This is a genomic window from Shuttleworthella sp. MSX8B, assembly GCF_000524295.1.
Classification (GTDB): domain Bacteria; phylum Bacillota; class Clostridia; order Lachnospirales; family Lachnospiraceae; genus Shuttleworthia; species Shuttleworthia satelles.
On the sequence record NZ_JAQT01000018.1, the window covers coordinates 1 to 57,671 of the forward strand.

The 57,671-nt window shown below is 55.1% G+C and carries 51 protein-coding genes, 3 tRNA genes, 1 pseudogene and 1 riboswitch (1 of these 56 running past the window's edge); of the genes and pseudogenes, 8 read left to right on the top strand and 47 right to left on the bottom strand.

What is annotated here, in order from left to right:
* Positions 1-213, top strand: a 213-nt coding sequence (locus HMPREF1508_RS10450; protein ID WP_207636309.1) for a hypothetical protein, incomplete at its 5' end; no start/stop codon positions are given.
* A gap of 11 nt (positions 214-224) precedes the next feature.
* Here the strand turns inward: HMPREF1508_RS10450 and HMPREF1508_RS04805 are convergent.
* The 27 genes and pseudogenes from HMPREF1508_RS04805 to HMPREF1508_RS04935 all read right to left on the bottom strand — a co-directional run bounded on the left by HMPREF1508_RS04805 (position 225) and on the right by HMPREF1508_RS04935 (position 24,294).
* Positions 225-313, bottom strand: a tRNA-Ser gene (locus tag HMPREF1508_RS04805).
* A 55-nt stretch (positions 314-368) separates the two neighbouring features.
* Positions 369-454: transfer RNA gene (locus HMPREF1508_RS04810), tRNA-Ser, on the bottom strand.
* A gap of 195 nt (positions 455-649) precedes the next feature.
* Complete coding sequence (locus HMPREF1508_RS04815) at positions 650-1,141, bottom strand: DNA topology modulation protein FlaR (RefSeq protein WP_242834502.1); 492 nt, start codon at positions 1,139-1,141, stop codon at positions 650-652.
* A gap of 240 nt (positions 1,142-1,381) precedes the next feature.
* Positions 1,382-1,884: pseudogene (locus HMPREF1508_RS09925) on the bottom strand (PLP-dependent transferase); the annotation flags it as partial.
* A 2-nt stretch (positions 1,885-1,886) separates the two neighbouring features.
* Entirely contained in the window at positions 1,887-2,684 is a 798-nt protein-coding gene (locus HMPREF1508_RS04825) for a Fic family protein (RefSeq protein ID WP_044959963.1), read from the bottom strand.
* A 33-nt stretch (positions 2,685-2,717) separates the two neighbouring features.
* Positions 2,718-3,416 carry a 2-C-methyl-D-erythritol 4-phosphate cytidylyltransferase gene (gene ispD, locus HMPREF1508_RS04830; RefSeq protein ID WP_044959966.1) on the bottom strand — a complete coding sequence of 233 codons (699 nt, stop codon included), beginning with the start codon at positions 3,414-3,416 and terminating at the stop codon, positions 2,718-2,720.
* A gap of 60 nt (positions 3,417-3,476) precedes the next feature.
* Positions 3,477-4,508, bottom strand: coding sequence for a tRNA (adenosine(37)-N6)-threonylcarbamoyltransferase complex transferase subunit TsaD (tsaD, locus tag HMPREF1508_RS04835; RefSeq protein ID WP_044959969.1), 1,032 nt, complete (start codon positions 4,506-4,508; stop codon positions 3,477-3,479).
* Positions 4,509-4,726: 218 nt separating this feature from the next.
* Positions 4,727-5,638, bottom strand: coding sequence for a ribonuclease Z (locus tag HMPREF1508_RS04840; protein WP_044959972.1), 912 nt, complete (start codon positions 5,636-5,638; stop codon positions 4,727-4,729).
* On the bottom strand, positions 5,632-6,159 hold the full coding sequence (rimI, locus tag HMPREF1508_RS09660) for a ribosomal protein S18-alanine N-acetyltransferase (protein ID WP_198015567.1): 528 nt from the start codon (positions 6,157-6,159) through the stop codon (positions 5,632-5,634). Before rimI ends, HMPREF1508_RS04840 begins: the two co-directional genes overlap by 7 nt.
* A 34-nt stretch (positions 6,160-6,193) precedes the next feature.
* Positions 6,194-6,937, bottom strand: coding sequence for a tRNA (adenosine(37)-N6)-threonylcarbamoyltransferase complex dimerization subunit type 1 TsaB (gene tsaB, locus HMPREF1508_RS04850; RefSeq protein ID WP_006906630.1), 744 nt, complete (start codon positions 6,935-6,937; stop codon positions 6,194-6,196).
* Entirely contained in the window at positions 6,934-7,365 is a 432-nt protein-coding gene (gene tsaE, locus HMPREF1508_RS04855; RefSeq protein WP_044959974.1) for a tRNA (adenosine(37)-N6)-threonylcarbamoyltransferase complex ATPase subunit type 1 TsaE, read from the bottom strand. The genes tsaB and tsaE overlap by 4 nt, the downstream gene beginning before the upstream one ends.
* A 110-nt stretch (positions 7,366-7,475) precedes the next feature.
* On the bottom strand, positions 7,476-9,932 hold the full coding sequence (locus HMPREF1508_RS04860; protein ID WP_044959977.1) for a Tex family protein: 2,457 nt from the start codon (positions 9,930-9,932) through the stop codon (positions 7,476-7,478).
* A 34-nt stretch (positions 9,933-9,966) separates the two neighbouring features.
* A complete protein-coding gene (gene glpK / locus HMPREF1508_RS04865) occupies positions 9,967-11,481 on the bottom strand; it encodes a glycerol kinase GlpK (protein WP_044959980.1) in 1,515 nt (504 codons plus the stop codon).
* A 55-nt stretch (positions 11,482-11,536) separates the two neighbouring features.
* On the bottom strand, positions 11,537-12,730 hold the full coding sequence (locus tag HMPREF1508_RS04870) for a homoserine dehydrogenase (RefSeq protein WP_044959983.1): 1,194 nt from the start codon (positions 12,728-12,730) through the stop codon (positions 11,537-11,539).
* A gap of 182 nt (positions 12,731-12,912) precedes the next feature.
* Positions 12,913-13,356, bottom strand: a complete 444-nt coding sequence (locus tag HMPREF1508_RS04875) for an ACT domain-containing protein (protein WP_044959986.1) — start codon at positions 13,354-13,356, stop codon at positions 12,913-12,915.
* Between the two features lie 83 nt (positions 13,357-13,439).
* Positions 13,440-14,579 (bottom strand): peptide chain release factor 2, encoded by a 1,140-nt coding sequence (gene prfB / locus HMPREF1508_RS04880; protein ID WP_006906636.1) that lies wholly within the window; start codon positions 14,577-14,579, stop codon positions 13,440-13,442.
* 80 nt (positions 14,580-14,659) lie between these two features.
* Positions 14,660-16,093: a S41 family peptidase gene (locus HMPREF1508_RS04885; protein WP_049906897.1), complete on the bottom strand. Its 1,434-nt coding sequence runs from the start codon at positions 16,091-16,093 to the stop codon at positions 14,660-14,662.
* A 105-nt stretch (positions 16,094-16,198) separates the two neighbouring features.
* Positions 16,199-17,089, bottom strand: coding sequence for a permease-like cell division protein FtsX (gene ftsX, locus HMPREF1508_RS04890; RefSeq protein WP_044959989.1), 891 nt, complete (start codon positions 17,087-17,089; stop codon positions 16,199-16,201).
* On the bottom strand, positions 17,082-17,768 hold the full coding sequence (ftsE, locus tag HMPREF1508_RS04895) for a cell division ATP-binding protein FtsE (RefSeq protein WP_044959992.1): 687 nt from the start codon (positions 17,766-17,768) through the stop codon (positions 17,082-17,084). The genes ftsX and ftsE overlap by 8 nt, the downstream gene beginning before the upstream one ends.
* Positions 17,768-18,856, bottom strand: a complete 1,089-nt coding sequence (locus HMPREF1508_RS04900) for a PucR family transcriptional regulator (protein WP_044959995.1) — start codon at positions 18,854-18,856, stop codon at positions 17,768-17,770. Before HMPREF1508_RS04900 ends, ftsE begins: the two co-directional genes overlap by 1 nt.
* Before the next feature lie 401 nt (positions 18,857-19,257).
* Positions 19,258-19,512, bottom strand: a complete 255-nt coding sequence (locus HMPREF1508_RS04905) for a hypothetical protein (protein WP_242834503.1) — start codon at positions 19,510-19,512, stop codon at positions 19,258-19,260.
* Between the two features lie 142 nt (positions 19,513-19,654).
* Entirely contained in the window at positions 19,655-20,881 is a 1,227-nt protein-coding gene (locus HMPREF1508_RS04910; protein WP_044959998.1) for a C40 family peptidase, read from the bottom strand.
* Between the two features lie 259 nt (positions 20,882-21,140).
* Positions 21,141-21,983 carry a CvfB family protein gene (locus tag HMPREF1508_RS04915; protein ID WP_044960001.1) on the bottom strand — a complete coding sequence of 281 codons (843 nt, stop codon included), beginning with the start codon at positions 21,981-21,983 and terminating at the stop codon, positions 21,141-21,143.
* A gap of 2 nt (positions 21,984-21,985) precedes the next feature.
* Complete coding sequence (locus HMPREF1508_RS04920) at positions 21,986-22,714, bottom strand: acyl-[acyl-carrier-protein] thioesterase (protein WP_198015568.1); 729 nt, start codon at positions 22,712-22,714, stop codon at positions 21,986-21,988.
* A gap of 11 nt (positions 22,715-22,725) precedes the next feature.
* Positions 22,726-23,343: a 5'-deoxynucleotidase gene (yfbR, locus tag HMPREF1508_RS04925; protein ID WP_044960005.1), complete on the bottom strand. Its 618-nt coding sequence runs from the start codon at positions 23,341-23,343 to the stop codon at positions 22,726-22,728.
* 86 nt (positions 23,344-23,429) lie between these two features.
* A tRNA-Gln gene (locus HMPREF1508_RS04930) sits at positions 23,430-23,501 on the bottom strand.
* A gap of 145 nt (positions 23,502-23,646) precedes the next feature.
* A complete protein-coding gene (locus tag HMPREF1508_RS04935; protein WP_044960007.1) occupies positions 23,647-24,294 on the bottom strand; it encodes a YigZ family protein in 648 nt (215 codons plus the stop codon).
* Between the two features lie 187 nt (positions 24,295-24,481).
* On the opposite strand from HMPREF1508_RS04935, the gene HMPREF1508_RS04940 reads away from it, so the two are divergent.
* Positions 24,482-27,073 carry a transglycosylase domain-containing protein gene (locus HMPREF1508_RS04940; protein WP_044960009.1) on the top strand — a complete coding sequence of 864 codons (2,592 nt, stop codon included), beginning with the start codon at positions 24,482-24,484 and terminating at the stop codon, positions 27,071-27,073.
* Between the two features lie 75 nt (positions 27,074-27,148).
* Here the strand turns inward: HMPREF1508_RS04940 and HMPREF1508_RS04945 are convergent, their stop codons facing one another.
* The 16 genes from HMPREF1508_RS04945 to HMPREF1508_RS10180 form a co-directional block, all read right to left on the bottom strand.
* A complete protein-coding gene (locus HMPREF1508_RS04945) occupies positions 27,149-29,278 on the bottom strand; it encodes a glutamine synthetase III family protein (RefSeq protein ID WP_044960011.1) in 2,130 nt (709 codons plus the stop codon).
* A gap of 173 nt (positions 29,279-29,451) precedes the next feature.
* Positions 29,452-30,315 carry a class II fructose-1,6-bisphosphate aldolase gene (gene fba, locus HMPREF1508_RS04950; RefSeq protein WP_044960013.1) on the bottom strand — a complete coding sequence of 288 codons (864 nt, stop codon included), beginning with the start codon at positions 30,313-30,315 and terminating at the stop codon, positions 29,452-29,454.
* A 511-nt stretch (positions 30,316-30,826) separates the two neighbouring features.
* Positions 30,827-31,732 (bottom strand): diacylglycerol/lipid kinase family protein, encoded by a 906-nt coding sequence (locus HMPREF1508_RS04955; RefSeq protein WP_044960015.1) that lies wholly within the window; start codon positions 31,730-31,732, stop codon positions 30,827-30,829.
* A 1-nt stretch (position 31,733) separates the two neighbouring features.
* On the bottom strand, positions 31,734-31,991 hold the full coding sequence (locus tag HMPREF1508_RS04960; RefSeq protein ID WP_006906653.1) for an HPr family phosphocarrier protein: 258 nt from the start codon (positions 31,989-31,991) through the stop codon (positions 31,734-31,736).
* 23 nt (positions 31,992-32,014) lie between these two features.
* On the bottom strand, positions 32,015-32,896 hold the full coding sequence (gene whiA / locus HMPREF1508_RS04965) for a DNA-binding protein WhiA (RefSeq protein ID WP_044960017.1): 882 nt from the start codon (positions 32,894-32,896) through the stop codon (positions 32,015-32,017).
* A gap of 1 nt (position 32,897) precedes the next feature.
* Complete coding sequence (rapZ, locus tag HMPREF1508_RS04970) at positions 32,898-33,773, bottom strand: RNase adapter RapZ (RefSeq protein ID WP_044960019.1); 876 nt, start codon at positions 33,771-33,773, stop codon at positions 32,898-32,900.
* Complete coding sequence (murB, locus tag HMPREF1508_RS04975; protein ID WP_044960086.1) at positions 33,773-34,666, bottom strand: UDP-N-acetylmuramate dehydrogenase; 894 nt, start codon at positions 34,664-34,666, stop codon at positions 33,773-33,775. Before murB ends, rapZ begins: the two co-directional genes overlap by 1 nt.
* Positions 34,667-34,774: 108 nt before the next feature.
* Positions 34,775-36,172 carry an aminopeptidase gene (locus tag HMPREF1508_RS04980; RefSeq protein ID WP_044960022.1) on the bottom strand — a complete coding sequence of 466 codons (1,398 nt, stop codon included), beginning with the start codon at positions 36,170-36,172 and terminating at the stop codon, positions 34,775-34,777.
* An 11-nt stretch (positions 36,173-36,183) separates the two neighbouring features.
* Positions 36,184-37,122, bottom strand: a complete 939-nt coding sequence (gene hprK / locus HMPREF1508_RS04985; protein ID WP_044960026.1) for an HPr(Ser) kinase/phosphatase — start codon at positions 37,120-37,122, stop codon at positions 36,184-36,186.
* Between the two features lie 56 nt (positions 37,123-37,178).
* Entirely contained in the window at positions 37,179-39,053 is a 1,875-nt protein-coding gene (uvrC, locus tag HMPREF1508_RS04990; RefSeq protein WP_044960028.1) for an excinuclease ABC subunit UvrC, read from the bottom strand.
* A gap of 135 nt (positions 39,054-39,188) precedes the next feature.
* Positions 39,189-41,522, bottom strand: coding sequence for an ATP-dependent zinc metalloprotease FtsH (gene ftsH, locus HMPREF1508_RS04995; protein WP_044960031.1), 2,334 nt, complete (start codon positions 41,520-41,522; stop codon positions 39,189-39,191).
* Between the two features lie 502 nt (positions 41,523-42,024).
* Positions 42,025-43,563, bottom strand: a complete 1,539-nt coding sequence (locus HMPREF1508_RS05005) for a sodium/proline symporter (protein ID WP_044960036.1) — start codon at positions 43,561-43,563, stop codon at positions 42,025-42,027.
* 176 nt (positions 43,564-43,739) lie between these two features.
* Positions 43,740-44,483: an amino acid ABC transporter ATP-binding protein gene (locus HMPREF1508_RS05010; protein WP_044960038.1), complete on the bottom strand. Its 744-nt coding sequence runs from the start codon at positions 44,481-44,483 to the stop codon at positions 43,740-43,742.
* Positions 44,473-45,207 carry an amino acid ABC transporter permease gene (locus tag HMPREF1508_RS05015; RefSeq protein WP_044960040.1) on the bottom strand — a complete coding sequence of 245 codons (735 nt, stop codon included), beginning with the start codon at positions 45,205-45,207 and terminating at the stop codon, positions 44,473-44,475. Before HMPREF1508_RS05015 ends, HMPREF1508_RS05010 begins: the two co-directional genes overlap by 11 nt.
* A 204-nt stretch (positions 45,208-45,411) precedes the next feature.
* The gene (locus tag HMPREF1508_RS05020; protein WP_084640252.1) at positions 45,412-46,200 is read right to left on the bottom strand and encodes an ABC transporter substrate-binding protein; all 789 of its coding nucleotides are present in this window, start codon (positions 46,198-46,200) and stop codon (positions 45,412-45,414) included.
* A 59-nt stretch (positions 46,201-46,259) separates the two neighbouring features.
* On the bottom strand, positions 46,260-46,406 hold the full coding sequence (locus HMPREF1508_RS10180) for a hypothetical protein (RefSeq protein ID WP_156923186.1): 147 nt from the start codon (positions 46,404-46,406) through the stop codon (positions 46,260-46,262).
* Positions 46,407-46,478: 72 nt separating this feature from the next.
* Here HMPREF1508_RS10180 and HMPREF1508_RS05025 point away from each other — a divergent pair, with 72 nt between their 5' ends.
* From HMPREF1508_RS05025 to HMPREF1508_RS05050, 6 genes are all read left to right on the top strand, one after another.
* Positions 46,479-47,153 carry a response regulator transcription factor gene (locus HMPREF1508_RS05025; protein WP_044960044.1) on the top strand — a complete coding sequence of 225 codons (675 nt, stop codon included), beginning with the start codon at positions 46,479-46,481 and terminating at the stop codon, positions 47,151-47,153.
* A gap of 3 nt (positions 47,154-47,156) precedes the next feature.
* Positions 47,157-48,440: a sensor histidine kinase gene (locus HMPREF1508_RS05030; RefSeq protein WP_044960047.1), complete on the top strand. Its 1,284-nt coding sequence runs from the start codon at positions 47,157-47,159 to the stop codon at positions 48,438-48,440.
* Between the two features lie 140 nt (positions 48,441-48,580).
* A riboswitch (FMN riboswitch) is annotated at positions 48,581-48,714 on the top strand.
* A 168-nt stretch (positions 48,715-48,882) separates the two neighbouring features.
* A complete protein-coding gene (locus tag HMPREF1508_RS05035; protein ID WP_044960049.1) occupies positions 48,883-49,524 on the top strand; it encodes an ECF transporter S component in 642 nt (213 codons plus the stop codon).
* A 522-nt stretch (positions 49,525-50,046) separates the two neighbouring features.
* Positions 50,047-50,874: a polyphosphate polymerase domain-containing protein gene (locus HMPREF1508_RS05040; RefSeq protein WP_044960052.1), complete on the top strand. Its 828-nt coding sequence runs from the start codon at positions 50,047-50,049 to the stop codon at positions 50,872-50,874.
* Positions 50,858-51,547 carry a DUF4956 domain-containing protein gene (locus HMPREF1508_RS05045; RefSeq protein WP_006906673.1) on the top strand — a complete coding sequence of 230 codons (690 nt, stop codon included), beginning with the start codon at positions 50,858-50,860 and terminating at the stop codon, positions 51,545-51,547. The genes HMPREF1508_RS05040 and HMPREF1508_RS05045 overlap by 17 nt, the downstream gene beginning before the upstream one ends.
* Complete coding sequence (locus HMPREF1508_RS05050) at positions 51,534-53,279, top strand: carbohydrate-binding domain-containing protein (RefSeq protein ID WP_049906898.1); 1,746 nt, start codon at positions 51,534-51,536, stop codon at positions 53,277-53,279. Before HMPREF1508_RS05045 ends, HMPREF1508_RS05050 begins: the two co-directional genes overlap by 14 nt.
* Before the next feature lie 221 nt (positions 53,280-53,500).
* Here HMPREF1508_RS05050 and HMPREF1508_RS09665 read toward each other — a convergent pair whose 3' ends face one another.
* The 4 genes from HMPREF1508_RS09665 to HMPREF1508_RS05075 all read right to left on the bottom strand — a co-directional run.
* Positions 53,501-54,760, bottom strand: coding sequence for a sensor histidine kinase (locus HMPREF1508_RS09665; RefSeq protein ID WP_049906899.1), 1,260 nt, complete (start codon positions 54,758-54,760; stop codon positions 53,501-53,503).
* A complete protein-coding gene (locus HMPREF1508_RS05065) occupies positions 54,757-55,470 on the bottom strand; it encodes a response regulator transcription factor (protein ID WP_006906676.1) in 714 nt (237 codons plus the stop codon). The genes HMPREF1508_RS09665 and HMPREF1508_RS05065 overlap by 4 nt, the downstream gene beginning before the upstream one ends.
* Positions 55,471-55,627: 157 nt before the next feature.
* On the bottom strand, positions 55,628-57,052 hold the full coding sequence (locus HMPREF1508_RS09670) for a DUF975 family protein (protein WP_049906900.1): 1,425 nt from the start codon (positions 57,050-57,052) through the stop codon (positions 55,628-55,630).
* 134 nt (positions 57,053-57,186) lie between these two features.
* Positions 57,187-57,671 carry the 3' portion of a tetratricopeptide repeat protein gene (locus HMPREF1508_RS05075; protein WP_006906678.1) on the bottom strand. Its footprint extends 1,000 nt past the window's final position, so only the last 485 of its 1,485 coding nucleotides appear in the window; its start codon lies beyond the right edge, outside the window; it ends in the stop codon at positions 57,187-57,189.

Here is a 57,671-nt window from a genome sequence, read left to right on the forward strand (position 1 = left end):
GATTCTCTTAGAATCTTTCAAGGTTGTTTCATTGTTCAGTTATCAAGGTTCTTGCTTGCACTCGCTCAAGTGACAGCTGGAATAGTTTACCGCAGCCGTTATTTCCTGTCAAGATTTTATTCTGTCTCCTGTGGAAATATCCTTGCGCAGTGCATCGACTATATTATCATTCTCCCTCCTGCATGTCAACGCGACATTGTGGTGAGTTTGTGATAATTGTCGAGCGGAGATGGAGAGATTTGAACTCTCGCGCCGCGTTAACGACCTACTCCCTTTCCAGGGGAGCCCCTTCGGCCAGCTTGGGTACATCTCCAAAGCATGATCGATCTCTCAACCATATATCATTGTCGGATCCGAAGATCCGCCAGCGGAGAGGGTGGGATTCGAACCCACGCGCCCTTGCGGACAAACGGTTTTCAAGACCGCCTCGTTATGACCACTTCGATACCTCTCCAAGCGTCTGTGCCTTAACAGCACGAAAATTATATTATCACAGCAAATTTCAGAGTGTCAACAAAGAAAAGCGTTTTTCTCCATTTTTGCTATTTTTCAGGGCACGGCAATCCCACGTCTTAAAACAAGGATCTTCATATGCAGTCTCCTATCTGTCTTCAGATGCGCTGTGAAGTTGCCTCTTGTACATATATAACTATAACCAGTCAAAACACTCATACAGGTCTCGCTGATTACAGATCACAAGAGTTTTTCCCTTCATATTTTTTGTTATATCCTGATAGACATTTCTTTGAGATGCCACTCTTCCATCCCAGAGAATCCAGCGCAGGAACTTCCAGTCGAATTTCTCCGGACAATCAGTCCCCATATCTGGCCTGGTTTTTCCCTTGTATGTTAACCATCTCTTTATCACTCTCAGCGCACATGGTATTCGTCCGTACAGGAGCAAAATTATGAGATCCGCCTCTTCTAATCTGCGCTGAAATTCCAACTTGGTGTAGTTTCCGTCAATGACCCAGGCATCCTTTATATCCATAAAGCTCTTACATATCTGTTGTTCGTCTTCTGCCTGACGTTCACCCCAGTTGGGTAGCCAGTGTACCTGATCCAAGTGAAGAACTTCTATTTGATATTTATCAGCAAGTTTCGTTGCCAGCGTGGATTTACCGGAACCACTGTAGCCCATGATTACTATCTTACGGGGTTTTTTGCTCATATGCTTTGCCCTTCCATAATGAATCACTCCTCAATGTTTTTCCCGCATATCCATATCCTCCACAAACTTTGATTTATCGTTTCAACCTACAATTCATATTTCTCCCAATCCTCGGCAGATTCTATTACCGGAATCCAACGATCAATCTCAAATTTTTCTTTGACACATGGATCCGCATAAACGTCTACGATAAGTGTACCATTTTGCCTCTTGTTCCATTCGCAAGTGCAGGGTTTCCAGTCCGACACCGAGGTAGAAGGCATTCTGCGGAGAGGGAATGGATCCCAGATCGCGCATCAGGTTCGTTGTCATTTTGACAATATAGGCAGCCCGTGCTTATGGGCAGCTTTTGCAAATTTCTCAAAATCCAGGATTTGCAGCGAGGGATTCGAAATCACTTCTCCAAAGACCATCCTGGTGTTGGGCCTGAACTTGGACTCCAACTCTTCTTCGGAAATATCGGGATCTACAAAAGCAGCCTCGATGCCCATGTTTTTCATCGTGTTCGCAATCAGATTATAGGTCCCACCGTAAATAGCGGAAGACGCGATAACATGATCGCCCGCATCCGCAATATTGAATATGGCATAAAAATTCGCCGCCTGGCCCGATGATGTTAAAATGGCCGCCACTCCGCCTTCCAGCTTGCAGATCTTGTCCGCAACCGCATCATTTGTTGGATTGGCAAGCCTTGTATAGAAATACCCTGCTTTCGTTACTCCGGCACTTTCCAGTACCCATTTTTGCTTGCGCCATAACGGATAATCTTCTTTTCTTCTTTCAGACTCGCCAGTATGCGCTGCACCTGTCTCTGTGTCAATCCCAGCGATAATGACAGGACCTTTGCCGTAAGCCTGCCGTCCTGCCGGAGAAGCTCCAGCACTTTATCCTCATTTGTTACGACATTTCTTGCGACATTTATTACGACATCATTATTGTCTGTCTTGCCCTGATTCTCACTCAGTTCCTTTAAGGCATTGCGGATCATACCAAGCATGAATTCCACAAACTCTGCGGAATCCCCCGCATTATCAGCCTTCTGCAGCACTCGGTAGTATTCTGTCTGATTCGCATGGACCAGATTTTCCACCGGCAACCACGCAAACAGGTCATTCCATTTCTGAAGGATCAGGGACTGCCAGAGCCGTCCGGTCCGTCCGTTCCCATCCGCGAAGGGATGAATAAATTCAAATTCATAATGAAAGATACAGCTTTTTACCAGAGGATGATATTTGGATTCCTTCAGCCAGGTCATCAATTGTGAAACCAAATCAGGAACGTATCTCGCCGGTGTGCCGGCATGGATCAGCTGATCACCGGCATACACGCCTACATTGCCGCTGCGGAATCTCCCTGCTTCTTTTACCAGGCCTTCCATCATCAGCTTATGCGCAAAAAGCAAATTCTTTACATCGTAAGGATCAAGCTCAGAAACACGCTCATATGCTTCATAGGCATTCTTCACCTCCCGGATATCCTCCGGCGGGCCAAATACATGCTTCCCGTCGATCACATCGCTGGCGATTGAGCAGAATCCACCCTCGCCTTAAATCTGAGATGGGTTCCAGCCTCGCCTGCGCAGAATGATCTCCGCCAGCAGAAGGTCCTCAGGTGTCGTTACCTTGAGATTCTCATAGCTGCCCTCAATCATATAGAGCTTCTTTCCGATCATCAGCTCATAGATCGCCGCGTCATCTGTCGCCCCGCTTCTTTCCTCCTGCAAATACTTTCTGTAAGCCTCCTTAATCTCCTCTGTCAAAAAGCACTGGGGGGTCTGCACCTGCCAGAGTCTGCTTCGATCCGGTGTGCAGATCACCGACTGATCCTCTCCCACTTCCTTAATCGTATCCTTGACGGGCATCCCCATAGCGCAGGCGTCTCCCCTGGAAATAACGGCAAGAGCTGTATTGATCTCCTCTGCCCGGATCAGCGCCCTTGCCCCGTCGTGAATCAGGACCTGTCCCCCGTCCACCTTCTGCAGACCGGCGAAGACAGAATCGCAGCGTTCCCTGCCACCGGCCACAATAGAGCTCACCTTATGAATCTGATACCGTTGAAGAATCTCCTCCGCGCGGTCCCGGTCAAGCGGATCCACAACAAGAACGACGCGGTCTACAAGCGATTGCTCATAGGCGAGCAGGCTATAGGCCAGAAGAGGCCGCCCAAGAAGAAGCAGGTACTGCTTCGGGAGCTTGCCTCCCATACGCCTTCCCTTACCGGCTGCAAGAATGATTGCACTCACCATATTTCATATCCCCATTGCGACCCGATCGCCGCCCTGTGCCGTCCATGTCGGCAGATGGCCTTAACGCTCTCCCAGCTTAAGTCCCGGCACAGCGTTGAGATCCCAGCCGCTGACAGCTCCTCTGGCAAAATCATAGTAGGCAGCGGCTCCGATCATGGCCGCGTTATCCGTACAGAGGATGGGGGAAGGCCGATAGAACTTGACCCCATGCCGATCACAGGCCGCCTGCATGGCCTCGCGGAAGGCGCCGTTTGAAGCGACGCCGCCCGCAATGGCCATCTTCTTCAGATGGAACTCTTCCATAGCCATCTCGGCGTGATCCACCAGCGCCCCCACGACGGCCTTCTGAAAGGAAGCGGCTACATCCGCCCGATTGACCGCTTCTCCCCTCATTTGCATCTGATTTAAATAGTTGAGAACCGCAGATTTCAGACCGCTGAAGGAAAAATCATAGACGCTGTCATTGACATGCGCCCTCGGAAACGCGATGGCATCGGGATTTCCCTCTCTTGCCTCTCTCTCTATCTTGGGCCCGCCGGGGTAGCCCAGGCCAATGGCTCTGGCGACCTTGTCAAACGCCTCTCCTGCTGCGTCGTCTCGGGTCATACCCAAAATCTCATAATCCCCATAATCCCTGACCCTGACCAGATGGGTGTGGCCGCCGGACACCACCAGGCACAGGAAGGGAGGTTCCAGGTCCGGATTCTCAATGTAATTGGCGCTGATATGTCCCTCGATGTGATGGACCCCCAGGAGGGGAAGTCCCTTGGCATAAGCGATGGCCTTGGCCGCAGAAACACCCACCAAAAGAGCTCCCACCAATCCGGGGCCGTAGGTCACGGCAACAGCGTCCACACCATCCAGGTCTGTATCCGCCTCCTTCAGGGCCTGTGCTATCACCTGGTTAATCCGCTCCGTATGAGCCCGGGAGGCAATCTCCGGCACGACGCCGCCGTAGAGGGTGTGAATGGGAATCTGCGTGCTGATCACATTGGACAAAACCTTGCGGCCATCCACAACAATGGCTGCCGCCGTCTCGTCACAGGAGCTCTCAACAGCGAGGATACGACGAATTTCCTTCTTTTCAGACATAATCTCTCCCTCTCGGCGCAGGTGTTTTTACGGATGCCTGCTTCCTCTGCCCGCCGGCATATACATTTTCGCAGGCACTCGTTTCCTTTGTTTTTCGGCACATGACATTCCTGCTCGTGTCGGCCCGGCTATTTTACGGATACTTACTTCCTTTATCCGCCTGCACATGGCGCTTTCTCCCGTGTCGATTCAAATATTTTTACGGGCCCTTGCTCCCTTTATTCCTCCGGGAAATCCAGGGTACAGCTTCTTCCATCCCAGCCCAGGCTGGCATTGGGGAATATCTCTGTCACCTGATCCATATAACGGGCCGCCCCCACTAAAGAGGGGGAGAAATGGGTCAGCCAAAGCTCCTCTGCCTTCGCCTCCCTGGCCAAAGCGGCGGCCTCCGCAAAGGTCATATGTTTCTTCTTCCTGGCCTTTCCGGCATCCTCCGGATCCCCGTACATGCCCTCGCAGATAAAGAGATCCGCGCCCGCAGCCGCGTCAGAGATGGCCGGCGTCGGTCTGGAGTCTGTACAGTAGGTCAGCTTGATCCCTCTGCGGGCAGGCCCCATCACCATTTCAGGCCGGTATACCCTGCCATCCATCTCAACCCTTTCGCCCTTTTGCAGACGGTTCCATGCCTTCAGGGGAATCTCCTGCCTCCTGGCAGCATCGGCGTCGAAGCGGCCGGCCCGGGGAATGGAAAGGGAATAACCATAACAGGTCACATTGTGATTGACCCGAAAGGCCTGTATCCGGTATCCAAAGAGGTCAAACTCCTGCGTCCTGTCCTCGATTTCAACCATGCGAACCTCAAAGGGCAGCTCCTGGGCAATGGACCGAAGAGCAGTCACCACGCGAACCAGGCCCCTGGGGCCGATCAGGGTCACCGGATCGGTGCGATCGGCGTTACCCATGGAGAGTAAAAGACCCGGAAGGCCGGAAATGTGATCGGCATGGTAGTGAGTAAAGCAGATGACATCGATCGGATTCGGGGAAATCCCAGCCTCCTTCATGGCGATCTGTGTTCCCTCTCCGCAGTCAATGAGCAGGCTGTGCCCATTGAATCTTGTGACCAGCGCTGTCAGCCAGCGCCGGGGCAGGGGCATGGTTCCTCCCGTCCCCAAGAGGCAGACGTCTAACATGGTTTCTCCTTTTCCTCCGGCAAATCCAGGCGCAACAGCAGGGCGTCCTCGACAGGGTGCCGGTAAAAACGCGGTCTCAGGCCCACAGACGCAAACCCGTTTCTCTCATAGAGACAGATGGCCGGGACATTGCTCTTTCGCACCTCCAGAAAAATGCCCCTGAGGCCAAGATCTCTCGCTTTTTTCTCGAATTCTGTCAGCAGCTCTGTCGCGCAGCCCTGCCTTCTGGCATCAGGATGGCAAGCAATCGATACAATCTCGCCCTCGTCCACCGCGAAATAGCAGAGCAAATACGCAAGGACGGTCTCCTCCTGTCCGGCGGAAAAATCCCCTGAAGACCTCTCCTTTGCCGGGACTAAATCTCCTGAAGCTTCCCCCTGCGTCAGAACCATAAGCAGGGCCTGATCATTCTTTAGGGCATCGGAAAAAGCTTTCCTGCTCCAACCGTCCGGGATGCTGACAGCCTCGATGGCCGCCATCTGATCCAGATCGCTCTCGGCCGCCAAACGAACTCTTCCCATACCCTTCTTCTGCCCGAATCCTTTTATCTCTCGATCAGGGATCTCTTCTCCGCGGCACATCAGACCCTCTTTTCTCTGCTGCCAACTTTTCTCTTCGCTCCCGCTCAGCCTGGGACAGGCGCAGGTAATTGGGGCGGAAGTCCTCTGCCGCCACAAATTCTCCCTTTTGGGCGTAGACATAAGCCAGAGCAGCGAGACTGGAAGCCCTCTGCACGGCCATGTGCAGGGGGGCGAAATGATAGTCAACCCGGCACAGGCCCTCTATCGTCTGCCGAAAAACCGGTACCCCGTCGCCCAGAAAGACAACCGGTCGCTTCCGGTCATTCACCCTCTCAAGAATCGCTTCTATACTCATGGCGGCCTGATCCATCAGCACCGTCAGTCCCCGGTCTGCAGACTGATAAAGACCGGTATAGGCCTGCTTCCTGCGGGCGTCCATGAGAGGACATATGAGCCTGTCGGTCCCCCAGCAGTTATAGGCGAGCGTCTCCAGGGTCGGAACCGGGATCAGAGGGATATCAAGGGCCTGCCCCAGACCCTTGACTGTGGCCGCTCCGATACGCAGGCCTGTAAATGAGCCCGGACCCGAAGTTACCGCAATCGCGTCAAGGGTCTTAAGATCCAGATCAATCATCCCGGCCAGCTGATCCAACATGGGCAGAAGGGTCTGCGAATGGGTCTTCTTATCATTGGTCGTATACTCGCCGATCAGACGATCATCTTCTGTGACTGCGACAGAGGCCACCAGGCCCGAGGCGTCCATGGCAAGGATTTTCACTCCTCTACCTCCTCAACTTGAATCCTGCGATAATCCAGTCCTTTTGACAGATCCTTGGCAATCCGAATCTCCGTGCGCCGATCGGGCAGGACTTCCTCGATCAGGTTGGCCCACTCAATCAGACAGACCCCCCGGCCAAAGATATAGTCATCAAAGCCGATCATTTGCAGCTCGTCAGGATCAGCGATCCGATAGACGTCAAAATGATAGAAGGGAAGGCGTCCCCCCTCATACTCCTGAACAATGGTGAAGGTAGGACTGTTGACATGGTCCTGGATCCCAAGCCCCCGGGCAAAGCCCTTGGTCAGGACGGTCTTTCCCACGCCAAGATCTCCCACAAGAGTAAAGACGTCGCCGGGCATGGCCCTCTCGGCCAGCATACGGCCAATCTCTCTGGTCTCTTCCTCGCTGTTTGTCTCGTAAACCATAGGGATTTTCCCTCCTGCTCAGAACAATGAAATATTCGTGGAGCGCATCCTCCATTGTCATGAATAAGGTCAGACAGATCTAAAGTCAGACAGATCACAGAGCCGGTAATTTACAGTTTGATCTTAGCCAGCGCCTTTAACATATCGGAATTGCCCAGGCCCTCAGAGATATGGTGTCTCTTGTCCTGCCTCTGTCCCTCTCTTCCGCGGTTTCGTCCTGATCCCGCATGCTCTCGGCCCTTTTTATCCTGCTTTCTCTGGTCTTTTCCACTCTTTCGGCGATCGCTGATGGCTCCGCCCCCGCGGACATTGCTCCCGGCGGAGGCTCTGTGACCCAGCCCTCCTCTACCGGATTTTTTATCCCGATCAGGATGATCTCTTCTGGCGGACATTTCCACAGGATTGCCCTGCGCGTCCACATCTCTGCCAATTCGCATGGACAGGGCGACGCGCTGCTTGTCCAAGTCAACAGCGACCACCTGCACGTCCACAATATCGCCGACAGAGACAGCCTCCAGCGGGTGCTTGATAAAGCGATCGGATATGCGGGAAATGTGCACCAGGCCATCCTGATGTACGCCGATATCCACAAAGGCCCCGAAATCAACGACATTTCTCACCGTGCCCTTAAGCACCATGCCGGGCTTCAAATCCTCCATGGACAAAACGTCCCGGCGCAGAATGGGCTGGGGCATATCCTGCCTGGGATCTCTGCCCGGCTTGGCAAGCTCCGTCAGAATATCCTCCAGCGTCATCTGCCCCAGGTGCAGCTCCTCGGCCATCTTCTGAATATCGCTGACCTCCTCGGCAATTCTCGCGATCCCGCCCTGACTGATCTCCTCCGGCCTGTGCCCCAGCCTGGCTAAAAGCTCTTCCGCCGCCTGATAGGACTCGGGATGCACGGAGGTGGCGTCGAGCGGGTTTTGTCCGTCGCGAATCCGCAGAAATCCGGCGCACTGCTCAAAGGCCTTGGGCCCCAGCTTTGGTACCTTAAGAAGCTGGCGACGACTTGTGAAAGACCCCTTCTCATCGCGATAGGCCACAATGTTCTTTGCGACCGGCGCGGAGATTCCTGAGATATAGGAGAGCAGGGAGGCGGAAGCCGTATTGAGATCGACGCCGACCCTGTTGACGCTGTCTTCGACCACGCCGCCCAGAGTCTCGGACAGCTTCTTCTGGTTCATATCATGCTGATACTGGCCTACGCCGATGGACTTGGGATCTATCTTGACCAGTTCAGCCAGAGGATCCTGTACCCGTCTCGCAATAGAGGCCGCAGATCTCTGTCCTACGTCAAAGGCGGGGAACTCCTCGCTGGCCAGCTTGGAAGCGGAATAGACCGAAGCCCCTGCCTCATTGGTAATGACATAGGATACCCGTTCGGGTATCTCCGCCAGAAGGTCCACGATGATCTGCTCAGACTCGCGGGAGGCCGTGCCATTGCCCAGAGAGATCAGGCTGACGCCGTACTTTTTTATCATAGCCGCGAGGATCTTCTTAGACTCTGCCAGCTTATTCTGGGGTGCTGTCGGGAAGATAACCTTAGTGTCCAGGACCTTGCCCGTGGGATCGACAACAGCCAGCTTACAGCCGGTCCGGAAGGCGGGATCCCAGCCCAGAACCGTCTGCCCGGCAATCGGCGGCTGCATGAGCAGCTGCTGTAAATTCTTGCCGAAAACCCTGATGGCCCCGTCCTCCGCGATCTCCGTCAGTGCGGAGCGAATCTCCCGCTCAATGGCGGGGGCAATCAGACGCTGATAGGCATCGGCGATCACAGCCGTCAGGACAGGCGTCGTGTAGACGTTCTCCGCGTTGATATAGCGGTCGGCGATCAGCCGCAAAATATCCTCTTCGGGGGCATGGATCTTAACCGTCAGGACCTTCTCCTTCTCGCCGCGGTTGATCGCCAGCACACGGTGACCCGGGACTTCCCTGATGGGTTCATCAAAGTCGTAATAGGTCTCATAGACGCTTCTGGCAGTCTCGTCCCTGGCTGTAGAGACGATGCGTCCCCGATCCCTGGTCATCTGTCGGATCGTCATGCGCAGGTCGGCATCGTCAGAAATCTGTTCGGCGATAATGTCTCCCGCACCGGCCAGAGCCTCCTCTGCCGACGTTACATCCTTTTGGGGATCAAGATATCCGGCTGCCTCTTCTAAGGCCTCTCTTGTCAGATTCTGTGCCAGAATGGTCTCCGCCAGACCGGTCAGGCCCTTCTCCCGGGCGATCATAGCCCGGGTTCTTCGCTTGGGCCGATAGGGGCGGTAGAGATCCTCTACCACAACTAAAGTCCTGGCCTCTTCAATCTTAGCCCTCAATTCCCCGGTCAGTTTTCCCTGCTCCTCAATGGCAGCCAGGACACTGGATTTCTTATCCTCCAGATTGCGCAGATAAACCAGGCGCTCCCCCAGATTGCGGAGGACTTCATCATTGAGTCCTCCGGTCGCCTCTTTGCGGTAGCGGGCAATAAATGGGATGGTGTTGCCCTCGTCGATCAGCCTGACAGCCGCCTCGACCTGGCTCTTCTTGACTCCTAACTCCTCTGTGAGCTCTAAAGCAATATCCAATATCTAACTCCTCAATTCACGTATTGCGGGCTTCTCAGTTTTCTTCTTCCTCCGCAAAATCCTTAGCCCAGCCAAAAGCATATTTGACCGCTTTATTCCATCCCCTGCGCTTTTTGTCCCTCTCCTCCTTCTCGATCTGAGGGATAAAGACACGGTCCAGCTGGATGTTCTTGACGACCTCCTCCTTGCTGGCCCAGAAGCCAACCGCAAGGCCGGCCAGATAAGCGGCTCCCAGGGCGGTGGACTCGACACAGGAGGGACGGTTGACCGGGCGGTCCAGCAGGTCTGCCTGGAATTGCATGAGGAAATTGTTGGCCGAAGCGCCGCCGTCCACCTTGAGAGAGCGCAGATCAATCCCGGAATCCGCCCGCATGGCATCGATGACATCGCATACCTGATAGGCGATCGACTCCAGGGTGGCCCGGATGATGTGATTCTTATTGGTGCCCCGGGTGATTCCCACGATTGTGCCCCGGGCGTACTGGTCCCAGTGGGGAGCTCCCAGGCCGGTAAAGGCGGGAACCACATAGCAGCCATGCGTCCCATGAGCCTTGTTGGCCCAGTACTCAGAGTCCTCGGCGGAGTCGATCAGCCGCATCTGATCCCGCAGCCACTGGATGGATGCCCCCGCCACAAAGATAGACCCCTCCAGGGCATAGTTGACCTTACCGTCCAGTCCCCAGGCGATGGTCGTAACCAGGCCGTTCTCAGAAAACACCGGCTTCTGACCGGTATTCATCAGGAGAAAACAGCCGGTCCCATAGGTGTTCTTGGCCTCCCCGTCCGCGTAGCAGGCCTGGCCAAAGAGGGCCGCCTGCTGATCTCCCGCCGCGCCGGCAATGGGGATCTCGGCTCCCAGGAAGGAGGAGTCCGCATAGCCGTAAATCTGCGATGAGGGAACCGGCGTCGGCAGCATAGCGGCCGGTATCTCCAGCTCTTCCAAAATCTCCTGATCCCACTCCAGACTGTTGATATTAAAGAGCATGGTTCTGGAGGCATTGGAATAATCCGTCACGTGCACCCTGCCCCCCGTCAGCTTCCAGATCAGCCAGGTCTCGACCGTCCCGAAGAGGAGCTCTCCTGCCTTTGCTCTCTTTCTGGCGCCCGGCACATTATCCAGGATCCACTTGATCTTGGTGGCGGAGAAATAGGCGTCGATCATGAGACCCGTCTTTCTGCGAAAAGTCTCCTCCAGACCCCTGGCCTTAAGCTCATCCGCGATGGCGCTGGTCCTGCGGCACTGCCAGACGATGGCATTGTAAATGGGCTCGCCTGTCTTCTTATCCCAGACAATCACCGTCTCCCGCTGGTTGGTGATGCCGATTGCCGCGATATCCGCCGCCTTTGCCCCGATCTTGGACATGGCCTCCACCGCCACTCCCAGCTGGGTGGACCAGATCTCATTGGCGTCGTGCTCGACCCATCCCGGCTGCGGGAACATCTGCCGAAACTCCTTCTGGGCCATGGAGCAGATTCTCCCCTCCTGGTCAAATAAAATACAGCGGTTGCTGGTAGTTCCCGCGTCCAGAGCCATCACATATTCTGCCATAATCAAGCCTCGCTTCCCCTTTAACAGGCGGCTCCCGAAAGAAGCCGCTACGATTTCACCCCATCCGGATCATAGAGATCAGATCAATCGCCGCCGTCTTCGCCGCAAATTCCTTCTCGCTCATGGGTTCTGTGACAAAGGCGTGCTCCCCATCCTTCTGAGCCTCAATCAAATTGACAGGACCGAAGGTATCCTCAATTAAACTCATAGCGGAGCTGGAGCGGACGAAGAAGCGCTCAACCGTCTCCTGGGGATCACCCAGCGCAAGAGCCTCCGGCTCCCAGTCGATCGGCAGGTTTTTGTCAAGATTCCTGGCAATTTCAACCAGGTCTCCGACAACAGCGGAAGCGGTTGGCAGCTTTCCGGCGCCGGACCCATAGAACATACCGTCTCCCAGCATATTCCCGTGGACAAAGATGGCATTGAAGACACCGTCCACCTTAGAGAGAGGGTGACTGGCGGGCAGCAGATAGGGGGCAACACGAGCGACATAAGTATCTCCTACCTTGCGGCTGGTGGCCAAAAGCTTGATGCTTCTCTTTAAGATTTTGGCATATTTCATATCGGTGGCGCTGATCCCCCGGATTCCCTCCGTCGGAATATCCTGATAGTCCACCTGGCGACCGGCGATCAGGGAAGTCAGTATCGCGATCTTACGGCAGGCGTCATAGCCCTCGATATCCGCCGTGGGATCCTGTTCCGCGAACCCCTTGTCCTGGGCCTCTTTTAAAACCTCATCAAAGTCCGTTCCATTGGCGGACATCTCCGTCATCATGTAGTTGGTCGTCCCGTTGACAATTCCTGTGATCTCCTCGATCACATCTGCGGTCAGACACTCCAGGAGAGGACGGATGACGGGAATTCCGCCGCCAACCGATGCCTCAAAGAGGAAGCTGACCGAGTGCTCTCTGGCGATCCGAATCAGCTCGGCCCCCTTATCCGCGACAAGAGCCTTGTTGGACGTGGCCACATGCTTACCCGCCTCAAGCATAGTCTTGACAAAGGTGAAGGCCGGCTCAACGCCGCCCATGGTCTCGACTACCATATCGACCTCGGGATCTGCGGCGATCTCTTTGTAGTCGCGGACAATCAGCGGCGCGATCTCCGGGTCCTCGAACTCGCGCAGGTCCAGAATATATTTCACATCGATCGGGGAACCGACACGCCTTTCGATCACACGGCGATTGACCTTCAACACCTCATAGACTCCGGAACCAATGGTCCCAAATCCCATAATCGCTGCCTTCATAGATACCTCTTTTCCTATCCTATGACCTCTTTTTCAAGGCCTCGCATATCCTGGCAAAACTGCCCCTGCCACCGCCCGACATCGGCAGAATCTCCGGTGAATCCTGCACCTGCTCCCGCTTACTCCTGTCCCCCGCGCCTGCTGCGCCGGGATACTAGCGCATTGCCCGGAAGCTTGCCTTGCTACTCCCTGGCCAGAATCTTGACATAACCGATGCCCCGGGTCTTCTCAATGGTATTGATCATGTCAGAGAGGTCCAGCGTCTCCGGCAGAACCTCCACACTGAGGGTAATCGAGGCCATATTATTGACCGGAATCGACTGGTGCAGGGTCAGAATATTGGCGTGATACTCGGCTACAATGCGGATGACTGCGGACAAAAGTCCCGGCGCGTCCTCCAGAGAAATCATCATCGTGATGGTCTTGCCCCGGTTGCTCTCATGAAATTTGAAAATATCATCCTTGTACTTGTAGAAGGAGGAGCGGCTGATTCCGACAGAGGCCGTCGCCTCCTGAATGGAGTCGCAGCGACCGGAGTCCAGGAGATCCTTTGCCTGTACCACCTTGAGCAAAACCTCCGGCACCGCCTTCTCCTTAAGAACATAGTATGCTGTCTTATCTGTCATGGATAAACCTCTTATATGCCATTTGCGCTTCGAAAGGCGGCCCTTATGCCTCGCAGGCCCCTCTGATTCAACAGGGAAAACGCTCAGTCCTCTGACATGGCATTTCTATCCGGACAGCCCAGAGAGAGCCAGCGCAGATACGCGTTGATAAAGAGGTTAATGTCCCCGTCCATCACAGCGGAGACATTGCCGGTCTCCTCACCCGTCCGCAGATCTTTGACCATGGTATAGGGCTGGAATACATAGGAGCGGATCTGGTTGCCCCAGGCGATGTCCGTGACCTCTCCCCGGATTCCCTCCGCCTTGGCCTTCTGTTCCTCCATCTTGAGCATATAGAGCTTGGCCTTGAGCATCTGCATGGCCTTATCCTTGTTCATATGCTGCGACCGCTCATTCTGACACTGAACGACAATCCCCGTGGGAAAATGCGTAATCCGAATGGCGGAAGAGGTCTTATTGATGTGCTGGCCGCCGGCGCCCGAAGACCGGTAGGTGTCAATACGGATATCCTCATCCTTGACCTCGACATCCAGATCCTGCTCCAGCTCCGGCATGACATCACAGGATGAGAAGGAGGTCTGGCGCTTGCCGTTGGCGTTGAAGGGGGAAATACGCACCAGCCGGTGAACCCCCTTCTCGCTCTTTAAGTAACCATAGGCGTTCTCACCGTTGACCTGAAAGGTGACCGCCTTGATCCCGGCCTCATCGCCGTCCAGATAGTCCAACTCCTCCACTTCAAAGCCCTGGGCCGCTGCCCAGCGGGTATACATGCGGTAGAGCATGGCTGTCCAGTCGCAGGCCTCCGTCCCGCCGGCGCCGGCGTGCAGGGTGACTATCGCGTTGTTGGCGTCAAACTCTCCGGAGAGCAGGGTCTTGATCCGGACCCTCTCGAAGTCCTCCTTCATCTGGTCCATCATGAGGCGGATCTCTCCCACCATGTCCGCATCATCCTCTTCATTGGCCATATCCATGAGCATTCCGATCTCCTCAATGCTGTTTTTCAGCTTATCGGCGATCTCAACATCGTCCTTTAAGGACTTGAGCTCCTTCATCTTCCTGGCGGATAAATCCGCGTCATTCCAGAAGTCGGGAGCCTCCATCTCGCGATTCAATTCCTCAATCTTCTGGTGCTTGGACTCCAGATCCAGGGCCCTGGTCACTTCTGCCAGGGGCTCTTTATAGCTCTCCAGTTCCTGTCGCATGGGGTCTAATTCAATCAGCATAAGGCGATCCTTCCACCGGCACGGCCGATTCTTATCTCGTGTGATGACAGTGGTAGAGGCCCTTCCCGCATCAGCCGCAATTACTTCAGCTGATCCTGCAGGATCTCAATGGCCCGTCCCACCTCATTGTCCTTCAGTATATCATAGGTCCCTGTATCCGTGGACTTCGTGTCAGAATCCTCCACAGAGACATCCGGCTGGATCCCCTTCTTGTGGATGGACTCCCCATTCGGAGTGTAATAGCTGGAAACGGTGATCTTGACCGCGGATCCGTCCGCCAGCCGCATGGTCTGCTGCACGATCCCCTTGCCAAAGGTCGTCTGTCCGATCAGAGTCCCCTTGTGATAATCGCGGATGGCTCCGGCGAAGATCTCCGCCGCCGAGGCGGAGTCCTTCGATATCAAAACGGCAATCGGTATCTTGAGTTCATCTTTGCCGTCGGTATGATAGTCGGTCCGTTTCCCCTCCTTGTCCACCATATAGACGCTGGTTCCCTCCGGCAGAATATGGTTCAGAATATCTGTGACGGACGTGACCATACCGCCCGGATTATTGCGGACATCAAAGATGACTCCCTTCATCCCCTGTTTCTTCAGATCGTCCATGGCCGCGAGATACTCTTTCAGGGTATTCTCACTGAACTGATCGATACGGACATAGCCGATGCCGTCCGCCGCCATCCGATGGGAGACGCTGGGAATTTCAATTCTGCGGCGGGCAACGGAAAGGGTCTCCTCGCTGCCATCCGCCCGGCGCAGAGTCAGTTCAACCCGACTGTCCGCCTGACCGCGGACCTTGGCGACAATATCCTCCAGAGAGAGATCTGCCGTGCTCTGATCCCCCACCTTCTCGATGATGTCGCCGGAGACCATACCCGCTTCGCTGGCGGGGGACTTATCGTAAACGGTCACGACCTTGATCCTGCCATCCTCCGTCTTCGTCATAGACACCCCGATCCCGACGAAGGATCCCGTCATGGAAGCCATGAGATCCTCATATTCCCTGGCCGTATAGTACTCCGTGTAGGGATCTCCCATGGCCTCCATAATCCCCTTGTACATCCCCTTCTCCATGGCATCCTTGTCAACATCCTGGTAATAGTAGCGCTTGATGATCTTCTCCAGGGCCATCAGCTTGGCATAGCTGGCCGGATTGACCGCAGAGCTCCCCTTGCCGGTCGAGTAGACGCTGATGCCCAGGACCAGAGCCAGGATCAGAAGGGTAGCCAGGGCGCCGGTGAAAATCCCCCTGACGAAGGATCCGCCCTTTTCCTTTCTCGCCTTTCTCCTTGACCCTCTTCCCGCTTTCTCCGGCAGAGCCTTTTTCCCTTCTGTCTCGCCCAAATCGTCAGCTGTCTGCTTCTGTCCTTCTGGCTCGCCCGAATCGATAGATGTCTGCTTCTGTCCTTCCGTCTCCTCTGACGGCGCCTTCAACTCTTCTGTCTCCTCAGGATGATCTGCCATCTGCTTCTGTCCTTCTGTCTCCTCGCTGCTGATCTGCTTCTTCTCTTCCATACTTCGTTTCCTCCTGAGCGCAGAAATACATCCCCCGAGACAAGCGGGCGATGTATTTCCATAACAAATATCCCTGAGACGACAGGTCTTCGCAGACCGGTAGGTTTACACCTTCAAATGTCGTTTTAAGGTCATCCGGCTTCCCAGATACCCGATTCCCACCCCCAGAACCAGGGAGACGGGAACCAAAATGCGAAAAATATTCATGATCGGGATAAAATCCATCATTCCGCTCAGGAAAGAGAATTTGCCGGACACATAGCCGACAATTCCCTGATACATGAAGAAGAGGGCAACCAGAGGAATCAGAGCGCCGAGGAAACCAATGACTACCCCCTCGACGACGAAGGGAGAGCGGATGAACCGGTCCTTGGCCCCAATCAGCTTCATGATGCTGATTTCCTCCTTGCGGACGGAGATTCCGACCGTAATCGTGTTGTTGATCAGGAAAATAGCCACAGCGATCAGAATGGCCACAACGCCCACAGAGACATACTTGAGCAGGCGGTTGAAGTCAGACAGGGTCTTGGCTGCCACCTCTGACTGATTGACCTGCCGGACGCCGTCCACTGTCTTTAAATACTCTACCAGGGAGCCCTGCTCGGAAACGTCATTGAGAAAGACCTGGTAGTTGGAGGAATTGGCCAGAGGGTTATCCTCCTTGAAACCGTCCGCCAGGTTTTCATTGTTCTTGAAGTAATTCTGCTTAAAGGAGTTCCAGGCCTCATCCGCGGAGACATAGCGGTAATTCTTCACCTCCGGTCTGGCCTTGATCGCGTCCCCGATGGCATCCACCTGTTCCTGACTGATCCCGTCCACGAAGAAAACAGTGACTGCCACGCCCTGCTCCGCCTCCTTGACCATCTGTGAGAAATTGGTCACCAGGGAATAAAAGACCCCGAAGAGGAAGATGGTGGCCGCCATCGTCGCGATGGAAGCTAAAGAGAACATCTTGTTGTGCCAGATATTTCGAAAACCCTGCTTAATATTATACATGCTTTAGACTCGTCTCTCCTTCCACGTCGCTGACCAGACAGCCGCGCTTAATCGTGATGACGCGCTTTTTCATAGCCTTGACGATCTCGATATTATGGGTTACGACGACAACCGTCGTCCCGTCCTGATTGATCTTCTCCAGAAGCTGCATTACCTCCCAGGCATTCTTATTGTCCAGATTACCTGTGGGCTCGTCAGCCAGAATCAATTTGGGACTGTTGACAATCGCGCGGGCAATCGCCACTCGCTGCTGCTCTCCGCCGGAGAGCTGGCGGGGAAGGGACTTGTACTTGGACGCCAGGCCCACCAGAGTCAGAACCATGGGGACTCTTCTCTGGATATCCCGCTTCCTGGACTCGGTAACACGCATGGCAAATGCCACATTTTCATATACATTGCGGTCCGGCAGCAGGCGGAAGTTCTGAAAAATGGTGCCGATCCGGCGGCGGAACATTGGCACCTGGCGATGCCGCATCTTATTCAGGTTCTGCCCGCCCACCATAATGGTTCCCTTGCTGGCTTTCAATTCATTCAGCATGAGCTTGATCAGGGTGGATTTACCGGATCCGGACGCGCCGGTAATAAAGACGAACTCTCCCGGCTCAATATGCAGACTGATATCATCCAGAGCCGGAATGCCGGCCTCATAGGTCTTACTCACATGTTCTAAGCTGATCATTAGTAGTTCTGCTCCTCCATATACTTCATATACTTTACTACCATCAGAGCAATCTTGAAGGTGATCGCGTCCGAGAAGACGCGAAGATCAAGTCCTGTTGCCTTCTCCAGCTTATCCAGCCGGTAAACCAGCGTATTGCGGTGAATATAGAGCTGGCGGGAAGTCTCGGACACATTCAGGCTGTTCTCGAAGAATTTATTGATTGTGACAATCGTCTCCTCATCGAAATCCTCCGGGGACTTATTGGCAAATATCTCCCGGATAAACATCTTGCAGAGAGGAATGGGGAGCTGATAAATCAGCCGGCCGATTCCCAGCTTGGAATAGGCGATCACCTGGTGGTCTTCAAAGAAGATCTTTCCGACATCAAGGGCCATCCCGGCCTCCTTGTAGGAGCGGGACGCGTCCTTGAGCTCTCCGACAATGGTTCCGTAGGAGACCCGGATCTGCTTGTCCATGCGATCCTTAAAGGAATCAATGATCACCTCCGCGGACCGCTCCACGTCGGCGTAGCCCTCATCATCCGCAAGCTCCTTGAGAACCACCACATTGCGCTCATCCACAGCCGTAACAAAATCCCTGCTCCGGCCGGAGAAGACAGACCGAACCCGATCCAGCTCATCTCCCTCTTCACTGCCCGCAGTCTCAACAACCATGACGACGCGCCGGGCGTTGGTCTCAATGTGCAGCTTCTTGGATCGATTGTAAATGTCAACTAAAAGAAGGTTATCCAAGAGCAGGTTCTTGATGAAGTTGTCCTTGTCAAAGCGCTCCTTATAGGCCACCATCAGCTCCTGGATCTGGAAGCTGGCCATCCTGCCGATCATAAAGACAGACTCATCGTCACCCTGCAGGATGACAATGAACTCCAGATGCTGGTCATCAAAAACCTTAAAAAAATGGCAGCCCAGAGCGATCTGGCTCTCCGCGGGGGATGCCGCGAATTCTCTGGCCGCGGGGACATAGTCCTCCACCTCCGGAAAGGTCGTCGCCAGAATGCTCCCCTCCGCGTCAATCACGGCCAGACTGTGCTTGCTGATGTGATGCAGGCCATCGATGGTATTCTGCAGGATTTGATTTGAAATCATCTCATTCTCCCTCCGCGCCTGTACAAAGTGTACAAGTGAAGCCGCCATTTTTATGCTGATTGCATATACTCATTCCAAGTCTAATACAAAGTGCGCAGATTGGAAAGAAGATTTTCTCTCTTTCTTATGCATATTTACTGGTATTTGGGGACTCTCTGACTCGCAAGCGCTTTTTTGCTTTCAAGTCAAGTCCAAACTCCCAAAAGTCGATTTTTCGCCCTCTTACACAAAACATCCGTTTGCTTTTCGCCCCACAAAGGACTCGTTTCCGAGCCCCTCAAATGTGGATAATGTGGATAAGTCCGTGTATAAGTCCATTTTTCGGGCTTTTGGAGATCCCTTCCTGTGGATAATTTTCCTCTCTCCGGGAAGGTCGGTCTTTTCCTTTCCGGGAGGTTGAATCAATTCTTGTGCAGGCTGATGATTTGCAGTTTGTCCCCCGTTCCCGCTTGACAGATTGCGTGCAATCTCACTTCAAACAAGATCAGAGATTCTCCCACGTATTCGATCGTCTCCTTGCAGCCCGGAACCTTAGCAATCAACTGATCGGCGAAACCAAAAATGGTTTTTGTGCTTTTTTGCGCGATCCCCTTCGCTTTGACATATTCATTTCCGGAGGAAGGAATCGTGATAAAAGCCACCTGGGAATTTGCCATGTCCCTCAGAAACAAAAAAGGGGCCGTGGAATAAGGAAGGTCCGGCTGCCCCATCCGCAGTTGCGTTGACTCTTACATCGAATCCGCATCTGCGACATGGGGCAAGCCGCTTTCACATACTCCACAGCCCCTCAGCGTTTTCTTATAAAACGCGGCGAACAGCCAGAATCGGCGCGTAGTTCGCATTGATATAGGTGATTCCCTTGCTGGGATTTAAGGCGTTGATAATCTTACCGCCGCCGGCATAGATGCCGACATGGCCGCTGTAGCATACAATGTCGCCCACCTGCATATCAGAAGTGGACACCGCGCGTCCCACGCTCCTGTCGGCGGAAGAAGAATGAGGAAGGCTGATTCCAAAGTGCTTGTAGACGGAGAGCACGAAGCCGGAGCAATCCGCACCAGACGTCAGGCTGGTGCCTCCCCATACATAGGGGTTCCCGACGAACTGAGCCGCATAGGCGACAACAGCCGCTCCACTGGCAGAAGCCTCAGACTCGCTTGAGACAGAGGTCTGCGCCTGGCTGCTGCTGGCTGCAGTCGTGGTCCTCTGGCTTGTCCCTCTTCTGACGGATGTCTTCCTGGAAGCTGCCTCGGCAGCCTTCTGAGCCGCCTCCTGTTCAGCCTTCTGTCTGGTGACCGCCGCCTCGACCGTCTCTCCGTAGTTGTAATGGGTGTCAACGTCTACATAGTCATTGGAGACGAATCCCTCTGTGTCCTTACCGTCCACACTGGCGCGAACCTTGATCCAGCCATCTGCCTGCTTGGAGAGATCAATGCCGGTCACTACCGTGTCCTTGGCGAATCCGGACAGGATGTCCGCGTCCAGGCTGGCGTCCGCGCGCAGGCGCAGGCCGTTCTCCCTGACCTTGACATCCGTCGTCTGGGCATTCTTGCAGGTCTGCTCATCTCCCACCGTAATGCCATCGGCCTTCACATAGCCGTTGACGTCGCCGGAGCTGATATGAAGCCAGCCATTCTCCTCCGCGTCAACTGTCATCGCGTTGTTATTGTAGAGATAACCGACCAGGCGGGCATTGTCGTCAGCGCTCTCCCTGACGTTGATCGCAGAATCCGTATGAGCGATTCCAACCTTGGAATATAAGGTCTTGTTCACCGCGGAACTGGCAACCATATCTGTCTGGTTACTGCTGACCGTCGCCTCCGTAGACATAGAAAGCATGCTCATCAGGGAGGCAGACACACCAGACAGGCTTCCCTGGCCAGACTCCTTGCTGGTCTCCAGAGCCTGATCTACCGTCGTATCCTGCAAAGTCGCCGCCTGGGATGGGAGTCCCGCACCGGCAACGATTGCGGAGCCTGCAGCGACAATTGCCATTGTCTTCACTGTTTTACGATTTGCATTCATCTATACAACCTCACTTTAGGCTATCTTCATCTGTTACGATATGACTGCTATAAATATTACATTTATATTACGCACGAGTTTTATTATAGAGACCTGCCCTCCGCCTGTCAAGTTCAGGCCACGCTCTTGCGATCCCACTTTTCTTTCACCGAAGATGCCCACAATTCTAAGGATTTTACGGGAAAATGCCTCCTCATCACTTCGACATTATCCTCTTGTTTTGTGTGAACTATTTGTGAACTTGACCATGAAGGAATTGTTACAATTTTTCTGTCCGTCGGATTTTCCCATCCTCGATACTGACTCTTCCCTCTTTGTAGAGATGTCCGACCGCCCTCTTGAAGGCATTTTTCGAGAGACCTGTCTCCCGTCGAATCACTTCAGAGGAGGCCTTCTCCGTAAAGGGCAGGACACCCGCGTAGGATTCCAACAGCTGTAGAATCGCCTCGGCGTCCTCGCCAATGGTCTCGTAGGACTTGCCCCGGATCGAGACGTCCAGTTTACCATCTCTTTTGACCCCGGTCACCCGGCAGCTGATCTGATCCCCGATTCGCAGCTGCCTCGCGTCCTCATGGCGGGGGATCATCGCGGAATAGATATCGTCAACCGCAACAAAGGTGCCGAAATCACGGCTGAATTCGTAGACTCTGGCCCTGACTTCATCTCCCGCCTGATAGGGGGAATCCGAGCGCAGCATGGGATAGATCTCCTTCATGGAGGCGGCCAGCCGCTGGGACTTGTCCACATAGACGCGGGCCAGGATCTGGTCTCCCGCCTCCACCCTGCCCAGCATCTGTCGGTAGGGCAGCAGCAGATCCTTCTCCAGACCCCAGTCTAAGAAAGCGCCGATCTTCGTCAGCTCCTTAACCTTCATAGGAGCGAACTGACCCACCATGGCCAGCGGTCTGGCCATAGTCGCGATCAGTCGGTCGCTGGAGTCTTTATATAAGAAGACATCCAGCGAATCTCCCTGCCCAATCCCCTGAGGAACCTGCTTGGCGGGCAGAAGAACCCGCTCCTGATCCTTCGTCCCCTCCGCCAGATAGGCTCCGAAATCCACCAGCTTGACCAGAGTCAGCCGGTTCACCTTTCCCAATTCCATCTTCATTTCTCCTCTCTGCGGCTAAACTCAACCAGGCAGTAAACCTCTCCCTGCGGGGACGTCATCAGGGCCTGGATCTTATTTTCCCTTTTCTCCTGCCCCGGCTCACAGCTCATCTTTAACTGCAGCAGGTCTCCCCGCATCGCCTGTTTCTTGTATTCCACCCGGATCAAACCGATCGCGTAATCCGCCGGCAGTTCTTTCCAGGCCGCCGCCACGAAATGGGTGTTGTTCATGTGACCGTTGCTGTCCAGCTGTAGGGAGTTTACAGCGAATTCATAGCGCTCGAAAAAATGCTCCATCGGCCGGATCTTCCGGGAGGGCCAGGGATAATCGATGGCTGGCTCCTGTCCGTAATCTCTGATCATTTTGTCCGGAATCCGGGATGGAAGCATGCGCCGCAGGTCCATATATACCCAGATGCTGTTGACCCGGGCGTAGATGCTGCCGTCCTCGCGGACAAGCAGCATATTGCGCATGCCAAACATGCCCCGAAAGCGATATCCCCAGGTCTTAAGGGTCAGGCGATCCCCGATATAGGGCGTACTGCCTTCCAGCGCAAGCTGATAATCTGTGACAAACCAGCCGCAGCCGACCCGCTTCAGATAGCGGATATCATAGCCCAGATCCTGGGAGTGGAAGGTGGCTGCATCCTGCAGGAGATCAAAAAGGGCGGGCAAGGTCAGATACCCGTCCTGGTCCACCTGCGAGTAGCGGATTCTTACACTCATCTCATACATAATCAGTCTCTCCCCAGAAGCTGGTCTAAGGTCTTTCCATAGGAGGGCAGGAAAACATCTACGAAGTCAGCAACCTCGGGATATTCCGCGGCCATCCCCTGAACCGCTGTCCAGATGGACTCTTTGGCCGTTCGAAACTCCCGGTTGCCGGCCTCTTCCTCCTCCATGCACTTGATCAAAGCGGAGAGCTTGTCCGCCGCCTTCACCAGCTTTCTCATATAGATCTCCTCGGCATCATCGCCGCCGAAGAAGAGATCCTCATAGTCCTCCCGCAGGTCCTCAGGGAGAAGGTCAAGCAGTCTTTGCTCTGCTCTGATCTCTACACCCTTATAGGCGTTCAGGATCTGCTCATCTCCGTACTTGACCGGCGTGGGCATATCCCCGGTAATAATCTCGGACGCGTCATGGTAGAGGCCGACCAGGGCCGCTCTCTCGGCATCGACATGATGGCCGTGACGGCGATTGGCCAGGACACAGAGAGCATGAGCGATGACAGCCACATCCAGGCTGTGCTCGCTTAAGGTCTCCTCGCGGGCATTTCTCATGAGCGCCCAGCGCTCAATATATTTCATTCGGGACAGGGTCGCAAAAAAATGAGACTCTTTCTTCTTTGACTCCATACGGCACCTCCTCACTTCCTTATCACGCACGGATGCTTTCAGCGAAAAGACCCCGCCGATGCAGATCGACGAGGTCTTCCATAGAGCTGGCCCACAAGGATTCGAACCTTGAAATGACGGAGTCAGAGTCCGCTGCCTTACCGTTTGGCTATGGGCCAATGTCTGAGCGCTTGAAAACTCAACAATGGATATATTACCCAAGAGCCCTGCGGAAGTCAAGCGGGAATTTTCAGTGGACAGTTGACAGCGGAGACCTTCAGTGAATTTTCCGCGGACAGCAGTAGCGGGTTGCGCCTCTCAGCCTTATTTCTGCGCGTCCAGAACCAGCTCCCCATCCACGATCCCGTAGCTGATGGAGTCGCCCTCCTGCATCCGGGCCTGTCCGCCCGTCATATCCCGGATCTGATCCTCCAGGTCCCGCAGGCCTGCCGGGTCTGTCAGCAGTTCAAGCTCCACGGCCTGGGCGAAGACCTGAGACAGAAGGGGGAGGGACTTCTCTGCGATCAGATGCTCGATCCGTCCGTAATCGCTGTATCCGAGAGACAGTCGAAGGGGAATCCCCTCCTTCTTCTCCATGAGACGGCTGGCTTCCAGTCCCGCCTTCGACGCGTCCGTATAGGCTCGCACCAGGCCTCCCGTGCCGAGCAGCGTCCCGCCGAAATAGCGGGTGACTACCAGACAGACATCGGTCACTTCCCGCGAGATCAAAAAATCCAGCATAGGCCGTCCCGCCGTCTGCGCCGGTTCTCCGTCATCAGAGCAGTGCATGAGCGGATTGGGGTCTCCGATGATATAAGCGGAGCAATTATGCCTGGCGTCCCAGTATTGCCTCTTCATATCGGCGATGAAGGCCTGTGCCTCTCCGACGGAGCTTGCGGGAGCCACATGCGCGATAAAGCGAGATTTCTTTCGCTCAATTTCCGCCTGGCCGCCCTGGTAAATAACCTTCATAAGATCATTTTCTTTCTGATATAATGTGATTACATGGTCAAAAGGCAGTCTCCACAGATGGCTTCCTCTCAAGTGAAGGCATGACCTTATGACATCCGCATCGCAGTGTAGCAACAATGAACTTTGTTCATCATAGCAGGGGGGGATATCGTCTGACAAGGCATTTGCCTCTCCATGAGGTGACTCAATGAATTACGGCAAGGATAAAACTTCTGCCCGCGTCCGTCAGATCTCTCAGAGAAAAGGTCGTGTCGGCCATCACTTTTTGCTGGTCTTTAGCCGCACGATCTTAATCAGCCTTCTGGTCCTGCTGGTCATTGCCGGCCTGGGCGGCGTCATCTATATCCGGCACCTGATTCAGAAGCTGCCCGACACAGCCTCTGTCAATATCAGCCCCAGTGGATTCAAGTCTGTCATTTTAGACCAGGAAGGGCATGAGCTGGACAGCCTTGCCGCGTCCGGCGCCAACCGTACCTATGTGACGATCGACAAAATCCCTGATTCTGTTCAGAAGGCCTTTATCGCCATTGAGGACGAGCGCTTCTACAGCCACCACGGCGTTGATTACCAGGGCCTCATGCGCGCTCTTGTCACCGGCCTTCTCTCCGGCGGTTCCAAAATGCAGGGGGCTTCGACCATCACTCAGCAGCTGCTGAAGAATAACTACTTCACCGGTTGGACGGCAGAGCAGTCCCTCAAGGCTAAGTTTGACCGCAAGATCCAGGAGCAGGTTCTGGCCACCCGGATTGAACAGGTCACCAGCAAAGACATCATCCTGGAGAACTACCTCAACACCATCAACCTGGGTCAGAGTACGCTCGGCGTCGAGGCGGCCAGCCAGCGCTATTTCGGCAAGTCGGTCTCCGACCTGAATCTGTCCGAGAGCGCGGTTCTCGCGGCGACTACCAAGAATCCGACCCGCTATAATCCGATCACGAATCCCGATCAGAATGCCGGCCGCCGCAAGCTGGTGCTCAACTACATGCTAAAGGATCATTTCATCGACGACGCCGCTTACAAAGCAGCCCTGGAGGATGACGTCTATCCCCGGATCGCTGCGAACAACGAGGCGGCATCCGCCTCCCGGACGGTCAGCTCCTATTTCACAGACGCTCTGACCGATCAGGTGATTCAGGATCTAGTCGACCAGGCCCACTACTCCGAGGCGGAGGCTTACAAGATGCTCTACAGCGGGGGCCTGACCATTTACTCCACCCAGGACGCGCAGATCCAGAAAATTGCCGATGAAGAGGTCAACGAGGCCTCCAACTACTCCGGCAAGCCCAAGTACTCTTTTTCCTACCGTCTCACGGTGACCAAGGCCGACAAGAGTAACCAGAATTACTCAGATCAGACCATGCTCTCCTATTACCGGTCCTCCAATCCCAATTACAATCTTCTCTTTGCCAATCAGGAGGCTGCCCAGGCCGCCATTGACCAGTATAAAAAGGACATCATGGAGGAGGGAGACAGCGTTGCCGAGGGCAATGAGAAGATCACCTTCACCCTCCAGCCCCAGGTTGCCGTCACTGTCATGGACCAGTCCGATGGCAGGGTCCTGGTTCTGGTGGGCGGCCGCGGCGACAAGACAGGCAGCAAGACCCTCAATCGCGCCAGCAAGGTGACCCGGCAGCCCGGTTCTACCTTCAAGATCCTCGCCGCCTATGCGCCGGCCCTGGACGCTGCCGGCAAGACTCTGGCCACGGTACAGGATGACGCCCCCTACAAATATAAGAACGGCTCTTCTCTGCAGAACGCCGACCGGACCTACCGGGGCATGACCACATACCGAGAGGCCATCGTGCAGTCCATCAATATCGTGACGGTCAAGGCGCTGACCGAGATCGGAACCGATCTGGGCTTCCAGTACATCAAGAAATTTGGCTTCAGCACCATCTCCGATAAGGATAACACCCAGGCTCTGGCCATCGGCGGCATCACTTACGGAGTCACCAACATGGAGCTGACCGCCGCCTACGCCGCCATCGCCAACAAGGGCTCCTACATCCGTCCCCACCTCTACAGCAAGGTCCTAGACCGGGACGGCAAGGTCCTCCTCTCTCAGGAGACGCCCAACCCCCAGCAGGTCATCAAACCGACCACCGCCTGGCTTCTGACCAATGCCATGCAGGACGTCATGACCAGAGGCACCGGAGAGGACGCCAATATCAAGGGCATCACCCTGGCAGGCAAAACCGGCACGACCAATGATGAGCGCGACTATCTCATGGAGGGCTACTCCGGCTACTACACCGTCGGACTCTGGGGCGGTTACGATGACAACTCCCCCCAGACTTCCTCCGCCTACAGCAAGAAGATCTGGAAAAGGATTATGTCTCGCATTCACGAGGGCAAGTCTGATCGAAGCTTCGATATGCCCCAGGGAATCACACAGGCCTCCGTCTGCTCTGTCTCCGGAAAGCTTCCTCTTCCCAGTATCTGCAACGCTGACCCCAGAGGAAGCAAGATCATCAAGGAGTATTTCGCTGAGGGGACGGTTCCCACGGACTACTGCGACCGTCACGTCAAGGTCGATATCGACATCCGCACCGGCAAAATCGCGGCCTCTGGAACCCCTGCCGATCAAATTGTCAGCGGCATCTTCATCAAGAACGGCTCAGCCCATACCCCTGACGCGGCCTATGCCATCTCCTCCGCCGCCTTAGACGGAACTGCTCCCTCACCCAAGTTCCAGTTCGAGATGCCCGCGCAGTCTGACACGCAGACAGAGGAAGGCCAGGCTTCCTCTTCCGGCGGAGAAGGAAGCCCGGCCCCCTGATTCAATTCTTGTCAAATCTGTCGCCAGAACACTTTATCCCGCGGGAATGCAGGGCGCAGTGCCCCTGTGACTGCCTTACACCTCGAAAATCAGATCCCCATAGGAGGGCATAGGCCAGAGATCCTTGTCTACGATCATCTCCAGTTCATCGACGGGTTGGCGCAGGGCATCCATCCTGGCCATCACCGTCTTATGAAAGTACTGGGCCCGTTTCTCGCTGCCCCTCTGCTGATCGGCGTCAGCGACGGCCTTCTCAAGGGCCCGCAGCGCCTTCTGCGTCTTGGCCAGGAGCTTGGACGTATTCTTGAGAATCGTGCTCTGGACGGAGGTATCCGCCTCCGGACAGGCGGATGACACCTGATTGATGGAATCCGCCAGCCTGGTCGAGTAACGGATCACCGCGGGAACAATGGACTTGGAGGCGACATCGACCATGGTCTTGGCCTCAATGTTGATCTCCTTGGCATACTGGTCGTATTCAATCTCAACCCGGCTGTTGAGCTCCTCACGGGTGAATACGTGGAAGCGCTCAAAGAGCGCAACCGTCGTTTCGCTTGCCAGGGCCGGAATGGCGTCAACCATAGATCTGATGTCTGCCAGTCCGCGGCGGGCTGCTTCTTTCCTCCACTCCTCAGAATATCCGTTGCCGTCAAAGACAATGCGCTGATGCTGGGTCATCAAATCCTTGATGATCTTCTGAATCGTGGCGTCCCTGTCCTTTGCCTTCTCCAGCTCGTCGCAGACATCCGCAAACTGTTCCGCGACAATGGTGTTTAAGACGACATTGGCCTCGCCGATGGAATCCTGTGAGCCGCACATGCGGAACTCAAACTTGTTGCCCGTAAAGGCAAAAGGAGAGGTGCGATTGCGGTCTGTCACGTCCTTGGCAAAGTCCGGGATAGACTTCACACCGGTCTGCAGCTTGGCTCCCTTCTTGGAGTGGGTCGCCTCCCCCTTATCCAAAACCTGCTCCATCACATCCGCCAGCTGATCTCCAAGGAAGACGGAAATCACACAGGGGGGAGCCTCATTGCCTCCCAGGCGATGATCATTGCCGATGTCGGCCGCGGACTCGCGAAGAAGATCCGCGTGTTTGTCGACAGCTGCCAGGATGCAGGCCAGAGACAGAAGGAAGAGGGTGTTCTCGTGGGGTCTCTTCCCGGGATCGATCAGATTGATCCCGTCATCCGTCACCAGAGACCAGTTGTTGTGCTTACCGGATCCATTGACTCCGGCGAAGGGCTTCTCATGCAGCAGGCACTGCAGCTTGTGACGGACGGCGACCTTCTTTAAGGTCTCCATCACCAGATGGTTCTGGTCAACCGCCACATTGCACTCCCCGTAAATGGGCGCCAGTTCATGCTGGGCCGGCGCCACCTCATTGTGCTGGGTCTTGGAGGGAACGCCCAGCTTCCAGAGCTCCTCGTTGACATCCTTCATGAAGGACTCGATGCGCTCCGGAATGGCGCCAAAGTAATGGTCGTCCATCTCCTGTCCCTTGGGGGGCATGGCTCCAAAGAGCGTGCGTCCGGTATAGATCAGATCCTTGCGCTTCAGATAATTATCGCGGTCAACCAGAAAATACTCCTGCTCAGCGCCCACAGAGGGAATGACCTTCTTGGAGCTGGTATTGCCAAGAAGACGAAGCAGGCGAAGGGCCTGCTCATTGATCGCTTCCATGGATCGCAGCAGGGGGGTCTTCTGGTCTAAAGCCTCTCCGGTATAGGCACAAAAGGCAGTGGGGATGCAGAGTGTCGCGCCGGCGGCGTCCTGGCGGACAAAGGCATTGGACGTGCAATCCCAGGCAGTATAGCCTCTCGCCTCAAAGGTAGCGCGCAGCCCGCCGGAGGGGAAGGAAGACGCGTCAGGCTCACCCTTGATCAGCTCCTTGCCCGAGAAGGACATGAGGACCTTGCCATTGGACATGGGAGCAGTGATGAAGGAATCGTGTTTTTCCGCGCTGACGCCATTCAGAGGCTGAAACCAGTGCGTGTAGTGGGTCGCCCCCTTTTCAATGGCCCATTCCTTCATCTCATGCGCAACCACATCCGCAGTCTCAATATCGAGATCTCTGCCCTCACGAATGGTCTGCTTGAGCTTCTGGTAGGTCTTCTTTGGAAGACGTTCACGCATCACAGTGTCATTAAATACATTCTCGCCAAATATATCTGTGACACTGCAGTATGTCGTCTCTTTGTTATCCATGCGATTTCCTCCTGTCGGACTAAGCTTTTTTCTGCAATGAGATGCGCGCTCCGCGAACATCCCCCTGTCATAAAAGGTAAAAGGGGCCATTCCGAAAACCGTACGGAACGCCCCTTTGCGTTAAAAACCAGCGGCACGCCATTGCGCCATGAACTTATGCTTCCGCGCGAACGTCACGCCTTGCCCACGCAGCCGAAGACTTCACTTCTCTCACGGCAGACCTTCTTGATGGCCTCAGCGCCGGGAGCCAGAAGCTTACGGGGATCAAAGCCCTTGCCCTGCTTATCCTTGCCCTGCTCGATGTACTCACGAGTCGCGGCGGCAAATGCCCACTGGCACTCAGAATTCACATTCACCTTGGCGACGCCCATGGAGACAGCCTTGCGAACCTGGTCATCGGGAATCCCGGAACCGCCGTGGAGAACTAAGGGCATATCACCGGTCTTGGCCTTGATTGCCTCAAGGACATCAAACTGAAGGCCTGCCCAGTTTGCTGGATAAGCCCCATGAATATTGCCGATTCCGGCAGCCAGCATATCAACGCCCAGGTCTGCAATGATCTTGCACTCCTCGGGATCCGCGCACTCTCCGGTGGAGATGACGCCGTCTTCCTCACCGCCGATACCTCCGACCTCACACTCGATGGAGAGCCCCAGCTTATGGGCGACCGCAACCAGCTCCTTCGCCTTGGCCAGATTCTCCTCGAAGGGAAGAGAGGATCCGTCAAACATGATCGATGTAAATCCCGCCTTGATACACTCGTAAGCCGCGTCATAATTGCCATGATCCAAATGAAGGGCAACGGGAACCGTGATTCCGAGAGAATCATGCATCGCGTAGACCATAGCCGCTACCGTCTTGTAGCCGCCCATGTACTTGCCCGCGCCCATGGATACGCCCAGGATAACAGGAACCTTGAGTTCCTCGCAGACTGTGAGAATGGACTTGGTCCACTCCAGATTATTGATGTTGAACTGAGGTACTGCGTAATGACCCGCAACGGCCTTCTCCAGCATCTCCTTGGCTGATACAATCATAAATTCCTCCGTTCTTGTCTGTCACAATGACCTTGAAAACGAACTTCGATCCGCCGAAAAACGCATCGGCTGTATCTGCCCGTATTATAGAACAAGGTACTAGCTCAGGCAAGTTACATTTCAGAGAAAAGAGGGTGCGGCTGGCATCCGTCCTGTCCTTTCTCCGCCCTGAATAAACCCTCTCGTCAAAGGCCCTGCTTCCCGATTCCGCTCTCGTCAAAGGTCCTGTTCCCCAGTTCCGCTTAGCCCAGCGAAAATACCCTGCCCGGATATCGGACAGGGTATTTTCTGCATCTATTAAGTTACAAAGGAGTTCTCTTATGTATCTAACAGGTTAGATTTATGGGAGTTTATCGTTGGCATACGATATATTTGATACATAAAGGAACCAACAGGATGGTTAGGTTTCCCTAACTGATGTATATGTTAGCTTTCACTAACCATTTTGTCAATAGCTTTTTGCATCTTTTTTAAAATTATTTTTCTAAGAATTTTTGACCTGTTGAGGCCCTCAGCCGGAGGACTTTTCCCTCAGCATGATTTGCAGAGACCTGGGCAGGTTCTCGACCACGGACTCCTTGAACTGACCTCCGAACTCTCCGTCCAGGGTCCAGGAGATGGGCTGTCCACAGCTGAAACGGATCCGGCTGCTCTTAAAGGCGTAAATCATACGACTCTGCTTCACTCTGCCCGTCAGATAGGAGATAATCTCGTTTAACTCTCTCGGATGCCTGGGCCGCCGCACCAGGACAACCTCAAATTCACCGTCATCCAGATCGACCGGACCATTGATCAGTCCGCGGAAGCCTCCGATGGAAATAGAATTTGTCACCATTCCATAGATAAATTCATCGAAAATGCGATTGCCGTCGTATTCCACCTGGACAAAGTAAGACGGCACATCCACCATCTGCCGCATCCCCTCCAGAACATAGGCGGCATGTCCGAAGATGTTTTTCATCTCCTGGCTGGTCTGATAAGAGGCCTCTGTAAAGAGTCCGAAGGCAGCCACATAGACGAAGTAGCCATCGTTGAACTTGCCGATATCACAGGCAAAGGGACGTCCTGTGACAGCAATCCTGGCATTCTCCACCATATCCTGCGAGAGCTGCAGAGAAGCCGCGAAATCATTGCTGGTCCCGGCGGGAATATATCCCACTGGCACCTGATGCCCGCCGCGCATGAGACCGGATACCACTTCGTCCAGGGTCCCGTCTCCGCCGGAGCAGACGAGCAGATCCTTGTCGCCTCCCTCTGCAAGGGCCTTGACCTCCGCGTCTCCCTGACACTGCGTTGCATAGATGCTGACCTCATAGCCTCTCTTGCACATGACATCGACGATATCCGTCAGACTGCCGCGAATGCGCTCCCTGCCGGAGTGCGGGTTGAAAATAAAGAGCAGTTTCTTTCCGCCCAACTCAGGTCCTTTCACTGAGGAAGTCCTCTAACTGCTGAACCGCCTCAAGCTCGTCATCCCCGTCAGCGGCAATGGTAACCTGCGCGCCGCTGGTCAAAACCAGGCTCATCATTCCCATGATTGACTTGGCGTTGACCTTCTTGTTCCCATCCATCTCAAAGTAGATGGAGCTGGTGAACTGGTTGGCCAGCTGCACAAGATGGGCAATCGGTGTCGCCTCCATACTGCGGGGCATTGATACAACTACTTCCTTACGCATAAAAACAAATCCTCAAATGCTCTTTACCGCAGATCCTCTGCGATTTCACTGATCCGGCGCAATCTGTGATTCACACCCGATTTTCCCACCGGCGGATCCAGAAGAGCCCCCAGATCCTTGAGCGTCATGTCCGGATGTTCCAGACGAACCAGGGCAATCTCCTGCAGATTCCTGGGCAGGTGCTCTAAGCCCATGCGATCACGTATCAGGGCGATATCCGCCGTCTGACGAACGGCAGCATGGACCGTCTTGCCGATATTGGCCGTCTCGCAGTTGACCTGGCGGTTGATCCCGTTGCGCATCTCCTTGACAATGCGGGCGTTCTCGTAGGTCATGTAGGCCAGGGGAGCTCCCATATAACCCAGCATGGTGACAATCTGTTCACCCTCCTTCAGATAGACCACCCAGTGTCCCTTGCGGGCGATGATCCTGGCATCCAGATTCAGTGAAAGCATACTCTGCGCGAGCTGGCGGGCTCTGTCCTGGCTTCTGCAGACGATCTCAAGGTGATAGGCCTTATTGGGGTCACTGACCGAGCCTGCACAGAGAAAAGCCGCCGCGAGAAAAGACTTTTTGCAGCACTCCCTCTGAAGCAGGAGGGGGTCGACCCTCTCCATCCGAATCCGCTGTCCGTCATACATCTTCAGCGCGGTCAGCAGGTCTAAGATTTCCTCCCCGGTCATCACTTTTGCGCCAGTATTCATATTACCCAGTTTGGCAATAATTGTAAAGAAAAGGGATCGAATCGTCTCGTTCTCCAAGAGGAAGGTCAGGCGGACCTGATCCCCGCTGATCTGAACCTCTCCCTCCATCATGAGCATGGCCGCGGCCATGGCCATGCGGTCATGTCTGGTCCTGGGAATATGGCGGATCAACTCCGCCTTGGTCTCGGATGCAAATGACATCTTACTTACCTCTGGCCCGGTCCTTGTCAATATCCCGGTGTTCCTTCCTGATCCCGTAGTTCTTGTTCTTCTTTAAGCGGTCATAGAGCTGATTGGTCAGGGTGATCGACCGGTGCTTGCCCCCGGTGCAGCCGATGCAGACGACCAGCTGATTGCGTCCCTCCTTGATGTAATTGTCAATGAGGAATTGAACCATATCCGTCAGCTTGTCCAGAAAAACATGGGCCTCCGGGCAATTCATGACATACTCCTGAATCTCAGGATCATTCCCCGTCTTGGGGCGAAGGGAGACGACGTAGTAGGGATTTGGCAAAAAGCGCACATCGAAGACCAGGTCTGCGTCCTTGGGAATCCCATACTTGAACCCGAAGGAGAGCAGGGTCACCATCATGCTCTTATAGTCAGAGTCCTCCACCAGGATCCGCTCCATCTCCGCCTTGAGTTCCCTGGTCAGCAGGTGACTGGTGTCGATGATATAGTCCGCCCGGTAACGCAGATAAGAGAGGGCTCCTCTCTCCCGGGCGATCCCGGCGGAAAGGCGCTCTGACCCGGAGAGCGGATGATTGCGCCTGGTCTCTTTGTAGCGCTTCAAAAGGGTCTCGTCGTCCGCGTCCAAAAAGAGGACGTCCACCTTCTTGCCATCCCGATCCAGTTCGTTCAGGATATCGGCAATGCGCTCCAGATGTCCTTCGCTTCGAATATCAATGCCGACCGCCACCTTCTGCCCCTTTGGCATATTCTTGGCGGTCAGATCGACAAAGCTCTTAAAGAGGGGAATGGGCAGATTGTCCACGCAATAATAACCCATGTCCTCCAGAAACTTAAAGGCCGTCGATTTCCCGGATCCGGACATGCCGGTCAACAAGAGTAAATGCATTAAAATTCTCCCACAAATCTGACTTCCGGCTCCAGGTCAACATGAAACTTCTCTTTGACCCTCTCCCGGACATCCTCCATGAGCTGACGGACCTCCGCGGCGGAGGCTCCGCCCAGATTGACGACAAAACCGCAGTGCTTCTCTGACACCTGGGCCTGACCGACCCGATAGCCCCGAAGACCGGCATCCTGGATCAGCTTGCCCGCGAAATATCCCTCCGGTCTCTTGAAGGCGGACCCGGCGGACGCCATCTCCAGGGGCTGTCTGGCAGTCCTTCGCCTTGTCAGATCAGCCATGGCAGCGTCGATCTCCCCCGCGTCTCCCCTCGTAAGCTGCAGGATGGCGGAGAGAACAATTCCTCCCTCATCCCTGACGCGGGAATGACGATAGGAGAAGTCCATCTCCTCCAGAGAGTAATTGCGAATCTCTCCCTCCTCTGTCAGAAGCTCCACAGAGGCAAGCACATCCGCCATCGTGCCCCCATAGGCTCCGGCATTCATCATAATGGCGCCCCCCAGACTTCCCGGGATCCCGGACAGAGATTCCATGCCGCTGAGTCCGGCCCGCTGGGCCTGCCTAGCCACCCTGACCAAAAGAGCCCCGGCCTCCGCCTCAATGCGCTCTTCGCTGACGCAGATCTGATTCATGGAATTTCCTATGTGGATCACCGCTCCCCGGATCCCCTTATCCCCCACCAGCAAATTGGAGCCGTTGCCCAGAATCATCAGGGGGGCCTTTTCCTCTTTCAGGGCCGCGAGCAGGGGGGGAAGCTGATCCTTCCGCGGCTCCAGAAACAGGTCCGCCGGGCCGCCGATGCGGAAGCTGGTATGCGCCGACATCGGCTCATCCACACGAATCTGCTTCTCCTCCAGAACGCTTGCTGCAGCTCTCATCCAAGAATCCCGCATCCCGTCTTCCAACCTTTCTCTGTGACTGTTCTCTGTGGTCCTTCTCTATGACCTCTTCTGCCGGCTTCCCGTCCCTTATCAGAAGCTTCCTTCTCACAGCTCCTTCGCTGCAAGAAATGCCTGATAGCCCAGCAGGGCCTCGTAAAGGTCCACCTTGCTGACAATCTCCCACGGCGCGTGCATGTTGAGAACGGCGACGCCGCTGTCGATGACCTCCATGCCGTAATTGCCCAGAATATAGGCGATCGTTCCACCGCCGCCCTGGTCAACCTTGCCCAGCTCCGCCGTCTGCCAGTAGACCTCATTGTCATCAAAGATCCGGCGGATCCTTGCCATATACTCCGCAGAAGCGTCATTGGAGCCGGATTTGCCCCTGGCTCCGGTGTACTTGTTGATCACCAGCCCTCTCCCGAAGTAGGCGGCATTCTTCTTCTCCATGACGTCCGGGTAGTTGGGGTCAAAGGCGGCGGAGACATCGGATGAGAGCGCCATCGAGTTCATCAGAGCCCTCTTGGTCTTGATCTCTTCATAATCCTCTGTCGCCGCAATGAGCTCGGCCACCGTGTTCTCGAAGAAGAGAGACTGCATGCCCGTAGCTCCCACAGATCCGATCTCCTCCTTGTCCACCAGAAGACAGGCCTGGGTTCTCTCCTGTGCTTTTGAGACCAGGATAGCCGCGAAGGAGGGATAGGCGCAGACTCTGTCGTCGTGTCCATAGCCCATGATCATACTTCGGTCCACTCCGTAATCACGGGCGGCCCCGGCGGGAACCACCTCAATCTCCGCGGACAAAAAGTCCTCCTCATCGACTCCATACTGCTCAGCCAGGATGCGCAGGACATTGGCCTTGACCCTCTCCTTGACCTGATCATCGCAATCTTCCAGGGGGCGACTGGCGATCAGAACATCCAGAGCTTCTCCCTCGACCACCTTGGCTCCGGGCTTCTCCAGCTGCCTGGCGGACAGATGAATCAAAAGGTCAGAAACCCCGAAGACGGGATCCTCCGGCTTCTCACCGATATTGACGGGAACAAGGCTGCCGTCCTTTTTGGCAATGACCCCGTGCAGGGCCAGGGGCAGAGTCACCCACTGATACTTCTTGACGCCGCCGTAATAATGCGTGTCCAAAAGAACCAGGTCGCTGTCCTCATAGAGGGGATTCTGCTTTAAATCCATGCGGGGCGAATCAATATGCGCTCCCAGAATATTCATCCCCTGAGCCAGCGACTGGCTGCCTATGATAAAAAGAGCCAGGGTCTTGCCCATATGCTGACGATAGACTCTGTCCCCGGCAGAAAGCCGTCTTCCGGAAGCGATGACCTCCTCAAGGTCTCTAAATCCCGCCTTCTCCGCTTTTTCAATAAAGTAGGAGACGCACTCCCGCTCGGTCTTGTTGGCCGAGAGAAAACGCCGATAGTCCTCGGCGAATTTCATGACCAGAGACTGGTCTTTAGCTCCTTGATATTTTTCCCATGCATTCTTGCGTTCCATGCTTGTCCTTTCTATCTGTCCAGGCGCTCTCCCATGTTGTCCTCCATGCGGCGGTAGAGCTCCTCGACCGCGTTGTAGCCCATCTTCTTCTGGCGGTGGTTGACGGCAGCCGTCTCACAGATAACCGCCAGATTTCGCCCGGGGCGGATGGGCAGGGAATGGCAGACCACGTCCTTGCCCAGAATATCCATATGCTCGTCATTGAGCCCAAGCCTGTCATATTCCTGGTCCGGCTTCCACTCCTGCAGACGGATCACCAGATCAATATTCTGGGAGTCCTTGACGCATTCCACTCCAAAGAGGCTCTTGACGTCGATGATGCCAATTCCCCGCAGCTCGATCAGATGCCTGAGGACACCGGGCGCGCTCCCCCGCAGGGTGTGCTCATTGATCTTACGGATCTCGACCACGTCATCCGCCACCAGACGATGGCCGCGCCGAACCAGTTCCAGAGCCGCCTCGGACTTGCCGATACCGCTCTCTCCGGTAATCAAAAGTCCCTCTCCATAGACATCGACCAGGACCCCATGGATGCTGGTGGCCGGGGACAGCTGCAGGTTCAGATAATAGATCAGTTCCGAGGAGAACTGGCTGGTCGCCGCGCTGGTCCCCAGAAGGGGAATATTGTGCCGGTAGGCCGCCTCCAGAAGAGAATCCTCCGGCTCAAAGCTCCGGCAGAGAATCATCGCCGGGATATCGTGTGAGAGAAGCGTCTCAAAGATATCCGCCCGCTCCTCCGGAGACTTCTGACGCAAATAGGCATTTTCAACCATGCCAAGCAGCTGAATGCGCTCCGCCTCGAAATGCTCGTAAAAGCCATTGAGCTGCAGGGCCGGACGGTTAATATCCGGAATCTGCACGCTGTGCTCCTCCAGATTGATCTTATCCGTGAAATTCACCAGGCTCAGCTGTCTGGCGATATCAGAGAGTTTGGCTCCTTTTTTCTTCATAGATCCCTCCCGAACGCTTGGCGCCTTATTTGAAAGACCGATTACAGAATAGCACATCAATGCCTGTGCAAAAAGTCCCAGACCGCCTGGGCGGAAGTCCGGTTCATCCCGTCGATCGCCGCCAGATCCTCTACGCTCTCAGCCGCCATGGCCTGAGCATCATCGAAGCGGCGCATGAGAGCCTTGCGGCGGGCGGGGCCGATGCCCGGAATATCGTCCAGAAAGGAGTGAACCTGGGCCGCGGACCGCAGAGACTTGTGATAACTGATGGCGAAGCGGTGGGCTTCGTCCTGTAATCTGCTGATCAGCTGAAAGCCCTCCGAGCTCTTGTCAATCGGCAGCTCCCTGTCGTGAAAATAGATGCCCCGCGTATTATGATGATCGTCCTTGACCATTCCGGCCACAGGGATATCCAGCTTCAGCTCCCGCAGAACCTCCTCCGCGATATGGACCTGGCCCTTGCCCCCGTCCATCATGAGAATATCCGGGAATTTTGTGAAGGCTCCCAGCTTCTCATCCATCTGCTTCTCCCGCAGCTTTTCCTTCTCCTCCATGCCATGCCTGAATCGGCGGGTCAGCACCTCCCGCATGGAGGCATAGTCATCCGGCCCCTCGATCGTCTTGAGGCGGAACTTCCGGTAGTCAGACCGCTTGGCCTTGCCGCGCTCGAAGACCACCATGGATCCGACCGTGGCGAAGCCCATGATATGTGAGATATCATAGGCCTCCATGCGCTCCACGCGCTCGAGACCCAGAAGCTGCGCAATCTGGCGCATGGCCCCGATCGTTCTCCCCTCCTGCCTTTTGATCTTCTCCTGATCCCGGTTCATGATCATCTGCGCGTTTTTGGCGGCCAGGTCCATCAGGCGAGCGTTTTTCCCCCGCCTGGGATACCTGAGATAGACCCTCTGTCCCCGCTTATCTGAGAGCCAGTCCTGGGTCAGCCTGCTGTCGTCGATTTCAATCGGCAGGCAGATCTCTCTGGGAATGAAAGGGGTCCCCGCGTAAAACTGGTGGACAAATGCCCCCAAGACCTCCTTCTCTCCCTCATCCGCCCGGACATTGACCGCGAAATGGTCCCTGCCGATCATCTTGCCCGCCCGGATGTAGAAGACGGATACCACGGCGTCTTCTCCCTCGATCGCCGCAGCGATGACGTCCAGATCCTCCTCGTCATATCGGGTGATCTTCTGCCTCTGGGCTGTGTGCTCGATCGCCTTGAGCAGGTCCCGGTACTCGGCCGCCCTCTCAAAATCCATTGCCGCGGCCGCGTCATTCATCCTGGCTGTCAGCTCCCGCGACACCGTCCCCGTATCCCCATCCAAGAAACGGAGGGCGTCATGAACATGCTCCATGTAGTCCTCCTGAGAGATCTTTCCGTCGCAGGGGGCGTCGCACTGTTTCATGTGGTAGTTGAGACAGGGGCGGTCCTTTCCGATGTTCTCCGGGAGCCTGCGATTACAGGTGCGAATCCGGTAGAGCTTCTGCACAAGCTCAATGGTCTGATGGGTGGCCTCTGCCGAGCTGAAGGGACCGTAGTATTTCGCCCCGTCCTTTTTAACCCTGCGGACAAAGAGGATCCTCGGATAGGCCTCCTGCAGGGTGACCTTAATATAGGGGTAGGTCTTATCATCTCTGAGCAGGGTATTGTATTTGGGCCGATGCTCCTTGATCAGGTTATTTTCCAGGACCAGAGCCTCCAGCTCCGAGTCGGTCACAATATACTCAAACCAGCTGATGCGCTCCACCATCTGCCGCTTCTTGACGCCCTCGTCATGAGAGGCCTGGAAGTACTGGTGCACCCGCTTGGTCAGGCTGACCGCTTTGCCCACATAGATGATCTGATCGGTGGCGTCGTGCATGATATAGACGCCGGGCGCGTCCGGCAATTTCTTCAGTTCCTCTTCCAGAATAAAATCCGTGCTGCCCATATCGACTCCTCCCATCCTGTGGAATGCGCGCGCCGCAAGCATCCTACAGCCATGGATAAACAGAACCCGGGATCTGTTCTCCCCGGGTTCTGCTTGAACGATCTGATCTGACGGGGAGCCTGGCCCCCTGTCTGATCACGCTTTCTCTTTTCCCTCTTCTGCCGACTCAGCAGGCGTCTTTTCTTTCTCAGAGGGATCGCCCTCGGCCAAATCCCTGCTCTCCTCAGAAGCGTCTCTTCCCGTGGAAGCTCTTTCTGCGTCAACTCTTTCCACGGCAGACTCTTCTTCTGCTCCCGGCACCTCGCCTGAGCGCTCTGCGGGAGTCTCTTTCTCTGGTCTCGACACATCGTCTGAGCGCTCCGGAAAGACGGGCTCTTTCTCCTGGGGCTTAAACTCCTTGACCCGGTCCTGGTAACCGCTCTCAGGAACCTGCCCGGCAGAAGACTGGTCTCCTTCCTCCCCTGCAGACTTACCTGCCTGACTGGCCCGATCCGCCTCCATCATGGCCATGGCGGACTCGACGAAGCTGACGGCCTCCTGATCCTCCTGCGGCTGGGGCAGACCCTCCAGCTGACGGAAGATCTTCATGAACTGCTTGCCGGTGATGGTCTCCTTCTCATAGAGGAAATCCGCAATCCGGTCCAGGGTATTCCTGTGCTCTGTCAAAAGACGAACCGCCTCATCATAACCCTGATTGATAAAGCTCAGCACCTCATCGTCGATCTGAGCCGCCGTATTCTCTCCGCAGTTCAAAGCGGCCCGGCCATCCAGGTACTGGCTCTCGACAGTGGCCAGCCCCATCATGCCGAACTTGTCGGACATGCCGAAGCGGGTAACCATGGCCCTGGCAATATTGGTGGCCTGTTCGATGTCATTGGCCGCGCCGGAGGTCATGGAGCCAAAGACCACCATCTCGGCGGCGCGCCCGCCCATCAGGGTGGCAATACGGGCCTGCAGCTCCTCCTTGGTCTCCAGGAATTTCTCCTCCTCGGGAGTCTGCAGGGTATAACCCAGGGCCCCCATGGTTCTGGGCACAATGGTAATCTTCTGCACCGGCTCCGTATTCTTCTGCAGGGCAGCCAGCAGCGCGTGTCCCACCTCATGATAGGCGACAATCTTGCGCTCCTGGTCGCTCATAACCTGGTTCTTCTTCTCCCGCCCGCCGACGGCTACCAATTCGAACGCCTCAAAGAGATCCTTCTGGCTGACGAATTTGCGCCCGTGCTTGACGGCGCAGATGGCAGCCTCATTGATGATATTGGCCAGGTCAGACCCCACCAGGCCGGCGGAGGCTGTCGCCAGAGAGTCCAGATCAACCGTCTCGTCCATTGGCACATCCTTGGCGTGAACCTTGAGGGTGGCCAGTCGCCCCTTCTGATCCGGGCGGTCTACAATGATCCGACGGTCAAAGCGTCCGGGCCTGAGAAGAGCCTTATCCAGAACCTCCGGCCGGTTGGTGGCCGCCAGGACTAAAAGACCCTTCGATGTGTCAAAGCCATCCATCTCGGCCAAAAGCTGGTTGAGGGTCTGCTCGCGCTCATCATTTCCTCCGCCGAAGCGGGAATCACGGCTCTTGCCGATCGCGTCAATCTCATCGATGAAAATAATACAGGGAGCCTGCTTCTGCGCCTCTTTGAAGAGATCCCGGACGCGGGAAGCGCCCACGCCGACGAACATCTCGACGAAGTCAGAACCCGCCAGAGAGAAGAAGGGAACGCCCGCCTCTCCCGCCACAGCCTTGGCCAAAAGAGTCTTACCGGTTCCCGGAGGTCCCACCAAAAGCGCTCCCTTGGGGAGCTTGGCCCCAATCTCAATGTACTTGCGGGGATTGTGCAGGAAGTCGACAACCTCTACCAAAGACTCCTTGGCCTCATCCTGGCCTGCCACATCCTTGAACTTGACCCCGGTCGATTTCTCCACATAGACCTTGGCATTGGACTTGCCCGGATTCATCCCAAGGCCTCCTCCCATGCGGCGCATGAGGAAGGCGAAGAGGATCCAGAGCAGGGCCAGGGGGATCACCATGGAGGCGATATTGTAAATCAGGGCTGTCGTATCGGAATTGAGCTTGCCCGAGATCACGACATTGTGCTGTTTCATGGCTGGGATCAGCTCGCTGTCCTGTATATAGGCCGTGAAATAAGTGGTCTTGACCTCCTGACCGGTGGCCTCCTGAATCAGCTTGGAGTTCTCCTGCGCCTTATCATTCTTATAGGAGGCGTTATCCTTCAGGGTAAACTCAATGCGGTCGCGATTGATTGTCGCCTTCTCCACCTGATCGGAAGTAACCAGCCTGTAAAACTCGGTGTAGGGAACCTCTGTCTTGTTAGATGAGGCTCTGTTGTAGACCAGACTGGTGAAAAACATGGCCAGCAGGATAAAAACCAAGAGCAAAATCACCGGCTGCGGAACCCGGCTATTCTTCTTGTCGTCTCCGGATCCGCCGCCGGAATTGTAATTCTGATTCATAAAGACCTCCGTTGATCCTGCCGTCCCTTTCGAGACTTTTATTTTCGCAATTACTCTGCAATGTGGATGCCAAAGTTATCGTGACGGATTCTTCTTCCGCAAGCCCTTTGGCATTCCCTGTAGAGACAGGCAGGGACCAGGTACGAGTACTCGATTATTGTAAAAAACGCATTTACCTACCCTATGATAGAGCAGTTAAATGCGCACTTCAATGACTTTATCCGCACTTCCTGCGGCTCTTTATCTACACTTTCCACGGCTTCTGTACCCTTATCCACGGGTTTCTGTGATCTGCCCTGTTCGGCCTTGGCCAGGGCAGCCAGACCCCGACCAGGCGGGCAAAGGCGATCGGCAATCTGGCCCCCCAGGCAGACGAAAGCAACTTTAGAAAGTGATTGTCGGCGCCTTTTCAGAGATCCGGGTCTCCAGGCAAGCGGGAATGACCGGGCGATCAGGCGGATAAAAGCGATCAGCAATCTGGCCCCAAACAAGTGGAAATAACTCAGTCTCCCCTGCATACCGCATCGAACTCTTCTGTCATCTCTCTGGAGGGAGCGGGCGTGACCAGACTGACTGCAATCATGAGCAGGGCGCTGACCAAAAAGGCCGGCAGCAGCTCATAAATGTCCCAGACTCCTCCCAGGGGGCGAACCAGATACTTCCAGGCGAAGACCATGACCCCCCCGGAGATCATCCCCGCGATGGCCCCGTAGCGATTGGCCCGTCTCCAGAAGAGGGCCAGAAGCATGACCGGTCCGAAAGCAGCACCAAAGCCCGCCCAGGCAAAGGAAACAATGGCAAAGACAGAGGAATCCGGGTCTCTGGCAATAAAAATAGACAGCAGGGCGATGGCAATGACCGTCAGACGGGCGGCCAGTACTCTCTGCTTCTCAGTCAGAGACAGTCCGAAGACTTCCACCAGCAGATTCTCCGAGAAGGAGGATGAGGCGGCCAGAAGCTGGGAGTCAGAGGTAGACATGGTACAGGCCAGGATCCCCGCCAGGATTACTCCGGCAAGAAGGGCGAAGCCCAGGCCGTTGCCTGAGAGCAGGTGCGCGATCCGGATAATGGAGTTCTCCGCGTCAGCTGAGGTCTTTGCCACAGCGATTGCCCCCGCCTTACTCATGGCATTGGCGACAATGCCGATGAAGATGGCAACCGCCATGGAAATCAGCACCCACACAGAGGCAATGCGGCGGGAGACCTTGATCTTCTTCTCGTCGCCAATCGCCATGAAGCGAAGGAGGATGTGCGGCATCCCGAAGTAGCCCAGGCCCCAGGCCAGGTTGGCAAAGGCCTGCATGAAGGTGTAGGGGGTCGCTGTCTGCGGAACGTTGCTGTTGCCCATCTGGCGCAGGCTCAGATAACCCGCAATCCCTCTGGCATTCTCAAGCACCCGGTCCAGACCGCCGGCCGCATTGATTCCGAAGAGGACCACAATGGCCAGGGCAACGGTCATGACGATGGACTGTACCAGATCCGTCGTAGATGCCGCCAGGAAGCCGCCCAGCATCGTATAGAGAATGATCACCGCCGCGGACACGAGCATGGCGAGAATATAATTAACACCAAAGAGTGTGTGAAAGAGCTTGCCGCAGGCCGCAAAACCGGAAGCCGTATAGGGAATGAAGAAAATCAGGATCCAAATGGCGGAGACAGCCAGCAGAATCCGACTCTTATCCCGGAAGCGATTTGCGAAGAAGCTCGGGATCGTGATGGAATTATTAGCCTTGATGGTGTAGCGGCGCAGACGCTTGGCCACGAGCAGCCAGTTGAGATAGGTTCCCAGAGCCAGGCCTATGGCGGTCCAGCTGGCATCCGCCAGCCCCGAAATATAGGCAATTCCGGGCAGCCCCATCAAAAGCCAGGAGCTCATATCCGAGGCCTCGGCGCTCATGGCTGTGACAATAGGCCCCAGCCTGCGTCCCCCCAGATAGAAGTCATCTGTGCTGGCATTCTGCTTCGAGGACCAGATGCCAATCGCCAGCATGAGAATCATATAGGAGACAATACTGACGCTAATTCCGATTTCATTGATCATACTTCTTGCTCTCTCTCTTTATCGCAGCAGCCCACCGACAGAGGCCCTCACCATCCGACCCAGGCGGGCTCCGCACAAGCGGGCCCTCACAGTCCGACTCAGAGAATCCCTGCGCAAGCGGATCCTCACAGTCCGTCTCAGAGGATCTCCGCGCAAGCAGGTCCTCACAGTCCGGCTCAGAGCACCTTGGCCAGGAAATCCCGCAGGCGCTCGCTCTTCGGTGCGTCAAAGATCTGCGCGGGACTGCCCTGCTCGATGATCTTGCCGCCATCCACAAAGATCACCTCTGAGGCCACCTCTCTGGCAAAGCCCATCTCATGGGTGACGCAGGCCATAGTCATCCCCTCCCTGGCCAGCTGCTTCATGACCTCCAGGACTTCCCCTACCATCTCCGGATCAAGAGCAGAGGTCGGCTCATCGAAGAGGAGAATCTCCGGGTTCATGCAGAGAGCCCGGACAATGGCAATTCGCTGCTTCTGGCCGCCGGAGAGCTGGCTGGGATAAGCATTGGCTCGATCGGACAGATTCACCCGCTCAAGAAGCTCCATGGCCTGCTTCTCAGCCTCCTCTTTGGAGAGCTTTCTCAGCTTCATGGGCGCGATGGTCATGTTCTTTAAGACCGTCATATTGGGGAAGAGATTAAAGTGCTGAAAAACCATCCCCATCTTCTGCCGGTGGAGATTAATATCAATTCCGGGATCCGCAATATTGACCCCGTCCACCAGAACCTGTCCCTCCGTGGGCATCTCCAGAAGATTGAGTGACCGAAGAAGGGTAGATTTCCCGGATCCTGATGGGCCGATGATCACCACGACCTCCCCCCGGTCGATGTCCAGATTAATATCGTCCAGGGCCTTGATGAGACCGCCGCGATAATATTTCTTAAGTCCTCTGACCTGAATCAGGGTATTAGCGCTCATTTTGACGAAGCCTCCTCTCAAGCCGACCAAAAACGGTCTCAAGAATAATGACAATCACCAGATAAATGCCTGCCACTGCAAAGAGGGGCATGAAAGCGGAATAGGTCCTGCTCCGGATGACATCGCCCGCCTTCGTCAGATCCATAATCCCCACATAGCCCGCGACGGAGGTCTCCTTGACCAGGGTGATGAACTCATTGAGAAGGGCGGGCAGAACCGCCTTGAATACCTGGGGCAGAATGATATAGATCATGGTCTGGGGATAATTAAAGCCCAGGGATCTGCCTGCCTCGAACTGGCCCTCGTCAATGGACATGATGCCGCCGCGGATGATCTCGGCCACATAGGCGGCAGAGTTGAGACCGAAGGCGAAAATGGCCACAGCGACCGCGTTCTTGGATGTGGCAAAAATAATGAAATAGGAGATCATCAGCTGAACAACAACAGGCGTGCCGCGGATGACCGTCAGGTAAATCTTGCAAATGACGTTCAAGCCCTTGAGCAGATAATAGGCCGGACTCTTACGGCGTCCCATCTCCTCTCCGCTCTTGTCCCAGGTAGAACGAACCGTCGCCACCAAAGCTCCTAAGAGAATTCCCACAATCACCGCGAAAACCGTGATCTGCAGGGTAACTCCCAGACCAGAGACAAGCGACTGCCATCGATTATCATTGATGAAGTTGAGGACAAACTGGGCCTTGAGCCCATCCCACCAAGCACTCATGCGTTTCTCCTTCCTCTCCCGTCACAAGAGGCCTCCCGACACAGATTCCGGGCTATTTGTTTCCCTCTATACACAGGCAAGGGCAAGGACGGCCTTGGCCGCCCTTGCCTTGCGCTGCCTGAGCTATTGTAGCTGAGGATACCGGTTCTTGCAATTTTCCGCCTTCCGGATGTCAGTGAGAATCCGGGAGCTGACTCGGATCTCTTACTTATTGGACTCATACTTGGCCAGGATCTTGTCGACGGTTCCGTCCGCCTTCAGATCCTTGATGGCCCGGTTGATCTTCTTCTGCAGGTCGTCGTTGCTCTTATTGACCGCGATCGCGTACTGCTCCTCCTCATAGGCGGTAGGCAGAATCTTTAAGGCAGATCCGTTGGCCTTGACATATTCCTGAGCGGGCTTGTTGTCGATGATAACAGCGTCTACCTTGCCGGACATCAGGGCCTGGACTGCGTCAGTGGCAACGGTGTAGCGGGTGATCTTGTCCTCGCCATAGTCCTTGGTGGCGTCAGTGTCTCCGGTGGTTCCAGTCTGCACACCGATCTTGCTGACATCCTTTAAGGCATCCTTGTCGGCAATCGAGGAGTCGCTCTTGACGATGATGGACTGAACCGCTGAGATGTAGGGATCTGAGAAGTTGACAGACTGCTTGCGCTCATCGTTGATTGTGATCCCGGACATGCCGAAATCGTACTTGCCCGACTGAACGCCGGCGATAATCGAGTCAAATGGAACATTCTGTATCTCCAGCTTAACCCCGAGCTTGTCGGCAACGGCCTGGGAGAGCTCAATATCAATTCCCTTGTAATCATTGCCCTCCATGTACTCATAGGGAGGGAAGTCGGCGGCGGTAGCCATGGTCAGCGTATCCTTCTTCTCAGAGCCCGTCTTGCCGCCGTTGTCTGTCTTGGACGAGCCGCAGGCTGCCAGTATGGATACGCTTGTCAGCATGACCAGACCCAGGACTGCAATTTTTTTCATCTTCATATTCATTACTCCTTATTTCTCTCAATCTCAGCCGCATTCGTCTTTCTCACGATCTGCCTGACTGGTTAGAGAGTATAGCAGGATATGAATAAATTTGCAAGCATTTCTTTTCTTCTTGTATTTTTATTCATATCCAACTGATCCTTCATGACCAAATCGTGCCCAAAATATTCTTTCCTTCCACCCCTTCCATTTCTTTCCGTTTCTTCCAAAATGATTTGCTCCACCTGTCGGGTCTTCGATTCTGTATAATGGAAGAAGATTTTCTATCGAAAGGAGAACCCATGCGCCTGCTCTTAGCCGAGGATGAACTCGACCTGTCCCGCGCCCTTGTCCGCATTCTCAAGGCCAACCACTACGAGGTGGATGCTGTCTATGACGGCCGGGACGCCCTGGACTACCTGGAAACCGGCGTCTACGACGGGGCCATCCTGGATATCATGATGCCCAAAATGGACGGGTTTACGGTGCTGCGAAAGATCCGTTCCGCCCAGAATGATATCCCTGTTCTCATGCTGACTGCCCGCTCCGAAATCGATGACCGGGTACAGGGACTGGACTCGGGGGCCGACGACTACCTGACCAAGCCCTTTTCCACGAGAGAACTCATCGCCAGAGTTCGCTCGATCACCCGCCGCAGAACCGTCGCGACCGATGCCAGCATGCATCTTGGAAGGCTGACCCTGGATCAGCTGACCTGCACGGCAAACGCTCCCGGAGGCAGCCTGCACCTGGCCAACAAGGAGTATCAGATCCTGGAGATGCTCCTGGCCAATCCGGGGCAGATCATATCTCCGGACCAGTTCATGGAGAAGATCTGGGGCTTTGAGAGCGATGTCGAACAGAATGTGGTCTGGGTCAATATCTCCAATCTCCGCCGCAAGCTGAAATCCATCGACGCCGGCATCGTCATCAAGGCCTCCCGGGGTCTCGGCTACTTTGTTCAGGAGGAGGAATAAACCATGTTCCGACAATTGCGCCGCAAATTCATCGGTCTGTCCATGCTCTCCGTCCTGATCGTTCTGACCCTTATCATGGGAGCCGTCAACCTGATCAATTACCGGTCCATGACAAAGTCGGCAGATCAGAAGCTGGCCCTTTTAGCCGGACAGGGCGGGCGCTTTGGCAGCAAGCCCCCGAAGGATAAGCCCCCAGGTGATTTCGACGCCGAGACTCCCTTCAGCAGCCGCTACTTCAGCGTCAGTCTCTCCGCGGATAATCAGGTCACGGCCTCCGACACAGACCACATCGCCGCAATCAACGCCGAGCAGGCCGCTTCCTATGCTCAGAAGCTGGCTCTCGGGGGGCTCCCCCGCCAGGGCTATCTGGGCCGCTACCGCTATCTTCTGCAGGAAAAGAGCGCAGACCAGGCCAAGTCCAAATCCAACAGCCAAAGCCAGTCCAAAGAGACAGGCTCTTCGGATACGACCGCCAGAACCTATTACTTTTTGGATACCCAGCCCCAGATGCAATCCTTCTACAGCTTTCTCTACGGAAGTCTGGCGGCCGGCGCAGGCGGTCTTCTTTTCGTCTTTCTCCTGCTCCTGCCGGCCTCAAGGCGGGCAGTCGGCCCCATCGTTGAGAGCTACAGCAAACAGCGGCAGTTCATCACCGATGCCAACCACGAGCTCAAGACTCCTCTGGCTGTTTTGGCCGCCAACAATGAGGTGATCGAGATGGACTATGGAACTTCCGAGTGGACTATCTCCAACCACCGCCAGATTGACCGGCTGAATGCCCTCGTGGAGAAACTGGTCCTTCTCTCCCGCATGGAGGAGGAAGGTCCCCGCCTGAACATCGAGAAGGTCGACTTCTCCCAGATGGTCCTGGAGGCCGCCGAATCCTTTGACGCCCCTGCCCGGACCAGGGGGCGCAGCCTGACCATCAGCGTCGCCCCTTCCATTTCCCTGGAATGCGATCCCGCCTCCATGCAGCAGCTGCTCAGTCTTCTGTTGGACAATGCCCTCAAGTACTCCGACCAGGGGGGCAGCATCGAAGTAACCCTGGCCTCTACGGCCAAGGGTAAGCTTTTGACGATTCGCAATACGGTTGATTCCATCCCTCAGGGTGATCTCTCCCGCCTCTTTGAGCGCTTCTATCGTCTGGACAGCTCCCGCAATTCGAAGACGGGCGGTTATGGAATCGGGCTGGCTGTGGCCAAGGCCATCGTCAAGACCCACAAGGGGAAAATCACGGCCACAAGTCCCGACGGCAAGTCCGTGATATTTACCGTCCTCCTCCCATGATTTTCAGGAAATGCCTGTCATCCCAAATGGTTCGATGACTGATCTCAGCCTCCATCCACGATTTTCAGGAAATGCCCCTGGAAGTACCCAAAAACAGGTTGCTTGACAGCAAGTGAGCCCGGGGCTAGAATCACTGTGTACACAATCTTTGGGGCAGGTGAAATTCCTGACCGGCGGTGACAGTCCGCGAACCCCTTTGGGGCCGACCCGGTGGAATTCCGGAACCGACGGTAGCAGGCAGATGTCTGGACAGTCCGGATGGGAGAAGATGGATACGCTCACAGGTCGCAGTCAGGACTTTCATGAGATGAACCATCTCGTGGAAGTCCTTTTTCATTCTCGGCAATGGCAAGGCCTCCATCTAGTCAAAGGTGTACCGAAACTTTGGATTTCCCGCGGAAAAACAGCAGACCCGCGGGAAAGAGCAGAATTGGAGGTAATTATGGACACACTTGTCAGAGATAACCCCACCCGGGGAGAGGAGACCCAAAAAGCAAGCGGCTTCAGCACAAGGAGACTGGTGATCATCGCCATGTTCTCCGCCTTATCCGCCATCCTCATGCTCTTTGAGCTGTCGCTCCCCATTGCCCCTTCCTTCCTGAAGTTCGACATTTCCGACCTGCCCGCGATCCTGGGCACCTTCATGATGGGACCTGTCGCCGGTATTATCATAGAGGCTCTCAAGAATATCTTAAAGCTCCTCTTCCGTGGAACCTCTACCGCCTTTGTGGGTGAGCTGGCCAACTTTGCCGGCGCCGCTGTTTTCGTTTTGACCGCCTCTTTGGTCTACCGCTTCAAAAAAGGGAAGATGGGGGCAGTCCTCTCGCTCTGCGTGGGAACCGTTCTAACAACCATCGCTTTCGTCTTCATTGATTACTTCGTGATTTTTCCCATGTATGTAACCTTCTACGGCATGCCCATGGATTCCATCATCAAGATGGGGACCATGGTCAACGGCCGCATCAGCGATCTCTTTACCATGATGGTCTACGCCGTTGCCCCCTTTAATCTGATCAAGTACGGTCTGGTCTCCCTGATCACCTTCTTCACCTACAAGCGGCTGAAGCAGATTCTCTTCCGATAAGACTCTTTTTGTCCAAAAGCAAACCGCTTCTTTTTCAAATGTCTGATTCATCCCTGTAGGATCGCTTCTTCTGCGGATATCCACTTCTTCCCTGTAAGATCGCTTTCCCATGGAGAGGCTCTTTATCCCTGGAGGATTGCTTCTTCTCCGAAGGCCTCTTCTTACAATTACATATGCTTATTATAAAAGCCGACGCCCTGTTTTCATTTGCACCTGCCTGCATATGCAATATGGCGGCGGCTTTCTTTTTTGTAATAATGACCGCTTCGTGGACGATATGGCATACTCGGGCTTCCCATATGCCATTGTTCATGACTATAGAGCATGACTAAGGAGCACTCGTGGTGCATTTTTCGCCGCGTATAAGGCTGCATGCGACCCCTGGGAGCGAATCGATGATCGGTTCGGCAACATCGTGCGCATTGTATGGATACGAATTTTTCAAAACTTTAGGTTGACTTTAACTTCCCCCTGTATTCTCTTCTCATCCCAAGACAAGAAACAAGCTGAAAGGAGGTCAACATGGCAGATCAGATGATTTTCAAGCGCTATGAGCTCAAGTATCTCCTGTCTCCGGAGATGGATCGGGCCATCCGCATAGCCATGATGGAACACATGGTGCCGGATATCTACGGGAGGAATACCAACCTCTCCCTCTACCTGGATACACCTGATTTCCTTCTGGTCCGCCGATCCATTGAGTCTCCTGTTTATAAGGAAAAGCTTCGGATCCGCAGCTACGGAACCGTCGGCCCGGAGGACAAGGTCTTTGTAGAGCTCAAGAAGAAGTACCGAAAGGTGGTCTATAAGCGAAGGGTCGCCCTGACCGAGGATGAGACAAATGCCTGGATCAAAGGGTCTTGTCTTCCCGCGGACAGTCAGATCGTGCGGGAGATCGACTACAGCCGCAGACTTTACCCCCAACTGGCCCCCCGCATGCTCCTCTCCTATGACCGGCAGGCTTTCTACGCGAAAGAGAATCAGGACTTTCGGCTGACCTTTGACCGGAATATTCTCTGGCGGATGGAAGACCTCAACTTACACAGTCCCGTTCGGGGGCGGCCCCTTCTGAAGGACGGACAGGTGCTGATGGAGATTAAGACAGGGGCAGCCATTCCCCTCTGGCTGGTAGAAGTTTTAAGCCGCGAGAAGATCTACAGGAGCTCTTTTTCCAAGTACGGCAGAGCTTATGAAGAGCTGATGCGAAAAAACAAACCAGGGGGGCAGGCATATTGGAAGCCCCCCATCCCCGGCGGACAAGGTTTTCTGCCCGAACAGGAATTGCGAAATTCCCTTCCCGCCCCAACGGAACACGAAGAGAGGAGGCATGACAATGACATCGCTGTTTAGCGGAATTTTCGACACATCAACAAGCACGGTAATCGCCCCGGGATATTTTCTGCTCTGCCTGGGGGTATCCTTTCTGATCGGTCTCTGGCTGGCCGGCATCTACGCCTACCGAAGCCGGCACACCCAGTCCTTTATGCTGACTCTGGCCCTCCTTCCCGCCATCGTCTGCGTGGTGATCATGATGGTCAACGGCAATATCGGCGCCGCGGTCGGCGTAGCAGGAGCCTTCTCTTTAGTTCGCTTCCGCTCCGTCGCCGGAAGCGCCAAGGACATCGCCATGATCTTTTTAGCCATGGCGGCTGGCCTGATCGTCGGCATGGGATATCTGGCCTACGCGATTCTCTTCGCTCTGCTTGTAGGAGCTGCCCTCTTTGCCCTGGTACAGACTGATTTCGGGAGCACTCGCAGATCTCTCTACAGGAATCTGCGCGTGACTATCCCGGAGGATCTGGACTATACGGACCTGCTCGGGGATATTTTCAAAAACTATTGCAGAACCTCTCATCTGGTCTCTGTCAAGACGAGCAACATGGGAAGTCTCTTCAAACTGACCTACGATATCGAGCTCAAGGATCCCGCGAGGGAAAAAGAGATGCTGGATGCGATCCGCGTCCGAAACGGTAACCTGGAAATCACAGTTTCACAGCAGGAGGTGACAAATGAGCAACTTTAAGAGATATAACATCAAGCGTTTTGGCGCAATCGCCATGGCCGGAGGTCTGACCCTGGGACTGGCAGCCTGTGGAGCAAAGACCGCTTCAAAGACTGCTTCCAGCACCACAACGAGCAATACCGCGTCCGCGACTTCTGCCGCCGCTTCTTCCTCAGATTACTTCACAGACCGGGACCTGTCCGGTGACTATGACGACGCGAGCGCCACCCATATCACCCTGTCTGACAGCGCTTCTACGGTCGATGGCCAGGGAGCGAGTGTCGACGGATCCACAGTTACCATTACATCGGAAGGCACCTATGTCTTCTCCGGCAGCCTCTCCAACGGGCAGATCAAGGTAGAGGCGGATGATACCGCCAAGGTTCAGATCGTTTTGAAGGGCGTGAGCATCAGCAATTCCGGCTCGGCAGCCATTTACGTCAAGACGGCGGACAAGGTTTTCGTCACAACGGCGGAGGGCAGCGACAACCGTCTGACCAGCAGCGGAAGCTTCGCCGCGGACGGCGACATCAAGGTGGACGGAGCTATTTTCTCTAAGCAGGATCTGGTGATCAACGGCAAGGGCTCCCTGTCCGTCAAGTCCTCCGCAAACGGGATCGTCAGCAAGGATGACCTCAAGCTGACCGGGTCTACCGTGACGATCGACGCCCAGGGCAAGGGACTGGAGGCCAATGATTCCATCCGAATCGCCGACGGAACTTATACGATCAACGCGACAGATGACGCTATACACGCAGATTCCTCTGACACAGAGGCCGGCTTCTTCTACATGTCGGGCGGCACACTGGCCCTGTCCAGCGGCGATGACGGTATCCACGCCGACGGCAAACTCAACATCGTCGGCGGCAAGATTGTCGTCAGCCAGTCCAACGAGGGCCTGGAAGGATCCCAGATTGTGATCGACGGCGGCGACATCAATGTCACATCCAAGGACGACGGCCTCAATGCCGCCGGGGATTCCAATACAAGCAGCGACTACTCCATCACGATCAACGGTGGTAAGCTCGAGGTCAACGCCTCCGGCGACGGCATTGATTCCAACGGTGATCTCTATATCAACGGCGGCGAGACCTACGTCTCCGGCGCAACCAATAACGGCGACTCCGCCTTAGACTACGGAGATCGATCCAAGGGAGTCATCAGCGGCGGAACGCTGATTGCCACCGGCTACTCCGGTATGGCGGAAGCCTTTGACTCCTCCTCCACCCAGGGCATGATCCTCTATGGGCTGAGCAACACTTCCTCAGAAACTGTGACCGTGACAGATTCCTCCGGAAATGTCCTGGCTTCTTACACTCCGCCCAAGAACTACAACGCGGTCTATGTCTCTGCGCCCGGAATGACGACCGGAAACAGCTACACCATCGCAACCGGATCCTCCAGGCAGACCATCAGTCTTGACTCCATCGTCACGACCTCCGGGAACGTAAACAGCCGCGGCATGGGCGGAAACAGCTACACCATCGCAACCGGATCCTCCAGGCAGACCATCAGTCTTGACTCCATCGTCACGACCTCCGGGAACGTAAACAGCCGCGGCATGGGCGGCCCCGGAGGCATGGGCGGCTCTGGCAATTCGGGCGGCCCCGGAGGTTCGGGCGGCTCTGGCAATTCGGGTGGCCCCGGAGGTTCGGGCGGCCCCGGTGGTTCGGGCGGATCCGGCAGCGCAGGCGGCCCCGGAGGTATGGGTGGATCGGGCAGCTCCGGCAAGTCCGGCCGCTCGGGCAAATGAGGTACTTCCGGAAAATCCGCCGATTCAGGCAAGAACTGACAGCTAATCAAAATTCCGCGGGTCTCCTCTGAGACGTCAGCAGAAATCCGCGTTTATCATAAAAGCATATTACGCACCACCACAGGAGAGAGGGACGACGACTGCCGTCCCCCTCTTATTCATGCTTTGAAATCACCATGACAAATGCTCCGTGGATCACCCTGGCGTACTGTGATCGCACTCTACGACCAGTGCTTCGGAATCACTACGACAAATGCCTTCGTATATCCCGGGTAGTTCTCGTCTAAGATCAGTCGGTAACCATGCATCTGGCTGATCTTGGCCGCAATTGAGAGCCCCAGGCCCGATCCTCCCCGGCTGGAGCGCGAGCTGTCTCCCATGGCGAAGGGCTCGAACATATGCTCCGCCAGCTCCCGGGGGATGGGCTGCCCGTCATCAGCGATGATCACCAGAATCCCCTCTCCCAGTCCGTATCGGATCCGGTCCTCTTGCGTCTGGCCGCGGCGCATCTGATCATAGGAGAGGGCTCTGTCCGTGTGCCTGATGGCCTGCGTGCGAACCAGAATCCTCGTCCCCCTCGGGTTGTGGCGACTGGCATTGTTGATCAGATTGCTGATCACACGTGAGAATTGAACCCGATCCGCCAGGATCTGCCAGCGCTCCTCGCTGATCTGCGCGTCCAGCTCCATCCCTCTGTCCTCTACCTCTTCAAAAAGCAGAGCGGTATTCTCCCGGACCAGCTCATTGATATCCAGGGTTCTCTTCTGCAAATGAAATCCCGTAGAGTTGATCTTCGCGTAGTCAAAGAGGATATTGATCAGATCATTTACCCGCCTGGACTTGGCCTCAATGGCCTTAAGATATCGTCTGGCCAGAGCTGGATCCGTGACCATGCCGTCTTCCAGTGCCCTGGCATAGCCCAAAACCGTCGTGATCGGATTGCGCAGGTCATGGGCGATATCTGAGAGGATCAGATTCCTGTCCGCGTCGAATTTCTCATGCTCTTTTCTCTGCTCTTCCTGCAGAAGACGCATCTGCCCAATCACGAAACGGGCATAGAGAACCCCTGTGATCACATAGGGCAGAGCATAGAGAACGATCATGTTCGCCAGCACGAGCAGAAGAAGAAAGACGCCTCCCCCCGTCAGATGCGGCAGAACCATTCCCTTCGATCCCGTAAAGGCGTGGCTGACGATCGCCGCCAGTATCTGATCCCCCAATTCTGTCAGACTGCCCTGAAAGATCAGACCAAGCAGGCGAACCAAAAGCAGAAAGATCATCCCTAAAAAGAGATAAACACTCTGCCCGACCGTCATGCTTTGAATCCCCGCCTGCTCCATCAGCGGCAGAATCAAACCCGGCACAAAGAGGCGGTTCACCAGCTGAACAACGAGCAGCTCCAGGCCCGCCGCCACCAGCATGACCACGATAAAACCCGCGATCAGGCGAATGGTCATATTGGTCTGCTGCTCGGATGTCATCTCTTTTTCTCCATGCGATATCCCAGTCCACGGATCGTCCGGATATAGTGGTTGTTGTCCCCATCATCCAGCTTGGAGCGAAGCTTACTGATGCAGACCATGATATTATTGTCCGCAACGATATACTCCTCCTCCCAGCCTCTCTCATAGATCTGCTGCTTGGTAAAGACCTTGCCGGGGTGAGACATGAAGAGATCCATAATCCGATACTCTACCGAGGTCAGGTCGATCTCCTCTTCTCCGCGGTAGAGGGTACAGGCCTCCCGATCCAGGCGAAGGTCCTGCACGCGCAGCTCTTTTTTGCCCCTATCCTCTCCGCTTCCGAGGGCAATATCCGCTCCCAGGGCATAGAAGCGCCGGATCGAGGCATTGATCCTGGCCACCGCCTCCAGGGGGTTAAAGGGCTTGGACAGATAATCATCCGCCCCCAGATTAAGGCCCAGAATCTTATCGGAATCCCCGTCCTTGGCAGAGAGCATGAGAACCGGCATGTTGCTCTTCTTCCGAATCTCCTTGAGCAGACAAAAGCCATCCATCTTGGGCATCATGACGTCGAGCACGCAGAGATCCACATGCTCTTTCTTAAGCAGATCCAGGGCCTCCAGGCCGTCATTGGCCTCTAAAACCCGATAGGACTCATGATCCAGGTACAGACGGAGGAGTTCACGGATTTCGGCCTCATCGTCTGCCAGCAGGATTGTATATTCCATCTTCCGCGCCCTTATCCTTTCACTCAATTCCCTGTATTCACCGCATCTATTATAACAAAGAGGGTCGACCTCATGTATCGCATGCGCGCATTCCGCAGCGCCGCGACAGATACCGGTCGACCCTGTCTTCACATTTCACGTTTCATCGAATTGCTTCTCAGCGGGACTGATCCTCCCGGTCGGCGGAACGGCTCGCCTCAATTGCCTGAGCAAAGGTCTCCGCGTCAGGGTCGAGACCTCCCTCTGTCGCCTTTCCCTTACTTTCCTCAGACTGCGCTGTCTGGCCTAGTCCAGCTTCCTCTGTCTGCGCGGCTCCTTGGCCAGCTTCTTCTGTCTGCATCGGTGCCTGGCTCTCAGCAGCGGATTCCTCCTTTGGAGTGACCCCCTGGCCTTCGGCTGTATCTGCCTTCTGCGCAGCTACCTGGCCTTCAGCAGTCGATCCCTCCTTCTGTACAGCCGCCTGGCCCTGGCCGGACACAGCTCCTTCCCTCCTGATGTGGTTGAAGGGGTTATTCTCCTCTGTCACCAGATTGGCCTCCGAAGCAAAGGGGGACGTCGGCGCTACCGGAGAGACCGGCTCCTGAGGAACCTGCGGTGTCGGGTCAATCGGACTGTCCACACGGTCGAAGGGACGCTTCTCCTCCTTGATAGCCTCATAGAGGGCAGCCCTCGTCTGTACAACATATGGATTGGCCCAGAAGAAATTGGAAATTCCCAATGTCACAGTCCCAAGCAGGAACCAGGGGATAAAGGAGAGATCCAGAACAAAAGATCGGAACTTATTGCCATTCATCATATACCTGGAGACAGCAAAGGCATCCTCTCTCGGCATATCCGGATACTCCGCCAGCAAATAGGGAATCATCTGATACTCGTAGGACTTGACGATGCCTGGGATCAAAAAGAGTAAACTCCACAGGGATGTGAAGAGTCCCCGCAGGAACATGATCTTCACTCCGTTCATGTAGTGATGATCGAAGCCGTGACCCAGGCTGGACACCCGACCGGGTCCATGCAGATTGTCTAAATAGAAGCGGCTGGCTCCCAGTTCCAGAGGACCATAGACAAAGACGGAGACAAGCAGTCGGATGGTTCCCAGGATGAGGATCAGAGCGAACCCGAGGGCCAGAAACGCAAAGAACATCACATAGATCCGGGCCCAGACTGTATCCTGAACGCGGCGGGAATTCCAATAGTCCCTGTTATACTGATAGCTGTCCCTGTAGGAATTGCTGTAACCGTTGAAATAATTATTGCGAAACAGACGGGAGAGATCCTCATCGTCCAGGAGAGAGCTGCTGTCAGGATTGGTCTGATAGGAGGCCGGATAGACCAGATCAGACTGCACATAGCCATTGGAATCTGTCCTGGGAACTGCGGAGAAGAGAAGGTCTTCCCAATAATTTGCTCCAGATGCGATCGTTCCCACAACTGTAGCCACGGAAACGCCATTGACCCAACCGCTGGCAATACCGCCTCCGGCAGTCGCCATCATAAAGGCAATGGTCACCAGCAGTGTACGCCAGTAGTTGCCTCGAAAGGCCTTCTTGGCTCGATCCTTTAAATCTTTTCTTTCCCACATAAAAATACTCCTATCAGAGACTTGTTTTTCAAGTCAAATCATAGGAGTATAACCTTATTCCCGCAATAGAAAAACCTTAAAAGATTCTTAAAAAGCCCTGATTCGTCCCGCTGCCCTTTCGGGTTGACCTGTCTTCACCTGGTCTGCAGATTGGCATTATTCTGGCGAACGCTGTCCTGCCCCGCCTCAGGCGCGTTTCCCTGGGCATTGCTGTCCGTAAAGCTGTTATCCTTATTTACCGTGACCCCAAGCCCCTTTAAGTCTTTTTTGGCTGATGTGCGATAGTGAGAACCGGTCAGATCCGTCAAAAGCTGCTCGTAATACTTGACGGCATTGTCCCGGTCGCCCAGCTTATTGTAGGCAGAGGCCAGCCGATAGAGGGCGGCGCCGTCCTCATATCCGGCACTGGCCTTGTCCTGAACCAGGGGCAGGTACTGGTTGACCGCCTCCTGCCAGTTGCCGGCGCTGTAGGCCGTATTGCCCGCTGTATACGCCGACTTCTTCTTGAAATCAGCCAGCTTATTGTTGAGCTCGTCATAGTCGGCCTTGCCGGTGTCTCCCAAAAGATCTCGGTTCACGGAGGAAAAGGCCTGATAGGCCCCCGCCTGATCATTGGCCG

Coding starts and splice junctions, on each gene's coding strand:
- rapZ (WP_044960019.1), bottom strand. CDS start 33,773: ATGCATTTACTCTTGTTGACCGGCATGTCCGGATCCGGGAAATCGACG.
- tsaE (WP_044959974.1), bottom strand. CDS start 7,365: ATGGTTTACGAGACAAACAGCGAGGAAGAGACCAGAGAGATTGGCCGT.
- HMPREF1508_RS04980 (WP_044960022.1), bottom strand. CDS start 36,172: ATGGAACGCAAGAATGCATGGGAAAAATATCAAGGAGCTAAAGACCAG.
- HMPREF1508_RS05050 (WP_049906898.1), top strand. CDS start 51,534: ATGAGCAACTTTAAGAGATATAACATCAAGCGTTTTGGCGCAATCGCC.
- hprK (WP_044960026.1), bottom strand. CDS start 37,122: ATGAAGAAAAAAGGAGCCAAACTCTCTGATATCGCCAGACAGCTGAGC.
- ispD (WP_044959966.1), bottom strand. CDS start 3,416: ATGGTGAGTGCAATCATTCTTGCAGCCGGTAAGGGAAGGCGTATGGGA.
- yfbR (WP_044960005.1), bottom strand. CDS start 23,343: ATGGAGTCAAAGAAGAAAGAGTCTCATTTTTTTGCGACCCTGTCCCGA.
- HMPREF1508_RS04815 (WP_242834502.1), bottom strand. CDS start 1,141: ATGGGCTACAGTGGTTCCGGTAAATCCACGCTGGCAACGAAACTTGCT.
- HMPREF1508_RS04960 (WP_006906653.1), bottom strand. CDS start 31,991: ATGCGTAAGGAAGTAGTTGTATCAATGCCCCGCAGTATGGAGGCGACA.
- ftsX (WP_044959989.1), bottom strand. CDS start 17,089: ATGTATAATATTAAGCAGGGTTTTCGAAATATCTGGCACAACAAGATG.
- HMPREF1508_RS04910 (WP_044959998.1), bottom strand. CDS start 20,881: ATGAATGCAAATCGTAAAACAGTGAAGACAATGGCAATTGTCGCTGCA.
- fba (WP_044960013.1), bottom strand. CDS start 30,315: ATGATTGTATCAGCCAAGGAGATGCTGGAGAAGGCCGTTGCGGGTCAT.
- HMPREF1508_RS05015 (WP_044960040.1), bottom strand. CDS start 45,207: ATGAGTGCTTGGTGGGATGGGCTCAAGGCCCAGTTTGTCCTCAACTTC.
- HMPREF1508_RS05035 (WP_044960049.1), top strand. CDS start 48,883: ATGGACACACTTGTCAGAGATAACCCCACCCGGGGAGAGGAGACCCAA.
- HMPREF1508_RS05010 (WP_044960038.1), bottom strand. CDS start 44,483: ATGAGCGCTAATACCCTGATTCAGGTCAGAGGACTTAAGAAATATTAT.
- tsaD (WP_044959969.1), bottom strand. CDS start 4,508: ATGTCTGAAAAGAAGGAAATTCGTCGTATCCTCGCTGTTGAGAGCTCC.
- rimI (WP_198015567.1), bottom strand. CDS start 6,159: ATGGGAAGAGTTCGTTTGGCGGCCGAGAGCGATCTGGATCAGATGGCG.
- HMPREF1508_RS04885 (WP_049906897.1), bottom strand. CDS start 16,093: ATGGAAGAGAAGAAGCAGATCAGCAGCGAGGAGACAGAAGGACAGAAG.
- prfB (WP_006906636.1), bottom strand. CDS start 14,579: ATGCTGATTGAATTAGACCCCATGCGACAGGAACTGGAGAGCTATAAA.
- whiA (WP_044960017.1), bottom strand. CDS start 32,896: ATGTCATTTGCATCCGAGACCAAGGCGGAGTTGATCCGCCATATTCCC.
- HMPREF1508_RS05005 (WP_044960036.1), bottom strand. CDS start 43,563: ATGATCAATGAAATCGGAATTAGCGTCAGTATTGTCTCCTATATGATT.
- HMPREF1508_RS04900 (WP_044959995.1), bottom strand. CDS start 18,856: ATGATTTCAAATCAAATCCTGCAGAATACCATCGATGGCCTGCATCAC.
- HMPREF1508_RS04915 (WP_044960001.1), bottom strand. CDS start 21,983: ATGGAATTGGGAAAGGTGAACCGGCTGACTCTGGTCAAGCTGGTGGAT.
- HMPREF1508_RS05025 (WP_044960044.1), top strand. CDS start 46,479: ATGCGCCTGCTCTTAGCCGAGGATGAACTCGACCTGTCCCGCGCCCTT.
- HMPREF1508_RS04945 (WP_044960011.1), bottom strand. CDS start 29,278: ATGGATAACAAAGAGACGACATACTGCAGTGTCACAGATATATTTGGC.
- HMPREF1508_RS09665 (WP_049906899.1), bottom strand. CDS start 54,760: ATGACATCCGAGCAGCAGACCAATATGACCATTCGCCTGATCGCGGGT.
- uvrC (WP_044960028.1), bottom strand. CDS start 39,053: ATGGGCAGCACGGATTTTATTCTGGAAGAGGAACTGAAGAAATTGCCG.
- HMPREF1508_RS04905 (WP_242834503.1), bottom strand. CDS start 19,512: ATGGCAAATTCCCAGGTGGCTTTTATCACGATTCCTTCCTCCGGAAAT.
- HMPREF1508_RS04840 (WP_044959972.1), bottom strand. CDS start 5,638: ATGTTAGACGTCTGCCTCTTGGGGACGGGAGGAACCATGCCCCTGCCC.
- HMPREF1508_RS09670 (WP_049906900.1), bottom strand. CDS start 57,052: ATGTGGGAAAGAAAAGATTTAAAGGATCGAGCCAAGAAGGCCTTTCGA.
- ftsH (WP_044960031.1), bottom strand. CDS start 41,522: ATGAATCAGAATTACAATTCCGGCGGCGGATCCGGAGACGACAAGAAG.
- glpK (WP_044959980.1), bottom strand. CDS start 11,481: ATGGCAGAATATGTGATGGCTCTGGACGCGGGAACTACCAGCAACCGC.
- HMPREF1508_RS05030 (WP_044960047.1), top strand. CDS start 47,157: ATGTTCCGACAATTGCGCCGCAAATTCATCGGTCTGTCCATGCTCTCC.
- murB (WP_044960086.1), bottom strand. CDS start 34,666: ATGAGAGCTGCAGCAAGCGTTCTGGAGGAGAAGCAGATTCGTGTGGAT.
- HMPREF1508_RS04940 (WP_044960009.1), top strand. CDS start 24,482: ATGAATTACGGCAAGGATAAAACTTCTGCCCGCGTCCGTCAGATCTCT.
- ftsE (WP_044959992.1), bottom strand. CDS start 17,768: ATGATCAGCTTAGAACATGTGAGTAAGACCTATGAGGCCGGCATTCCG.
- HMPREF1508_RS04870 (WP_044959983.1), bottom strand. CDS start 12,730: ATGAAGGCAGCGATTATGGGATTTGGGACCATTGGTTCCGGAGTCTAT.
- HMPREF1508_RS05020 (WP_084640252.1), bottom strand. CDS start 46,200: ATGAATATGAAGATGAAAAAAATTGCAGTCCTGGGTCTGGTCATGCTG.
- HMPREF1508_RS05040 (WP_044960052.1), top strand. CDS start 50,047: ATGGCAGATCAGATGATTTTCAAGCGCTATGAGCTCAAGTATCTCCTG.
- HMPREF1508_RS04920 (WP_198015568.1), bottom strand. CDS start 22,714: ATGAGTGTAAGAATCCGCTACTCGCAGGTGGACCAGGACGGGTATCTG.
- HMPREF1508_RS04875 (WP_044959986.1), bottom strand. CDS start 13,356: ATGACAGATAAGACAGCATACTATGTTCTTAAGGAGAAGGCGGTGCCG.
- HMPREF1508_RS05065 (WP_006906676.1), bottom strand. CDS start 55,470: ATGGAATATACAATCCTGCTGGCAGACGATGAGGCCGAAATCCGTGAA.
- HMPREF1508_RS05045 (WP_006906673.1), top strand. CDS start 50,858: ATGACATCGCTGTTTAGCGGAATTTTCGACACATCAACAAGCACGGTA.
- HMPREF1508_RS04935 (WP_044960007.1), bottom strand. CDS start 24,294: ATGAAGGTTATTTACCAGGGCGGCCAGGCGGAAATTGAGCGAAAGAAA.